Source organism: Streptomyces sp. NPDC048297 (assembly GCF_043201585.1).
Classification (GTDB): Bacteria; Actinomycetota; Actinomycetes; order Streptomycetales; family Streptomycetaceae; genus Streptomyces.
Genome location: NZ_JBICZA010000013.1, coordinates 1 through 57,001, shown reverse-complemented (window position 1 = coordinate 57,001; position 57,001 = coordinate 1). Strand labels below are relative to the sequence as shown.

The following is a 57,001-nucleotide window of genomic DNA, read 5'->3' as shown; positions in this document are numbered from 1 at the left end:
CCGGTGACAGTGAAGGACCTGCTGCTGCTGCGCGGCCACCCGACCCTGCGCGGCTCCAGAACTTTGTCCGAACAAGGGAGTTGGGACGAGGACGCGCCCTCCGTCGCCCGGCTGCGTGAGCACGGCGCGGTCTTCGTCGCCAAGACCACGACACCGGAGTTCGGCTGGAAGGGCGTCACGGACTCCCCGCTGTGGGGGGTGACCCGCAACCCGCACGACCCGTCCCGCACCGCCGGGGGTTCCAGCGGCGGCAGCGCGGTGGCGGTGGCCGTCGGCGCGGGTCCGCTGTCGCTGGGCACGGACGGCGGGGGCAGTGTCCGGATCCCGGCCGCGTTCTGCGGGATCTTCGGGCTGAAGCCGACGTACGGCAGGGTGCCCGTGTATCCGGCGAGCCCGTTCGGCACGCTGTCGCACGTCGGGCCGATGACCCGGGACGCGGCGGACGCGGCGCTGATGCTGGACGTCATCGGCGGGCCCGACACCCGTGACTGGTCGGCGCTGCCGCCGGCGCCGGGGTCGTTCACGGCGGCGCTCGGGGTCGGGGTGCGCGGGGGTGGGGTGCACAGGGGTGGGGTGCACGGGGACGGGGTCCATGGGGGTGGGGTCCACGGGGGTGGGGTGCGTGGGCTGCGGGTGGCGTACTCGCCGTCGTTCGGGGGGCAGGTCGCGGTCCGGCCGGCGGTCGCGGCGGCCGTGCGGCGGGCGGTGGCGGGGCTCGCGGACCTCGGCGCGTACGTCGAGGAGACCGACCCGGATTTCAGCGATCCGCTGGAGGCGTTCCACACCCTGTGGTTCAGCGGTGCGGCCCGGCTGACCCAGCGCCTGTCCCCGCAGTTGCGAGGGCTGCTGGACCCCGGCCTGCAAGAGGTCCGCGCGCAGGGCGCCCGCATGAGCGCGCTGGAGTATCTGGCCGCGGTGGACGTCCGCATGGACCTCGGCCGGCGGATGGGCCGTTTCCACGAGCGGTACGACCTTCTGGTGACCCCGACCCTGCCGCTGACCGCGTTCGAGGCGGGCGAGGAGGTGCCGAAGGGGTCGGGGCAGCGGCGCTGGACGGGCTGGACGCCGTTCACGTACCCGTTCAACCTGACGCAGCAGCCCGCGGCGACCGTCCCGGTGGGTGCCGACGGTGAAGGGCTGCCGGTCGGGATGCAGATCGTCGCGGCCCGGCACCGCGACGATCTGGTGCTGCGGGCCGCGCACGCGCTGTACGGGGCGGACCTCACCCTCCCGCTCGCCGGAAGCGGAAGCTGAGCGTCTCTTTCGCGCGTTGGGTTACGTCGGTTGACTCAGGTGCGGGGGCGGGGTGTTGGTGGAGTCTGTAGGGTGCGGCCGCCTCCGTGTCGGGTGGTCGCGCCGGGGTGCCGCCGCTGTTGCCCCTTGCACCGGTGGTCGTGCCGGGTGGGTAGGGGATCGTGGGGGTACCGGTGGCTGATCTGGATCTGGGGAGTCTGCCCAAGTGGGCTTTGTATCTGGTCCAGTTGCTGACGGGCGATCGGCCCGCGACCGCGAACGCACGCAAGGCCCTCGCGGCGAGTGACGTGTTCGGGCGGCTCGGTGACGATCTCCAGTCGATGATGGAGCTGGCGCGCCGGCTGGTGTCACGGGTCGGGGAGGGGATGCCGGCCGCGGCGCGTGCCAGGTTCGAGGAGACGGTGGCGAGTTTCACCTCGGGCCGGGGGCGGTCGTATCTGGAGGGGTATCTGACGCAGCTGCGGGGGGTGCGCGCCGATCTTGAGGGTAAGGCGCGGGGTATTTATGAGATGAACTGGCAGATCCTGGCGGCGTTGTTGCAGATGCTGGCGTTGCTGGCGTGGATCGCTGCTCTGGCGGTGTTCGGGTTCGGGGGTCTGGGGGGTCTGCAGTCGGCGGTGTTCGCCCGTGCGCGGGTGGCGGTGCTGGCGGCGATGGTGCAGTTGATGCAGCGGGTGCGGGTGCTTCCGGGGGTGGTGGAGGCGTTCGAGGAGGCGTTGGTGTCGTTCGCCGCGCAGCTGACGAACAAGCTGTGGGGGGATGCGCGGTTGCGGCGCAGGTCGCTGGACTGGTCGCAGATCGGCAAGGACGGTCTGTTCGGTCTGTTCGCGGGTGGGTTCGCCGAGGGCTTGGGCGGGGTGTTCGACAAGGTCCGGGACATCACGACGAAGTTCTCCCGGCCGCCTGGGGTTGGCGGGCTCGCGGGGGTGGGGGTCAACGACCTTGCCGGCTGGCAGCGCCGTCTGAGCGGTGAGGCGTTCGAGAACACCGCCACCTTCGTGTCGGAGGGCGGGGGTGAGCTGCTGGGGGCCGGGGCGATGGCGGCGATCTTCGGGGGGCCCTGGTTCAACTGGTCCACGCTCGTGAACGGCGGCCTCAGCGGTGTCGTGCAACGGAACCTGGAGATGTCGGCGCACGGGGCGGGACACTGGCTGAACAGCAAGTTCACCAGCCTGCCCGAGGTGACGGGAGCCGGGGCGGCGGGTGGCGGGGTGAACACCTGGGGCACCGAAACCGCGAACGACGCGAACAGCATGAACGGCACGAACGGCATCGCGGTCATGGGCTTTCGGCCCGGTACAGCGGTCACCACGCCCGCACCGAAGCAGGGTGCGGCAGTACGCGGAGGGACCAACAGGTCCACGGGCGTGGACGGGGCCGGCATCGGGACTCACCGGGCCGGTGACCCGGCGGGCGGGACCGGAGGCCCGGCGGGCGAGTCCGCTTCCGGGGTGAGCAGGTCCGGATCCGGGAAGGGCGACTCCGGTTCCGGAACCCGACGCCCGGCGAGCGGGATCGGTTCCGGGACCCGGCGAGCAGTCGGCAACCGGACGATCGGCAACCCGGCAGTCGGCAACCCGGCAGCCGTTAGCCCGGCGGTCGGGACCGGCTCCGGGCGGCCGGAGGGACCCGGCTCCGGGACCCCCGGGATCCGGCGCCCGGCCGGTGGTGCCGTATCCCGGGCAGGTGAGATCGCAGGTGAGGTCGGTGAGGTTCGGCCTGCTTCGGGGGCTGGGGACGTCGCCTCGGCTGTGCGGCCGGCTGCGGGGGCGTTCACCTCCTCGTCCGGCGGTCATCTCGTGGAGCCGCGCCCGGCGGGCGGGGAGCCCGGCGCGGGCGACCCGGGGCCCGGCGCGAGGAGCACCAGCACCGGCACAGAGGCCTGGCAGGATGCGGGGGCGGCCGGGAGGACGGGCGTACCGGATACGAATCCGCTGACCGGAGATGGTGTACCGCGGGCCGCTGCCGCCGACGGTGTCGCCGTTCCGCGTGGCGGGCACGAGGCCGTCCCCACGACCCGGTGGGAGGTGCGGCAAGCCGACGGGCTCGGTCCCGCGACGGTCCACGAGGGACCGGACCCGCTGGTACGCGCACTCCAGGCCGCCGCCCCGGACCTGGTCTCCGGGACACCCGGCGAGATCCGCGCGCAGATCGCCGACGCCCTGGTCACCGAGCTCCACTCCGACCCGGCCGGACCACGCCCCCTGTGGGACTCCCTCGACACACAGGTCGGCGGGACCCGTCACACAGGAAGTGACGAGGCACGGCACGCGCTCACGGAAGCGATCCGCACCGGTGACGCGGCGGACACTCTCCTGCCGCCGCTGGCAGGGAAGTTGTTCGGCATGGAGGTGACCGTCGTACAGCAGGACGGCACCACCACGGTCGTGGGATCACCCGACGGACGACCCGTCACGATGGTCGCCGTTCCGACGGAGTCCACGGACATGCGGCAGGAAACCACCGGGCTGCTCGCGCGGGCCCGTACCGACGCGGAGGCGTTCGGCCGGGTGTGGGACAAACTCGGTGACAGCAGCGCCCTGCGGGAGGCCGTCGTCCGGGCACGTGAGGTGGTCCGCGGGGACCAGCTGCTGCGGATCAGCCTGGAACCGTCGGCAGGGGTGCCGTTCACCGAACTTCCGCCCGCGGAACAAGCGGTCCGCCGGGTGGCATACCTGCGCTACACGTGGCTGCGGTCGTTCCCGCAGGACACGGCCGGCGCGGCCACCGCGGCCGGACGGCTCTCCCGCGAACTCGCCCAGGGCCGGCCCGCACCCCGGCCCGGCCTTCCCGGCGGAAGCCCCACCATGCAACCGGACGACGACGGGGACGACTACGACGGCCTCTTCGGAGACGAGGGCGAGGACGAGGACGAGGACTACGCGAGCCTGTTCGGAGACGGACCGGACGACGACGGGAGCGCGGTCACGGCCCCGCCGCCCACCCTGACCTCACTCGCGCCACCGTCCCTCACCCTGCCCGCCCCCGCCCCTCCGGCCCTCACCCTGCCTTCCCTCGCCCCTCCGGCCCTCACCCTGCCTTCCCTCGCCCCACCGGCCCTCACCCTGCCTTCCCTCGCCCCACCGGCCCTCACCCTGCCTTCCCTCGCCCCACCGGCCTCCTCCGCGACCGCGGGGCCCGTGACCGGACCGGCGGGATCCCACACCGGCGCTGCCCCTGGCGCGACGCCGCACACAACGCCCGGCGCGACACCTGGCGCAGCGCCCCACGCGACAGCAGACGCGGCGGCCGGGCCGGCGCCCGGACACACGGCAACCGTCCCAGCAGCATTGCGGCTCACGGATGACAGGGCCGAGCAACGCGCGATCGCACAGGGCCTCCTGGCACACCCCATCACGCCACACACCTACGAGGCGGCGCGGGCTGCCGCACCGGATCAGAGCGGGTTGTGGCTGGTGCCGCCGCCGGATGACGCGAGAGGGTCGTTCTGGCTGTCCGAGGGCCCCAGGCTGACGGATGAGCAGCGTCACGCGCTGTACCGGGACACGGTGTTCGCGACGGCGATCCCGTGGACCTTCGACACCGTGCGCGACTACGTCGAGGTGCACCTCGGTGTCCGGCTCTCCGACGAGACGCTGCGCCACATGCATGCCGAGTTCCATCACAACGGGCCGATCGTCCACTGGGCGGACAGTGAGGTCCTGCTCGCGGACAGCCGAGGCTTCCCGGAGCATGAACAGGTCGCGCGGATCAGGCAGTTCGTCGAGGCGATGGGGCAACTCCCGGTGCACAGGGAGCACAAGCCGGCGGGGGAACGCGAACTCGGCCTGTGGATCATACGGGTGGCGGGCAAGGGCTGGGGGTTTTCCACCCTTCCGTCGACGAGGGAACTGCTGACGCGTCTCGGTGTCGAGTTCCAGGGCCCCGCACAGCCCTGGGATCCTCAGGAGCGCGGCCAGGAGGCCCATCGTCTGCGGCTCGCAAGGTTGCGCCCGTCGGTCGCGGCGGCTGCCCGGCAGCCGGAGTTGCCCGAGGACGAACGACAGGCGCCCTGGGGGCTGGTCGACCTGGCGGGCACGGACCGGGTACCGGCCACCGCCCCTCAGGACGGCGAGGGGGAACTGTCCCCCGACCAGGTGAGCGACCTGTTCGCCTGGATCCAGGACCAGGACCAGGCCCACGGCCGGGTGACTCTGGGCCATGTATGGGACGAAGCGAACCGGCGGTGGCCCGGGAGCATGAACCAGGCCCTGCTGCACCGCCTGAACCGCCGCTACACCGCCACCCACACCCACGCCGAACGCCTCAGCCGGTTCCTGAACCCGAAGCGCCGCAACAAGCTGAGCGACGCCGTGCGGTTCTACCGGAACCACGGCTACCTCCCCTACGCGCACGACTCGACCAGGGCATCGAAGGAGGTGACCCTTCTTCACGATTTCATGCGGAGGATCGTGAACGGCTACAAGCCGGTGCCGCCGCTGGTGCTGGAGACGCTCGACCTGCTCGGGTGCCCCCGCTCCGGCAGGGAGAAGGTCCTCCGGGCCGAGGCCGGGGCGTCCCGGGAGGGCCCGACCGAAGCCGGCGCGGACGGCCAGGCACCCGGGCACGACGCCGGCGCGGACGGCCCGGCACCCGGGCGCGATGCCGATGCGGACGCCCCGGGGCCGGGGCCGGTTGCGGCACCCGAGGTCCCCGCGGCGTTGCGGTTGACCCCGGGGCACACGCTGCGCATCCCGCCGAACGGTCCCGACGCAGGCTTCGGAAAGAGCGTCAAGCGCCGCGGTGAAGAGTTGCGCGCGTTGGCCGCGACGGCTACCGCGACGGAGAGGCTGACGGAGGAAGAGCGGCAGGCGCCCTGGGGAATGGTCGACCTGTCAGGCACCGACGCGGTGCCGGCCATGGCCCCCCACCCGGATGAGGGGAGCCTGTCCCAGCAGCAGGTGAGCGACCTGTTCGCGTGGATCCGGAGCCAGGACCGGCTGCCGCCCCTGGGCCAGGTGTGGGCCGAGGCGGGCAGGCTCCGGCCGGGGCAGCAGATGAACCGGGCCCTGCTGCACCGCCTGCTGCGCCGCTACACCGCCACCCACACCCAGGCCGAACGCCTCGACCAACTCATCCCCAGCACCGGCAAGTTGAAGAATCTCTTGCAGTTCTACCGGGACAACGGCTACCTCCCCTTCGTGCACGACCCGCAGAAGGGAAAAGGGGCGATCCGCACTGTCTGGAACAGGATGAATCAGCTGTCGTCGGGCGGTAGCGCGGTCGTACTGCGGGAGGTGGAGGGGCTTGAGCTGCTGGGGTACGTGCGCTCAGGCAAGGAGGACGTCCTGAGAGGCGAGGCCTGGGCGCCCCCGAAACGCCCGGGCCCGGCAGCAGGTCGGCGGCAAGGGCCAGGTCCGTCGACAGGTCCGTCGGCAGTGCCGCAGACGGGCAGAGCGGGCCGGGCAGGTCCGTCGGCAGTGCCGCAGACGGGCGCGGATGGCGAGGCGTCCCAGGAAGCGGCTCTGGGGCCGGTCGTGGCCCCCGCCGAGATTCCCGCGGCGTTGCGGTTGGCCCCTGGGCACACGCTGCGCACCCAGGAGGACGGTCCCGACGGAGAGCTCGGGCCGAACGCGATGCAGCGTGGCACGGCGTTGCGTGGGCTGGCCGAGGACGCCGCCCGGCAGCGGGTGCTACCGGAGGGCGAACGGCAGGCCGAATGGGGGCTGGTGGACCTGTCAGGCACGGACTCGGTGCCGGCCACGGCCCCGCAGCACTCCGAGGGGAATCTGTCCGCGGATCAGGTGGATGACCTGTTCCTGTGGATCCGGCGCGAGGGCCGACTGATGACCCTGGGCCAGGTGTGGGACGAGGCGAACAGGCGGTGGCCCGGGAGCATGGACCGGGCCCTGCTGCACCGCCTGAACCGCCGCTACACCGCCACCCACACCCACGCCGAACGCTTCGGCCGGCTCGTCACCGGCACCCGGTACAAGACGCTCGTACGCTTCTACCAGAGCCACGGCTACCTCCCCGTCGCGCACGACTCCGTACGCACACCGGGATCCGGGGGTGTCATCGACACGCTGGTGGGGCTGCGGAAGGGCCGGTTCACGATCGGTTCAGGGGATCTGGAGGGGCTCAGGCTGCTTGGGTACCTCCCCTCGGGCACGGAGACGGTGCTTCAGGCACCGGCGGCACCGGCGGCAGCGGCGGCACCCGCGGCAGCGGAGACCGGGGCGTCCGGGTACACGGATCCGGGGCCGGTTGTGGATCCCTCGCAGGTTCCTGTGGCGTTGCGGTTGACCTGGGGGAACACATTTCGCGTCCCGCCGGGCGTTCCCGTCGGAGACCTCGGGCCGCAGATCCTGACCCGTGGCACCAAGTTGCGCAAGTTGGCCTTGAGGGCTGCCAGGAAGGAGGATCTGCCCGAGGACGAGCGGGAGGCGGCGTGGGGCCTGATCGACCCGTCGGGCACGGACCGGGTGCCGGCCACGCCCCCTCAGTACGGTGAGGGGGAACTGTCCCCCGGCCAGGTGAGCGATCTGTTCGCCTGGATCCAGGAGCAGGAGCAGAACCGGCAGCAAGACCAGGACCGGGAGCAGGACCAGGAACAGGACCAGGACCAGGGCCGGATGACCTTGGGCCAGGTGTGGGACGAAGCGGACAGGCGGTGGCCCGGGAGCATGGACCAGGCCCTGCTGCACCGCCTGCACCGCCGCTACACCGTCACCCACGGCGAACGCCTCGGCCGACTCGTCGCGGAAGCCGACGCCGGCGGCAAGCGCGGCTGGCTGTACGACATCGTGAAGTTCTACCGGGACCACGGCTACCTCCCCTTCGTTCACGACGGCTCAAAGAATCCCAAGGACAAGGCGGTTGAGAGCACACTGCGGAGTACGTCGAGGGGCAATGTCAATGTCCGGCAGGGTGACCTGGAGGGGCTGAGGCTCCTCGGCTACATCCCCACGGGCAGGGAGAAGCTCCTGACGGCTGGAGCGGAACCAGTGGCTCTCGCGGGACCGGCGGCTCTCGCAGGACCGGCGGCTCTCGCAGGACCGGCGGCTGCCGCGGAACCCGGTGGGCCGACCCCGGCGGACGACGAGGGCCCCGCACTGCCGCAGCGGGACCACGACGAGCCGCAGCGGGACCACGACCAGCCACAGCGGGACCATGACGACCTGTGGGCGGCGGCCTACGCCTCCCCGTCGCACTCCGCCCACCTGCGCCTGGCGGTCCGCTACTTCATCAACCACGGGGATCTCAACAACACGGAATGGCAGCGCCCGCACGAGGCCGACACACAGAACATGCTGAACTGGGTCGAGGCCGCCCGGACCGGACAGCTGCCCACTCCCCTGGACCAGGCCGCCGCCGCCCTCCTGCGCCGCCTCGGAGTCACCCTGCCCGACCCACCCCGTCCCCCCGAACCCACAACCCAGCCCCGGACCCGAACTCGCCCCCGCCCCGAAACCCCCGAATCCCACACCCCGCCGAACCCAAACCGCAGCAAACGCCCCCGACACCACTCCCCCCAACCAGCCACCCCCGAGCCCGACCCGCAACCACAGCCACACACCCCGGGCCCGGACCCGGACCCGGACCTGGCACTCATGTCCTCCGGGCTCGACCCGGATCTCCTCGGCCCTGCCCCGAACCCGTGGGACGATCCGGCCGACCCCATGGACCAGGACCAGGACCCGGACCCGGACCAGGCCCAACTGGCCGCGGCCATGGCGGACTGGCTGGCCGACCCCATGGACGCAGGCCAACCCAACATCTGGGACCAGCTCACCGCACGCGGACTCAACGCCCTCAACACCCCACAGGGCACCGACAACTTCCTGCACGCGCTCCTGGACAGCGCACCACACCTCCAGCTCCCGCCCGCACCCGGCACCGCACCCGTCGAACAACTACGCCACCAACTCGCCGACGCCGCCCACCAGGACTTCGTCCGGCCACCCCGCACCCTGGACTGGAGACTGATCGACAACCTCGCACACACAGCCCTCCTGGAAGAAGCGGCCCTGTCCGAGTACCGGGCGACCTACGGTGAAGACGCACCCCTGGACGAGGAAGCCCTGGATGCCTGCCGCGTCCGCGCCTACACCGTCCTGTCCCTCAACTGGGGCGAGACACAACGCCTGCAACTGATCGAGAACCTGCGCAACGGAACACCCGACCCGGCCCTCGACGCCGCCCTCCCAGTCCTGGCCTCACACTTCCTCGGGATCTCCATCCAAGTCCTCTCCTCCACCGAACCCGCCCAGACCTACCCCGACACCGCCGACCCCGGACAGCACATCACCCTCGCCAGGATCGGACCCGCCGACGGCTTCCCCGACTCATGGATCGGAACACAACCGGCCGCGGACGGACCGCCATGACCGCGCCGGTGAGCAAGCGGCTCACGCCCTGCGGAAGCTGAGCGTCTCCCCCGCGGCCCCGCCGCGCCACAGGTCGGTGCAAGCCTCGGCCATACGGTCGAGGCCGTCGACCACTTCGCCCCAGACGATCCCGGGCACCCAGCCCACGTCGCCGTTGAGGAGGAGGTTGTTGCGCTCGTAGAAGAGGGCGAGGTCGACGACGGTGGCGCCGGGGCGGACCTCGCGGTCGTAGCCGTAGGCCTTCGTGCCCAGTTCGGAGCCGGCGAAGGAGAAGTAGCAGAGGTCGCCGGGGATCGGGGTGACCGTCGGGTTCTCCAGCGGGGGTTCGGCGGGAGCGAACGGCGGGAACAGGGCGTAGATCTCGTTGCGCGCGTACTTCGCGTGGTAGACGTCGCCGCTCAGGGGCAGCGCGTCCCACACCGCGGCGCACTTCGGACAGGACACCATCCCACCGGCGGCCCTGAAGACCGCCGACCTGTGCAAGGCCTGACGGGACCCCGTACATGAGCGGTTTCTTCTCCTATTTCTTCGGCCACATCTCCCAGGTGTGGTCCGGTCTCGCCGTCACGGTCGAGGCCACGGTCCTCGGTTCGGTCCTCGCCCTGGCCCTGTCCTTCGTGTTCGGCTTCATGGCGAACAGCGGGCCCGTGCTCGTACGGGGCACGTCCCGGGTCGTCGTGGAGTTCTTCCGCGGCACCTCGCTGTACGTCCAACTCTTCTGGCTGTACTACGCGTTCCCGCTGCTCGCCGGGTACCAGCTCACCCCGCTGCTGTGCGGCGTGGTGGCGTTCGGCATGAACTACGGTGCCTACGGCTCCGAAGTGGTGCGCGGCGCGCTGAACGCCGTTCCGAGGGCGCAGTGGTAGGCGGCGGTCGCGCTGAACATGACGCCGGCGCAGCGTATGCGCCGGGTGATCCTGCCCCAGGCGTGGGCGCAGATGATCCCGCCGTTCACCAACCTGCTGATCCAGCTGCTGAAGTGCACCCCGCTGCTGTGGCTGATCTCCGCGGCGGACCTGACGACGGTGGTCCAGCAGATGCGTGACCGTACCGGCGCGACCACCTGGGCCTATCTGACCCTGCTGGTGATGTACTTCGTGCTCGCCTACGCGCTGACGCTGGCGATGAACGCGCTGGAGCGGCACGCGAGGAGCAGGCTCGGACAGCACACCGGCGCCCGCGGCCTGCTGCGCGGTCGCAGCGCGCGGTCGGCGGAGCGGCCCCGGGCGACGGCGGGAGGTGCCCTGTGAACTACGACTGGGACTGGGGTGCCGTCCGGGACTCGCTGCCCCTGCTGTGGGACGGGTTTCTCACCACCTTGCTGGCCACCGTGCTCGGCACGCTGGTGGCCGCCGTCCTCGGGCTGGTCGTCGCCGTCGCGGGCCGGGCGCCGACCCGGCTGGTGACCGTTCCGGTCCGGGCGGTCACCGAGTTCGTCCGGTCGACGCCGCTGCTGGTTCAACTGGTCGGCGCCTACGCCGTGTTCAGCACGGTGCAGCCGCTGACCCTCGGGATCGCGGTGCTCGGCGTCCACTACGCCGCCTACCTCTCGGAGGTGTACCGGGCGGGGATCGACGGGGTGCCGAGGGGCCAGTGGGAGGCCTGCCGGGCGCTGTCGCTGTCACCGCGCCGCACCTGGCAGGCGGTGATCCTGCCGCAGGCGGTGCGCAGCGTGCTGCCGGCGCTGGGCAACTACGCCGTCTCCATGTTCAAGGAGACCCCGTTCCTGGCCGTCATCACGGTCACGGAGATGGTCGCGCGGGCCCGGGAGTACGGCGCGGACCACTTCACGTACGCCGAGACGTTCACGCTCGCGGGCCTGATCTTCCTGGCGGCCAGTTACCCGACCTCGCTTGTGATGAGAAAGCTGGAGCAGCGCCTTGGCCATTGACCCCCTGCGGAAGCCGACCCCCCAGGACGGGACCTCGGGCCCGCCCGCCGACCTGGTGCGCTTCGACCACGTGGTCAAGCGCTTCGGCGACCATGTCGTCCTGGACCGGCTGGACTTCGGCGTACAGCGCGGCAGGCACGTGACCCTGATCGGGCCGAGCGGCTCCGGCAAGACGACCATCCTGCGGCTGCTGATGACCTTGGAGCGGGTCAGCGACGGCGTGATCTGGGTGGACGGCGAGCCGCTGTCCCACATGCGCGGCGCGGACGGCGAGCTGAGGCCGGCGAGCGAGAAGTACCTGCGCGGCGCCCGCCGGAAGATCGGGATGGTCTTCCAGCAGTTCAACCTGTTCCCGAACATGAAGGTGCTGCAGAACATCACGGAGGTGCCGGTCGGCGTCCTCGGGCTGGAGAAGGAGGAGGCCGAGCAGCGGGCGCGCGAGCTCCTCGACCTGGTCGGGCTCTCCGACAAGGTCGACGCGCACCCCTCGCAGCTCTCGGGCGGCCAGCAGCAGCGGGTGGCGATCGCGCGGGCGCTCGCCATGCGCCCGGAGATCCTGCTGCTGGACGAGGTGACCTCCGCGCTCGACCCGGAGCTGGTCGCGGGCGTCCTCGATCTGCTCAGGGACATCGCCCGCTCCACGGACATCATCCTGCTGTGCGTGACCCACGAGATGGGTTTCGCCCGGGACGTCTCCGACACGGTGATGATGTTCGACTCGGGCCGGGTCGTCGAGGCGGGCCCACCGGAGAAGATCTTCAGCGATCCGGAACAGTCCCGTACCCGGGAATTCCTGAGCGCGGTGCTGTGACTACGGGGCGTGAGGGCCGAATGGGTCGAGGTCCGGACGTTGGGCGATGACTCTGACATACGCCAGAGGATCTGCACCCCAGTTGGGAGGGGGCGGCGGGCGGCACAATCTCGCCAACCCCCTCTCCCCGGCGGGCCTTTGCCCGTTATCGTGGTACCGATCCGCCGACCGGATCTCGCGGCCACAGACAGGCGAGCGCAGGGGGAAACCGTGGCGCTGATGAACGAGCCGACCGCCCCGTACCACTCGGCCCAGGACGCCCTGCGCATCCTGGAGACCGTGGCCCGTCACTCCGCCGGCATCACCGACACCGAGCTGGCCCGTGACACGGGCCTGGGCGCCGAGCGGCTGACCGCGCTGCTGCGCATGCTGCGCCGCGAGGGCTACGTCGAGCAGATATCCGACGGGGCGTACGTCAACGGTGACACCCTGCGCCGGCTCACCTCGGCGCACGACCGCGAGCAGGCCCTGCGCGAGAAGCTCCAGCACACCCTGGACCGGCTGCGGGACTCCGTCGGCGCGGCCGTCTACATGAGCCGGTACGTGGACGGCGAGGTCCGGGTCACCCAGTACGCCGCCGGTCCGGCCACCCCCGCGGTCAACGAGTGGGTCGACTTCCGCTGCTCCGCCCACGCCACCGCCGTCGGCAAGAGCCTGCTGACCCAGCTGGACCACAACGGCCGCCGCGACCACCTCTCCCGGCACAGGATGCCCCGCCTCACCTCGCGCACCATCACCAGCGACAAGCTGCTGCTGTCCCGCCTGGAGTCCCAGCCGCCGACGGTGCCCGTCCTCGACCTGCAGGAGTACGCGGTCGGCACGGTCTGCGCGGCCGTCCCGATCACGGCGGGCTCCTCGGTCGGCTGCCTGGCGCTGTCCCTGCCGGTGGAGCACGCGCACCGGCTGAAGCAGGCCGCGGACACCCTCAACCGCGGCGCGGCGCCGCTGCTGCTCTCCCTGACCCTCTGACCGGCCAGGCCGGTGGTCACGAGCACCCTCCCGGACCGGGTAGTATTTTTCTCGTCGTCGGCCGCGGAACGAGAAAACCGCGGAAGGCGTGAGTCATGCGCCGCTAGCTCAGTTGGTTAGAGCAGCTGACTCTTAATCAGCGGGTCCGGGGTTCGAGTCCCTGGCGGCGCACAGAAGAAGGGCCTCTCGCGCGAGCGAGGGGCCCTTCGGCGTTCCCCTCACGCGTCCGCGCTCACTCCGGGCGAGACCCCTCAGAAGCGCGGCAGCGTCGTCCACAGGTAGATCAGGATGACGGCCGCGACCGCGAGGCCGACCAGCCAGACGGCCGTGCTCGCCGCGTCCTTGCCGACCTGGGGCTCGCCGGCGGTGGCCCGGTCCGGCTCGTGCGCGGCGTAGTGGACGAGGACCAGCTCGCCCTCGGCGCGGTCGACGGGACCGCCGGCCTCCTTGAAGCGGACGGCCCGGCCGTCCTGGGTGGTGTAGTCGTACTCGTGCCACTGCACCCGGCGGGCCACGTTGTCGACGAACTGGGTGGTGACCCACGCCCGCACCACGCGGGCCTGCGCGGTCAGACCGCTCTCCCAGGCGGCCCGTCTCTGCCGCGTGCGGCGGACCAGCCCCACGGCGCTCGCGACGAGGAAGCCGAGCAGGACGAGCATGCATATGTCGAAGAAGGCGCCCATGGCGCACGTACCCCCGTACGTCGGTTGTCAGGTCTCGCGTGCGCCGGTACAGGACCGGACCAGACCGGACCGGAGCCGGCCGTACCGGCGCACGCGGACCCTACCCGAGGGGGGATCAGAAGGTGACGTCGGAGCAGGCGTAGAACGCGTTGCCCGTGTCCGCGATCGTCCACACCGCGAGGATGACGTGGTGGCCGCTCAGCCCGGACGGCAGGGTGCCACTGTGGCTGAGGGTGGCCGGCGGGCGCTGGCCGTTGTACGGCACCGTCAGGAACGGGGTGAGGTCGAGGTCCGAGCGGGACAGGTTGTGGTTCTGGTTCCAGCCCGGCTTGGTGACGTAGTACCTGAAGTCCGTCGTGGCGTGCATGGCCGTGAACTGCCAGCGGAAGGTGTACGACTGGCCGCCGGTCACCTTCGTCGTGGGCCAGGCCGCGCCGGACGGCGTGGTGGGCGAGCTGAGCTGGGCGAAGCGGCTCAGGCCGCCGTTGCAGATCTGGCCGTCGGCGGGTCCGGCGGCCGGGAAGCCCTTGGGGCCCTCGACGCTCTGCGGCTCCCACTGGATGTCGCCGCAGTTCGTCACGGTGCCGTTCTGGCAGAGCTTCTGCCTGCTGATGGGGAGGTCCGTGTAGCCGTGCCCGCTGGCGCCGCCGGTGGAGAGCGCGAACGCTCCGGCGGTCACCACGCCCAGCACGGCCGCGGACACCTTGGTCTTGGTGCGCATGCTGTCGCTCCTGGAGAACGTGGGGGAAGTTCCTGAGCTGAGCCGAGCTGTGCAGTAGGTCTAGACCAAGTGCCAGATTATTGCCATCAGTTGAACATGTCCATACCGGTCGCGGTACGGGGCGCCCGGCCTGTTCCGGGTCCGCTCACGCCGGTTCCCCGCGCCCCGAGCAGAACGCCACCGTCAGATCCCGGACCAGGAGCCCGCGTTCGTGGTCGTCGAGTTCGACGAGCCCGCGCACGGTCAGCCGGGTCACCGTGTCCTCCACCGAGTCCACGACCGAGCTGAGCATCACGGACCGCTGCTGCGCGTCCAGGGCGGCGATCCGGCGCCGGTGCATCGCGGCGGCGACCTCCGGGTCGTACTCCACCCGCACCGGCTGCACCGAGAACACCTCCAGGCCCACCGGCGCCGTGTCCGCCGCCACCATCCGGGTCAGCGCCTCCCCCGCCGCGTCCGTCGCGCCCCGCGTCCCGCCCGGCGGCTCCACCGGCACCCGGGCCAGGGCCGCCTCCACGCACTCGCGCAGGTACCGCTCGTGCTCCTCGACCCCGAGCAGCGCCCGCGCGGTGTCCCGCACCCGCCACACCACCAGGACGGCCACCCGCAGCGCGACCCCGTTCGCGTCCGCCGCGGGGATCGCCTCGCTGCGCCAGTGCCGCAGCCGTACGTCCGCCCGGCGCCGCCGCAGCATCGGGTTCACCCAGAGCAGCCCGGTACGGCGGACCGTGCCCTGGTAGCGGCCGAACAGACCGAGCACGAAGGCCCGTCCGGTCCTGCCCCGGGCCAGCCCGCCGAAGCCGGCGAGGCCGAGCGCGCCGGCCCCGGCGTACGCCGCCCACTGCTCCGGGCCGAGCCCCGCGCCCGTGGCGGCCGGCAGGCGCAGCGCCTCCACCGCGAGCGGCGGCAGCACCCCCGCCCACCAGGAGGTGGCCAGGCAGCCGGCGATGCCGCCCACCCCGGCGAACACCCCGGCCGCGCCGGGCAGCACCCGGGCCGGCCGCTCCACCAGTTCCGGGTCGATCCGTGGCACCGGGCGACCGCGGAACGGGCCCGCCCGGTGCCCGAGGCGCGGCTGCTCGCCGGTGCCCTGCCTGCGGCCCACCACGGCGGGCTTCAACGGCGCGTCGGGCTTCAACGGCACGGACACGGGGCCGGGTTCGTCGCGGAAGAGCAGGTGGACGGGGATCTCGGTGGTGACCTCGTTCTGGATGAGCCGGGGCGGACGGGTGGTCGTGCCCGTGGCGAGGGGCGTGCCCTCGGGAAGTTCCTCGGGCTCGGGCGTGTGTGACGTGGTCGTACTCGTACTCATGCGTGCCTCCAGCCTCCGCGCCAGATGCTTCATGACAAGGGATCGAGAAATCGAGAGATCGAGGGATCGGGGGATCGAGGGATCGGGGGATCGAGGGACGGGGAACGGGGGCGGCCCGCCCGGAACGGCATGCGCGAGACCGCCCGACCGAGGCCGGCATGCGCGAGACCGCTCGACCCGGACGGCGTACGCGCGAGACCGCCCGCCGGGGCGGCCCTACGCGAACAGCCGGCGCCAGGTCTCCGGTCCCGGATAGCCGTCCGCCGCACCGCCGCGCCAGCCCTGGTCGCGCTGGAAGGCCTCCACCGCCCGCCGGTCCGCCTCGCCCCAGACCGGTCCGGGACCGGTGTCGTAGAACCTGCCGAATCCTTCCTTCACCAACTGCCGCCCCAACTGCGTGACGTACTCGTTCTCCGCGCCCGGCCGGAAGTGGTTCCGGCCGGGGTAGCCGGGCACACCGTGCGAGGCGGGCCGCCCGGGACCGCCCGCGCGGACTCCGATGTCCTTGCCCTCGCCCGACACCAGGAGTTCCCAGGTCCGGGGCCCCGGCAGCCCGTCGGCTGCCGTACCGGTCCAGCCCTGGGCCTGCTGGAACGCCTGGGTCGCCCGCTTGTCGGCCTCGCCCCAGACCGGTCCCGGACCCTTGGTGTAGGAGGAGGCGGCGCCGCGGGCCACGAGCATCTCGCCGAGCATGGTCACGTACTTGTTGTCGGCACCGGGTCCGAAGGACGACGCACCCGGATAGGGGACCACCTTGGCCGCGGCGCCCGACTCCGCGCCCGCCGTGCCGCTCGTGAGGGCCTTGTAGCGGTAGGGGAGGTACTTGTTGGCGTTGCTCCAGTACTGGTAGGGCGTGGGCTGGGTGCGAGTGCGCGGCGGCGTCTGCTCGTACACCGTGTAGTAGGTGTGCGTGTAGTCCGTCCAGCCGTCGAAGATCACGACGTGGGATCCCTTCTCGGGGTTGTCCTTGTTGTGGAAGAGCAGCATGTCGCCGGGTTGCAGCTCGTCCTTGGTGATCTTCACGCCGAACTGGTCCAGGCTGCCCGTCCATTCGTTCGCCGCCAGCCCCCAGGCCATGGAGACATAGCCCGAGCAGTCCTGCCGGTACCCGTCGGTCCAGTAGGAGGTCATGCTGTAGGGCACCTTGGCGGCGATCCAGATCTTGGCCCGGTTGATGATCGCGGTGCGGGTGGTGGCGGGGGCCTTGGTGGTCGAGGGCTTGGTCCCGCCGCCCGCCGGACCGTGCAGCGGGGCCCGGGGGCCCTGCGGGGTGTCGGACGCGCCGTCCGCCCTGGTGGCGCCGGGCCGGGGCGGGGAGTCGGGAACGGAGTGGGCGGCGGCCGGGGTGACCGCGCCGAGGACGGCGGACGCGGCGGCGGCCATGACCATGGCGCCCCGGACCGCCGGGTGACCGCCACAGCGGCCGGACAGCGGGCGGGGGGACACCCGCCGCACCTGGACGCAGCCGGGGCAGACACAGTCGCTCGCCGGGTCGAATTCCTCGAACACCGGAGCTCCCATGCGATCTGCCTCACATTCGGGGTGGATTTGTCCGCGAGTGTGCACGTTGATCAGTTTCACAACTGTCCACGGGACGCGCATGTTGACGGTCCGAATGATGTACGGCCACCGGGGGGCGCACAGCGCGGGAACAGCGGGGGCCACCGGCCGGTCGGAGCACCCCTCCAGGTCATGTAGAGTTTTCTTCGTCAGCAGGCGCCGCTAGCTCAGTTGGTTAGAGCAGCTGACTCTTAATCAGCGGGTCCGGGGTTCGAGTCCCTGGCGGCGCACAGACAGGAAAGGGTCCCTCGTACACGCGAGGGGCCCTTTTACTTTTGGCCGGATACCCTCTGGCCATGGCAGCCCGGGATCTTCAGGAACGGATCAAGAAGCTCATCGTCGACCGCCGGCTGCCCTCGGGCGCCCCGCTGCCGACCGAGCCGGAGCTGATGGAGTTCCTGGGGGCGAGCCGGAACTCGGTGCGGGAGGCGCTGAAGGCGCTGCAGGCGATGGGGATCGTCGAGATCAGGCACGGGTTCGGGACGTACGTCGGCCCGATGTCCCTCGCGCCGATGATCGAGGGACTCGCCTTCCGCACGGTCGCCGGGCACTACCGGGGCGAGGACTCACTGCTCCAGCTGCTGGAGTTGCGGGAGGCCGTCGAGACCGGGCTCGTCTCACGGCTGGCCGGGCGGCTGCCGGAGGCGGATCTCGCCGAACTCGACCGGCTCGCGGACCGGATGGAGGAGCAGGCGGCCCGGGAAACCACCCTCGCCGAGACCGACCGCGCGTTTCACGCCACGCTCTACCGGGGCCTGGACAACGTCCTGCTGAGCGAGGTGCTGGAGGCGTTCTGGGACGCGTTCCACCGGGTCCGGCGGGACCTGCTGGACCTGCCGCACGACCCCCGCGTCACCTGCCGGCAGCACCGGGAGATCCTCGACGCGGTCCGCTCCGGCGACTCCGTACGGGCCGAGCGGGCCATAAGGGACCACTTCGGCGACATCCGCGCACGCTTGTCCCCCGTGGCCACGCTCGATCACTGACCACCGCGTTCCGCGCCGCGCGATCACGCCCCGGACCCGCGGGTGCTCAGGGGGTGGTGCCGGTGAGGTAGGCCGAGACGATCACGTTGGCCGTGTAGGTGTGGCTGGTGCGGTCGAAGGTGCCGCCGCAGGTGATCAGCCGCAGCTCGGCGCGGCCGGGCACGCGGGGGCCGTAGGCGAGCTGGGCGTCGAAGTGGTCGACGGGCAGGACCCGTACGTCGTCGATGGTGAACTCGGCGACCTTGCCGTCGGAGCGGACCACGCGGACCGTCTCTCCGGGCTTGAGGGTGCTGAGCTGGTAGAAGACGGCGCGCCCGGTCTCGGTGTCGACGTGCCCGACCAGCAGCGCGGGCCCTGTCGCGCCCGGTGTCACCCCGCCGCGGTACCAGCCGACGACGCCGGGCTGGTCGAAGGGCGGCGGGTCGATGGCGCCCCGGGAGTCGAGGCCGCGGGCCACCACCGGGGCCTGGATGCCCAGTTCGGGGATGTCGACGCGCCGCGGGAGCGCGGTGTCCAGCGGTTTCGCCGGGTCGGGCAGCTGGAACGTGCCGAGGCCGGCCACGTCGCCGCGGGTGGGCCCGTCGGGAAGGCCGGTCAGGTCACGGCCCCACAGCCACAGCCCGAGCAGCAGGACGGCCCAGGCGAGGACCCTGGTCAGACGCCCGGTGCCGGTGAGGGAACCCTGGTCGTCGGACATGACGGCGCGGCCCTCACTCCGTGCCGCGGCTCCGGCGGGCCCTGAGCACCCCGACGGCGGCCGCGGCACATCCGGCGAGCGCCAGGCCCGTCACGGCCTGGGCGGTGTCGGGCCCGGATCCGGTGGTGGCCACCGTGGCGAAGTGGGCGGCGCCGCGCTCGGCGGCCTCGTCCTGGGCCGCGGGGCCGCCCGGGGCGGTGCCGCCGCCGCCCGCGTGGACGGGGGCGTCGGGTGAGGCGAGCGCGTCGGGTTCGTCGGACGACGACTGGTCCGGGGTCCGCCCGGACTGGCCGTCGGCCCGGTTCACGACCGTGATCCGCTCGGTGAAGGACGAGCCGCCGCAGCTGACCCTGACGTCGTAGGCGCCGGGCTCCAGCGAGGAGCGCACCCGGGTGTCGCCGCCCAGGGCGCCCTGGGAGCCGGTCAGCCGGGCGTCGGAGACGAACGCGTCCGAGACGGCGGTGCCCTGCGAGCCGGAGCAGCCGCGCACCCGGAGCGACACGTCGGTGCCCGGGGCCGGGGAGGCCGGGGTCATGGTGACTCCGCCTTCGTTGGTGCCGCCGTCCGCCGCATGGGCGGCGTGGGCCGCGGGGGTGAGCGCGACGACGGCGAGGATTCCGGTACAGAGAGTGAGGCGAAGTGAGCCCATCGTGAAAACCTCCAGATACTGGGAGGCTCCCCCGTACCGTGCGCCTCCGCATCCTCGGGAGGCGCACGCTTGCTCCATACGGGTGGCTCAGACCATGTCGACCAGGTCCGCGATGGAGTCGGCGATCCGGGAGGGGCGGAAGGGGTAGCGGTCGATGTCCTCGGGCTGGGTGACACCGGTCAGCACCAGGAAGGTGCGCATGCCGGCCTCCAGGCCCGCGAGGACGTCGGTGTCCATGCGGTCGCCGATCATCGCGGAGGTCTCGGAGTGGCCGCCGATCACATTGAGCCCGGCCCGCATCATCAGCGGGTTGGGCTTGCCGACGAAGTACGGCTTCTTGCCGGTCGCGGCGGTGATCAGGGCGGCGACCGAGCCGGTGGCGGGCAGGTCGCCCTCGGTGGAGGGGCCGACGTTGTCCGGGTTGGTGGCGATGAACCGGGCGCCGCCGTTGATGAGGCGTACGGCCTTGGTGAGGGCCTCGAAGGAGTAGGTGCGGGTCTCGCCGAGGATCACGAAGTCGGGTTCGTGGTCGGTGAGGATGTAGCCGACGTCGTGCAGGGCGGTGGTCAGGCCCGCCTCGCCGATGACGTAGGCGGTGCCGCCGGGCCGCTGGTCGTCCACGAACTGGGCGGTGGCGAGGGCCGAGGTCCAGATGTTCTCGACCGGCACCTCAAGGCCCATCCGCTGCAGCCGGGCGTGCAGATCGCGGGCCGTGTAGATGGAGTTGTTGGTGAGCACCAGGAAGGGCCGTCCGGACTCGCGCAGCTTCTTCACGAAGGCGTCGGCGCCGGGGATCGGAACGCCCTCGTGGATCAGGACACCGTCCATGTCGGTGAGCCACGACTCGATGGGCTTGCGGTCTGCCATGTGTGCGTCTCCTGGCGTGCGTACGGTCGAGAAGGGGCGCCGGAACCACGGCGTACCGACGCCCCCAGCCTAGTCAGGAGGTCCGGGTCCTGACCCGGGTGCGGACATGGCGACGCCCCCGGTGGTCCCGGGGGCGTCGCACGCCGGACGCGTTGCCGGCGCGGATCAGTTGCCGGTGCGGATCAGCCGCTGTCAGTTGCCGGTGCGGATCGACTGCTGTCAGCAGTCGGCGTGGATCAGCTGCCGGTGGCGGACTTCCAGTCCTCGACGTAGGTGGCGAGGTTGTCGGAGATGTCGGTCCAGTCAGGGTTGAAGATGTCGACGCCGTCCATCACCTTGGTGAGCGCGATGGCGTTGGCGTCGGTGGCCTTGACGTCCTGGCGGGCGCTGAAGCCGCCGCCGATCTCGCTGACCTCCTGCTGCTGCTTCTGGTCGAGCATGAAGTCGAGCAGCTTCTTGCCGTTCTCGCTGTGCGGGGCCTTGGTGACCAGGCCGGCCGCGTACGGCAGGGCGAACGTGGTGGGCTTGCCGCCCTTCGCGGCGGGGAACCAGATACCAAGGTTGGGCATGTCCTTGGACTGCGCGTAGTTCATCTGCACATCGCCGTTGGCGACGAGCAGTTCACCCTTGTCCACCTTGGGGGCGAGCTTGCCGGTGGAGGCGGACGGGCCGACGTTGTTGGCCTGGAGCTTCTTCAGGTAGGCGAGAGCCGGCTCCTTGCCGCCGAAGTCGTGCATCGCCTTGATCAGGACGGCCGTGCCGTCACCGGCGACGCCCGGGGTGGAGTACTGGAGCTTGTTCTTGAACGAGCCGTCGAGGAGCTGCTCCCAGGTGGTGGGGGCCTGCTTCAGCTCCTTCTTGTTGTAGATGAAGCCGAAGTAGTTGTTGACGACCGCGGTCCAGGTGCCGTCGGGCGCCTTGTCGGCGCCGCTGACCTGCACGGAGCCCTTCGGCTCGTACTTCTCCAGCAGGCCCTTGCCGTCGGCCTGCTGGATGAACGGCGGCAGGGTGACCAGCACGTCGGCCTGCGGGTTGTTCTTCTCGCGGACGGCGCGCTGCACCATCTCGCCGGAGCCGCCCTCGACGTACTTGACCTTGATGCCGGTCTGCTTGGTGAAGTCCGCGAAGACCTTGTCGTACCAGCCGTCGCCGTTCTCGCCCTTGAGGCCGTCGGCGCTGTAGACGGTGACGACCTTCTCGTCGGAGGCGGAGGAGGAGCCGCCGCAGGCGGACAGCAGCGGGGTGGCGACGAGGCAGACGGCGATGGCGAGCTTGAGGGTGTTTCTGGGCATGACGGGGTGAACTCCTTGCGGCGAAAGGGGTGGTGAGGAGCGGAGCGTCAGGGTCAGCGGTAGGAGGCGCGGGTGCGGATCCGGGAGACGGCGAACAGGACGAGGAGGGTCGCCGCCATGAGGACCACGGCGACGGCGGAGCCCGCGAACAGGGCGCCGCGGTCGGTGGCCGCGTAGATGAGGACGGGCAGGGGGGTCCAGTCGGGCGGGTAGAGCATCATCGTGGCGCTCAGCTCGCCCATGGACAGGGCGAAGCAGAGGCCGGCCGCGGCGGTGAGCGACGGCAGCAGGAGCGGCAGCCGCACCCGCCACAGGACGTAGGCGGGCCGGGCGCCGAGGGAGGCGGCGGCCTGTTCGTACGCCGGGTCGAGGCGGGTGATGGCCGCCGACACGGACTGGTAGGCGAAGGCGGTGACCAGCACGGTGTGGGCGATGATCACGATCCACCGGGTGCCGTTGAGCAGGATCGGCGGCTTGGAGAAGGCCACCAGCACCGACAGTCCGACGACGACCGACGGCACGGCCACCGGCAGGACGAACAGCGCGTCCAGCACCCGGCGGTAGCGCTTCTTCAGCGCCGCCCCGGCCAGCGCGGCCCAGGTGCCGGCGGCCAGCGCGAGCAGGCTCGCGGTGACGGCGGTGACCAGGCTGGTGGTCAGGGCCTGGAGGGACTCGCCGCGGGTGGCGGTGCGGTAGTGGTCGAAGGTCAGGCCCGAGGGCAGGACGCTGGACCAGTGGGTGGCGAAGGAGGCACCCAGGACGACCAGGAGGGGCAGGGCGAACAGGGGCAGGAAGAGGACCAGGAACACGGCCCACACGACCCACTTGGCCTTGCGGCTATGCACCAGCACGACGGCTCACCACCCGGTAGAGGCCGTACAGCCCCACGGAGATCAGGACGTTGACGACGGCGACCACGCACGCGCCCGGATAGTCGGACTCGAGGATCGCCTTGCTGTAGACGAGCATCGGCAGGGTCGTGACGCCCTTGGCGCCGGTGAACAGCACGATGCCGAACTCGTTGAGGCACAGCACCAGGACGAGGCTGCCGCCTGCCGCGAGCGCGGGCAGCGCCTCCGGCAGGATCACCTGCCGCACGATGCGCGGGGCGCGGGCGCCGAGCGAACTGGCCGCCTCCAGCTGGGCGGTGTCCAGCTGGGAGAAGGCGGCGAGCAGCGGCCGCATCACGAACGGCGTGAAGTAGGTGACCTCCGCCAGGAGCACGCCCCAGGGCGTGGTCAGGAACTGGAAGGGTCCGTTCGCCGCGCCCGTGACGTCCGTCCACAGCCCGTTGGCCATGCCGACGGTGCCGTAGATGAACAGCAGCGCCAGGGTGATCAGAAAGGACGGGAAGGACAGGAACACGTCGATGAACCGCGCCACCGCCTTCGCCCCGGGGAACGGCACGAACGCGATGACCAGCGCCAGCAGGAACCCGAGGACCACGCACCCCACGGTGGAGGCCAGCGCCAGCCACACGGTGGTCCACAGCGCGTGCCGGAACGCCTCCGAGGCGAAGACGTCGGTGTACGGCTGCAGGGAGGTGCCGCCGCTGTCCGGCTGGAAGGACTGCTGGACGACGAGGGCGAGGGGGTAGAGGAAGAAGAGGGCGAGGAGGGCTATGGGAGGAAGGGTCCACATGAGCGCCCCGAAGGAGCGCGGGGCCCTGTTCGCGTCGCGGCTGCCGCCGCGCGGGCGCGACCCGCCCCGGACGGCCCGCGCGCCCTGTACGGCCTCAGCCACGGCCCACCCCCGCGGGCAGCAGCACCGCGTCCTCGGGGGCGAAGTGCAGGGCCACCTCGTCGCCGAGCCACGGCGGGTTCTTCAGCTCCAGCAGGTCCGCCATGACCCGGTGCCCGTCGACGTCGACGTACAGCCGGTGCGTGGCGCCGCGCCACTGGATCTCGGTGACGGTGCCGACGATCCGGTTGGGGCCCTCGCCGAGCCCGACCAGGTGCGGCCGTACGCACAGCGTGGCCTGCGCCCCGGCGAGCACCCCGTCGGTGTCGACCTTCAGCTCGGTGCCCTCGAAGGAGACGCAGCCCTCGCCGACGGTCACCGGGACGAGGTTCGCGCCGCCCACGAAGGACGCGGTGAACTCGTTGGCCGGGGAGCGGTACAGCTCCCGCGGTGTCCCGCAGGCCTGCAGCCGCGCCTTGTCCATCACCGCGATCCGGTCGGCGAGCGTGAGGGCCTCGACCTGGTCGTGGGTGACGTACAGCATCGAGACGTCCGGCAACTCGCGGTGCAGCCGGGCCAGTTCGGCCAGCATCCCGGAGCGCAGCTGGGCGTCCAGGGCGGACAGCGGCTCGTCCAGGAGCAGCACGTCCGGCCGGATGGCGAGCGCGCGGGCGATGGCGATGCGCTGCTGCTGGCCGCCGGACAGCTCCCGGGGGTGGCGGCGGGCGTAGGCGGCCATGCCGGTCATCTCCAGCGCCTCGGCGACCCGCTGCCGTATCTCGCCCTTGGGGGTCTTGCGGGCCTTCAGTCCGAAGGCCACGTTCTCGTCCACCCGCAGGTGCGGGAAGAGGGCGTACTGCTGGACGACCATGCCGATGCCGCGCTGGTGCGGCGGCAGGTCCGTCACGTCCCGGTCGCCGAGGAACACGCGCCCGGAGGCGGGCCGTACGAACCCGGCGACCGCCCGCAGCGCGGTGGTCTTGCCGGATCCGGACGGCCCGAGGAGCGCCATGACCTCGCCGGGCTCGACGGTCAGGTCGAGCGAGTCGAGGACGACGTTGCCGTCGTAGGCGACCGTGACGGAGTCGAAGCGGATGCCCATCTCACCGGGCTCCCGTGAGCAGGGCGGGCAGGGCGGCGACGGAGTCCAGGACGTGGGTGGCGCCCGCCTTCTCGAAGGCGGCGTCGTCGTGGGCGCCGGTGCGGACACCGATGACGACGCCCGCTCCGGCGCGTACGCCGCTGAGCACGTCGTAGGAGGTGTCGCCGACGACGGCGACCTGCCGGACGTCCTCGGCGGCCTTGGTCCGCACGAAGGCCTCCAGGACCATGTCCGGGTACGGCCGCCCGCGCCCGCCGGCGTCGGCCGGGCACAGGGTGAGCGGGACGAGGTCCTGCCAGCCGAGCGCGGCCAGGATGGCGTCCTGGGTGACCCGGGCGAAGCCGGTGGTCAGGACGACGGTACGGCCGTCGGCGATCAGTTCCTCGATGGCCTCGCGGGCACCGGGGACCGGGGCGATGAGCCCGGCGTCGACGAGGTCGCCGTACGCCTTCTCGAACGCGGTGTTGGCGCGCTGGGCGAGGTCCTCGTCGCCGAACAGGTGCCGGAAGACGGAGATCTTGGACTCGCCCATGGTGGCGCGGACGTAGTCCAGCTTCTCGGTGTGGTCGGCGGAGCCGGGCTCGACGCCCAGCTCGGTGGCGGCCGCCTCGAAGGCGCGCTCGACGAGGCCGCCGTCGGCGACGGTGGTGCCCGCCATGTCGAGGACGACGAGACGGATGTCGCGGGTGTCGCCGGTGTCTCGGGGGTCGCGGGTGTCGCGGATGTCGCGGATGTCGGTGGTCAACTCTCTCACCAGCCCAGTTCGTTCGCGGTGGTTTCGGCTATCGCGGGCGAGCAGGTCATGCCGCGCCCGCCGGGCCCGGTGACCAGCCATACGCCGTCGCCGACCTGCTGGCGGTGCACGACCCGGCTCTTGTCGGAGCACTGCGCGTACACACCGGCCCAGCGGCGGCGGATCTTCGGCAGCGGGCGGCCCAGGAGGGACTCGACGACCTCGGTGAGGTGCTCGTAGGGGTCCTCAAGGGTGTCGAAGGCGAAGGGGTGCTCGTACTCGTGGGTGTCGCCGATGGTCAGTCCGCCGTCGGCGCGCTGCACCATGAGCAGCTGCATCTTGTGGTCGGCGGCGGTCTGCGCCTGCGGCTGGCCGGCGTTGAGCGCGTCCAGCTCGGCGGAGGCGTAGGCCGGGTAGTACCGGAAGCTGTCGGCGTCCGCGACCGAGGTGGTGAGCGGCTCGCCCAACGGGTCGGTCTGCATCATCTGCAGGCGGACGCGGCGCACGGGCAGGTCGGGCCCGGCCAGCTCGCGGACGAGTCCGCCGAGCCAGGCGCCGGTGCACAGCACGACGGCGTCGGCGTGGTGCACGTCGCCGTGGTCGTCGCGCACGCTCGCGGTACCGACCACCTCGCGCACCTCACGGCCCGGCAGGAAGGTGTAGTTCGGGGACTTCAGCAGCTCGGCGCGCAGGGCGCGCTGGGCGGTGCGCGGCTCCACGGCGGCGTCGCGCTCGCAGTAGAGGGCGGCGGTGAACTCGCCGCGCAGGGCGGGGTTGATCGCCCGCGCCTCGCTGGGGGTCAGCAGCTTGTAGCCGCGGGAGGCGGCGTCGGGGCGGGCCACGGCGGCCTCGGCGACGGCCAGCTCCAGGTCACCGCGGACCGGGGTCAGGGAGCCGTTGGCCCGGAACCCGAGCGCGGGCACCCGCGCGCCGATCCCCTCCCACAGCTCCCGCGCTCGCAGCGCGGTGTCCAGCTCTTCCCCGCCCGCACGTCCGCTGACCCAGATCTGGCCGAAGTTGCGCAGCGATGCGCCACGAGCCTCCGCCTCGCGCTCGATCTGTACGACCTGGTGGCCACGTTCCACTGCATGCCAGGCGTGCATCGTGCCGACGACGCCTGCTCCAACGATTGTCACTCTCACGGCTCAAACACTCCTCGGGGCCGGGTAACCGGAAGGGTCCGGATAGCAACGAGAGGGTGAACGACCCGTCACGTTTGGGCTAGACCCGTTATCTTTTCGTGACACTCCGGAGGGGGTTAATGGGTCGATAAAGACCGTTATGAACCCCGGGTGTGCCGTCTGAGCTGGGCGTTGTGTCCCCCGGCCCTCAGCCTCCGGCCCTCAGCCCGCGACCCTCGGCCCTCAGCCCTGGAGGTGCGTGGTGAACGAGAACCGGTCACCCCGGTACAGGGAGCGCACCCGCTCCAGCGGCCGGCCCTCCGTGTCCCGGGAGATGCGGTGGATCAGCAGCATCGGCAGGGCGGGCGGGGTGCCGATGAGCAGGGCCTCGCGCGGGGTGGCCAGCACGGTCTCGATGCGCTCGTCGGCGTCACCGAAGGCGATGCCCTGGGCCTGCAGATAGGCGTAGAAGGAGGAGTCGGGGTCGAAGTCCCGCTCCAGGCCCGGCACCCGCTCGACGGCGACGTACGTGGTCTCCAGGCCGACCCGCTCGTCGTCGGCGAGCAGCACGCGCTCCAGGTGCCAGACGGGTTCGCCCCGGGTGAGGCCGGTCTCGGCGGCGAGGGGCGCGGGGCACGGGAAGCTGTCGAGGGTGACGAGGTTACGACCGGGCGTACGGCCCTGCCTGCGCACCCCCTCTGTGTAGCTCGCGAGCGACAGCGGCTGGGCCAGCTTGGGCCCGGCGACGACGGTGCCCCGGCCCTTCCGCTGCAGGCGCCCCTCCAGCACCAGTTCCCGCACGGCCTGCCGCACGGTCTCACGGGCCACGTCGTACCGCTCGGCGAGGTCCCGCTCGGTCGGGATGAGGCCGCCCTCCCCCAACTCCTCCAGCTGCGCGGCGAGTCGCGCCTTCACCGCGTAGTACTTCGGGATGCGCCCGTGCTCGGGAATGCCGGAGCGGATGGGGGCGCCGGGGGCCTGGTCGTTCGGGTAGTCCACGCAAGTGATCGTCGCAGATGAGGGGAGGCTGGGGCGGAGTTGGGACGGACGGGGTGCGGAGCGGGCGGCGTGGGTGGGGGGCGCGGTGGGGGGCGTGGTGGGGGCGGAGTGCGGGTCAATGGGCTGGTCAGAGCGCTGGACAGTGATGCCTGCGGGCCAGCGATGTTTGCAGGTCAACGATGTCTGCGGTCAGCGATGTTTGCAGGTCAGCGATATCTGCGGTCAGCGATATCTGCGGGTCAGGAGGAGGGCGGTGCCGCCGACGGCGAGGAGGACGGCGGCGGTCATGAGGAGACCGCGTGCGAGTTCGGCTCCGGTACGGGCGAGTTCGCGGGCGCGCTCGCCGGCTTCCTGGGCGTCGCCGGCGAGAGGGAGGGTGGAGGTGGGGTTCGAGGGGGAGTCGGGGGCGGGGGCGGAGCTGGTCCTGCCGGACGGGTCACTGGAGGAGGTGCCGGAGGGGGTGTCAGAGGGGGTGCCGGAGGGGGTGTGGGTCGAACCGGTCGCCGTACCGTCCGCCTTCCGCGTGCCGTCCGAGGCCTGTGCGCCGCCGGCGATCTGCGTGCCGTCCGAGGCCTGTGCGCTGTCCGAGGTCTCGGACCCGTTCGGTTCCTCCGTCGTCCCGGTGTCCCCGCTCCCCTGTACGTCCTGGTCGTCGCCGACGCCGAACCGGTAGTCGTTGGACTCGCCGATCCAGTCGCCGTCCTGGCCGCGGCGCTGGATGACGGCGGCGTTGGCGGTGATGCGGTCGGAGGCGGTGTCGGAGGTGAGGGAGAACCTCACCTTGACGGTGACGGTCTTGCCGGGCGCCACGGTGAACCCCGCGAACCCGGCCGCGTCCAGCACGCCGACCAGCTCCTGCTCGTCGGTGCTCTCGAAGTGGACGGGCTTGGCGTGCGAGCCGTCGTAGAAGTCCAGCCTGGGCTGCGAGGGTTTCAGGGTGCGTTTGTCGTCGACGAGGACGACGACCGGGTGGACGTCGGTGCAGGTCTGCCGGGTGGTGTTCGTGAGGTCGATGTACCAGGTGCCGCGGTCCTCGCCGGGCTCGTAGGAGGCGAGGCCGCCGCGGATGGTGGTGGTCAGGGGGAAGGCGCGGTCGCCGGATGCGGCGCAGGAGGAGGTGGCCGCGTGGGCGAGGGCCGGGGAGAGGGGGGTGAGGGCGGCGGCTGCGGCGAGGCAGAGGGTGAGGGGGAACAGGGGCGGGGGCGGGGGTGGAGGTGGGGGTGGGGGCGAAGGTGAGGGCGGGGGCAATCGCATAAACACATAACCCTGGCGGGTGGGGTGGTTGGCGGCGGGTGCCACTCCGTAGGCGGGTCCAAGTCCGCTCGATCAGCGGAAAATCTTCTCGGGGGGTGCAGGGGGTTGTGGGGGGTGCAGGGGGTTGTGGGGGGCGCGGGGGGTACGGGAGGGGTTGCGGGGGCTTGGCGGTTCTGACGGTCGACGGGGGGTCAGTCGGTCGAGTGGCCGAACAGGGGGGCCAGGAGGAGTTGGGCGGCGCCCTCGGCGACTCCCCGGTCGCCGCCCGGTGCCAGGCGTACGGGGACCGCCGCGCCGAGTGTCCCCTCCCGGTGGGCCCGGGACGCGAGGATCTCGGAGACTCCGTGGACGTAGGTGTCCGGAGCCGAGGCGATCGTACGGCCGCCGAGCAGGACGAGGTCGATGTCCAGCAGGCCCACCAGGTTCCCGGCGCCTTCGCCCAGCACCCGCGCCGCCTCCTCGGCCCGCCCCCGCGCGACGGCGGCGAGGCACAGCACCTCCATGCACCCCCGGTTCCCGCACCCGCACAGCGGCCCGTCCAGCTGGATCACCTGGTGGCCGAACTCCCCGGCCCGGGTCCGCGCTCCCCTGTGCACGCGGCCGTCGATCACCAGGCCCGCCCCCAGCCCCGTACCGAGGTGGAGGTAGGCGAAGGACCCGCCCTCGCCGCGTACCGACAGCCCGAGCGCCGCCGCGTTCGTGTCCTTGTCCACCACGACCGGCACCCCGAGCCGCCCGGCGAGCGCGTCCCGCAGCCCGAACCCCTCCCACTCCGGGAACCCGGTGACCCGGTGCAGCACCCCTCGGGTGTGATCGAGCGGGCCGGGCAACGCCACGCCCACCCCGAGCAGGGACCCCACACCGGCGAGCCCCCGCTCGCCCCCGCCCCCCAGGACCTCCCCGACCAGCCCGCTCACCTCCCCGGCGACGGAGCGCAGCACGGCCTGTGCGCCACCCCGCAGGCCGACCGCCCCGCGCCGCTCCCCCACCACCGTGCCGTCGAGATCGGCCAGGACCACCCTCAACTCGTCCCGGTCCAGGTGCACCCCCACCGCGTGCCCGGCCTCCGGCACCAGGCGCAGCACGGTGCGCGGCTTGCCTCCGGTGGAGGCTCGGCGGCCGGCCTGTGCCGCGAAACCCTCCTCCCGCAGCCGCGCGGTGATCTTGCTGACGGCCTGCGGGGTCAGCCCCGTCCGTTCGGCCAGTTCCAGCCGGCTGATCCCCTCCGCGCCGGCGCCGCGCAGCAGATCGAGCACGAGCGCGGTGTTGTGCGACCGCACCGCGAGCAGGTTCGCCCCCACCGGGCCGCTCCGCCCCGCCTGCGCTCCCACCCGCTTCCCCACCTGTCCGCTCCCGCTCGTCGTCGTCCCGCTCACACTCCCATTCTCCCCGCTGCTTGCACTTTGGCAACAGCGTTGCGAAAGTAGGACGCATGACTGGTACCCCCCTCCGCGTCGGCCTGATCGGCTACGGCCTCGCAGGCTCCGTCTTCCACGCCCCGCTGATCGCCGCCACCGAGGGCCTCACCCTGGACACGGTCGTCACCTCGTATCCCGCGCGGCAGGCGCAGGCCCACGACGAGTTCCCGGACGTCCGCCTCACGGGCACCCCCGACGAGCTGTTCGACCGCGCCGACGAGCTGGACCTGATCGTCATCGCGTCCCCGAACAAGACACACGTGCCGCTCGCCACCGCCGCGCTCGACGCGGGTCTGCCGGTCGTGGTCGACAAGCCGGTCGCCGGCACCGCCGCCGAGGCACGCGAGCTGGCCGCCCTCGCCGAGGAGCGGGGCCTGCTGCTGTCGGTCTTCCAGAACCGCCGCTGGGACAACGACTTCCTGACTCTGCGCAGCCTGCTGGAGAAGGGCGAACTGGGCGACGTACGGCGCTTCGAGTCCCGCTTCGAGCGCTGGCGCCCCCAGCCGAAGGGCGGCTGGCGCGAGTCCGGGGACCCGGCAGAGATCGGAGGTCTGCTGTACGACCTCGGCAGCCATGTCGTCGACCAGACCCTGGTCCTGTTCGGCCCGGTCACCGAGGTGTACGCCGAGACGGACATCCGCCGCCCCGGCGCGCAGACGGACGACGACACCTTCCTCGCCCTCACCCACGCCGGCGGCGTCCGCTCCCACCTCTACGTCTCCGCCACGACCGCCCAGCTCGGCCCGCGCTTCCGGGTGCTCGGCTCGCAGGCGGGCTATGTGAAGTACGGCCTCGACCCGCAGGAGGCGGCCCTGCGGGAAGGCCTGCGGCCCGGCCCCAAGTGGGGCGCCGAACCCGAGGCCCTCTGGGGTCGTATCGGATCCGGGGAGTCCCCGCTGACCGGCGGCGGCCGTCCCGTGCCGACCCTCCCCGGCGACTACCCCGCCTACTACGCGGCCGTGGCCGCGGCCCTGACCGGCGACGGCCCCAACCCGGTGACCGCCCTGGAGGCGGCCGCCGCACTCGACGTACTGGAAGCGGCCCGGCGTTCCGCACGCGACAAGGTGACGGTGACCCTCTGATGCGCGAGCCCCGGATCACCCCGAAGTCCGCCCCCGAGATCACCCCGAGCGTGGAGGAACTGGAGGAGCAGGAACGCCGTCTGGTCTTCCAGCGGTTCACGTACGACGACGCCTGGGCGCTCGGCTCCCTGCTGGTCGAGATGGCCCGGAAGCGCCAGGCCCCGGTCGCCATCGACATCCACCGCGCCGGCCAGCAGCTCTTCCACGCGGCCCTGCCCGGCTCCACCCCGGACAACGACGCCTGGATCGCCCGCAAACGCCGGGTGGTGGAGCGCTACGGCGCCGCCTCCTACCTGGTCGGCACCCGCTTCCGCGCCAAGGGCACCACGTTCGAGGAGTCCTCGCGCCTGGACCCGGCCGTGTACGCGGCACACGGCGGTTCGTTCCCGGTCCACGTCGAGAACGTGGGCATCATCGGCAGCGTGACCGTCTCCGGCCTGCCCCAGCTGCAGGACCACCGCTTGGTGGTGGAGGCGCTGGAACGGTTCCTGGCGAGCTGACCAGGCACGGGACCTGACCGGGCACGGGACCTGACCGGGCACGGGAGCCGACCGGGGACGGGGGCGGCCAAAGACGGAAGCCGACCGGGGACGGGAGCCGACCGGGAATCAACCCGGGGCACCCTCCGGTTGGCACCGGTGTCACGTCCGTCACATCCGCCGCATCTATCTCATCTGTCTCATCTGTCACGGCATCGCACCCGCCGACCCGAGGAGGCCCAGCCCATGAGCGACACCCCGAACCCTCTCAAGGAGTCCGTCGGGCGGTACGGCATCTGGAGCCACGGTCTGCGCGCCGAGGACCCGTCCCTGCGCGGCGAGATCGGCGAGGCCGCGGCCGAGCTGGAGGAGCTCGGCTACGGCGCCGCCTGGCTGGGCGGCAGCAGCGCCGCACGACACGCCGTCCCGCTGCTGGAGACGACGTCGGCGCTCACCGTCGGCACCAGCATCCAGAGCATCTGGCAGTACGGCGCCGCCGAGAGTGCCGCCGCCTTCGCCGAGGTCGACACGGCCCACCCCGGCCGCTTCGTGCTGGGTCTCGGCATCAGCCACGCCAAGCTCGCCGACCAGTACCGCCGCCCGTACTCGGCCCTCGTCGCCTACCTCGACGCCCTGGACGAGGCGGGGGTGCCCGCGCACCGCCGTGTGCTGGCCGCGCTCGGCCCGAAGACCCTGGACCTCGCCGGCACCCGCGCGGCCGGCGCCATCCCGTACCTGGTCACCCCCGAGCACACGGCCCAGGCCCGCGAGATCCTCGGCGCCGGCGCGCTGCTGGCCCCGGAGTTCAAGGTCGTCCTGGAGACCGACCCGAACCGCGCCCGCACCGCCGCCCGCGACACCCTCGCCATGTACCTCGCCCTCCCCAACTACACCAACACCTGGCTCCGTCTGGGCTTCACCGAGGACGACTTCAAGGACGGCGGCAGCGACCGCCTGATCGACACCTTCTTCGCCTGGGGTGACGACTCCACCATCCGCGCCCGCGTCGACGCCTTCCACGCCGCGGGCGCCGACCACGTGGCCCTCCAGCTCATCACCCCCGGCTCCCGCGAGGGCCTGCCACGCGAGGGCTGGCGCAGGCTGGCCTCCCTCCTGGCGGCGTAACCGCCCCTGAGGGGCGCGGGGAACCGCGCGGCGGACCCGCGCGATCAACCACACCGAACCCGCAGCCGCAGCCGAGGCCGAGGCCGAGGCCGCAGCGTAAACCCGCAGCCCCCCACCCCTCAGGCGGACTTGAACTCCTGCCTCTGCCGACCCAGCCCCTCGACCTCCAGCTCGACCACATCCCCGGCCCGCAGATACGGCTTCGGCTCCGCCTGCCCCATCGCCACCCCCGCGGGCGTCCCCGTGTTGATGACGTCCCCGGGGTACAGCGTCATGAACTGACTGACGTACCGCACGACTTCCGCCACGGGAAAGATCTGCTCGGCCGTGCTCCCGTCCTGCTTCAGCTCACCGTTGACCCACAGCTTCAGCGACAGGTTCTGCGGGTCGGCCACCTCGTCGGCCGTCACGAGCCAGGGCCCCAGCGGGTTGAACGTCTCGCAGTTCTTCCCCTTGTCCCACGTCCCGCTCCGCTCGATCTGGAACTCCCGCTCGGACACGTCGTGCGCGACGGCGTACCCGGCGACGTGCGCGAGCGCCTCCTCCCGGGATTCCAGGTAGCGGGCCGTGCACCCGATGACGACGGCCAGCTCCACCTCCCAGTCGGTCTTGACGGACGCGCGCGGCACGAGCACGGTGTCGTGCGGCCCGACGACCGTGTCCGGGGCCTTGAGGAAGACGACCGGCTCGGCGGGCGGCTCGGCCCCGGTCTCGCGAGCGTGGTCGTGGTAGTTGAGCCCGATGCACACGATCTTGCCGATCCGGCCGAGCGGTGGTCCGATCCTGAGCCCGTCCGCGTCCAGCGCGGGCAGCTCGCCGGACTCGGCCGCCGCCCGTACCCGGCCGAGCGCGGCGGCGTCGGCGAGCAGCGCCCCGTCGATGTCATCCACGACGCCCGACAGGTCGCGCAGGGTCCCCTCGGCGTCGAGCAGCGCGGGGCGCTCCGCTCCGGCCGTACCGACTCGCAGCAGCTTCATGGTCACCATCTCCCTCGATCGCGGGGCGCCCGGCCGATGGGTGCAGCCATCAGAGGACTGGTCGATCCTCCAAGTCCGCCTTCCACTCCGCAAGACCCTGTTCACGTACTGGACCGTAGCGGGCCGTAGCTCCGTGCCGCGGCGGACCTTCGGTCAGCGGTAGAGCACGGCCCGTTCCACCGCGCTCCACGCCGTGCTGGTGACGACGTACAGGGCCGCCGCGAGCGGCACCACCGCGACGGTGACGAGCGTGAAGAAGGACATGAACGGCATGACCTTGTTGACCGCGCCGAGCCCCGGCACCCGCTCCCCGTCCCGCGTGCCGACTCCCGTGCCGACTCCCGCGCCGGCTCCCGTGCCGGAGACGGCGCCGAGGGCGGCCGGATTCGCCGCCATCAGCCGCTTGGTGCGCCGGAAGTTGAAGGTGGCGACCGCCGCGACGAGGGCGAAGAGCGCGACGTAGACGAGCCCGGCGGCGCCGAAGACGCCGTCGCCGGCGAGGGCGTCGCTCCAGCGGCCACCGAGAGGTGCCGCGAACAGCGAGTGTGTGAGCAGTTCGTTGGCCTCACCGCCGATCGAGGTGTTGGAGAAGAGGTGGTAGAGGAGGAAGAAGGCGGGCATCTGGAGCAGGCTGGGCAGGCAGCCGGAGAGGGGCGAGACCTTCTCCTCGGCGTGCAGTTCCATCACCGCCTTCTGCAGCCGCTCGGGATTCTTGGCGTGCTTCTTGCGCAGTTCGGCGATCTTCGGCTGGAGCTGGGTCCGGGCGCGCTGGCCGCGGGCGGCGGCCCGGGACAGGGGATGCACGAGCAGTCGTACGAGCGCGGTGAACAGGATGATCGCGGCAGCCGCCGCTGACGCGTGGAAGAGCGGAGTGAGCAGGTCGGCGAGCTGCTCGACGAGGTGGGCGAAGACGGACAAGGGTGGACCCTCCGTGGCGGGGTGTGTGTCGTCGTACGTGCCGGACCGGAAACGGCGTGGCGGCATGGCGGCACGACGACCCGCGCGGGGGTCAGGTCAAGGGTGAAGCGTGAAGGGTGAGCGTGAAGAAGGCCGGTGGCCGTCGCCCTACGCGCGGGTCGTCGCGAGGGCGTGTCCGGGTGCCCGGGGTCTGCGGCGTCCCGGGGCGTCGGGGTCACGCTGGGGTAGGAAGGCCGTACGACGGGCCCGGTCGCGTATCGCCGTACGGACGCGGGTGGGCGGGACGGCGGGGGCGCTGCGGGCGGCGAGGAGGGAGCAGGCGGTGAGCGCGGATCCGGCGGCGGCGGTCGCGGCGAGCGCGACGGTGGTGGAGAGGCTGCCGGTGTCGAGGAGCGCGGCCTGGAGCAGCAGCAGGTTCACCAGGACGAGCAGCAGGGCGATGGGACGCACCGCGCCGGCACGACTGCGCATGCCCACCATGGCTCCCCCTCTCCCCGCTGACCTGCGTTTCCGCTCTCTACTCTCTACCTCTGGACGGCCCGGATCGGGATCGAGTCCCGTGCCCGGCACCATGACAACGACCACGACAGGCACGAAGGTTCCCCACGCGGAGGATTCGTCAGGAAGGTGTTCAGGAGGGTGTGCGGACCGGCCCTACCCTCACCCCCGGGGCCGCATCGACACGAGCTTCCCCCACACCACCATCCGGTACCGCGAGGTGAACTCCGGCGTGCAGGTGGTCAGGGTGATGTAGTAGCCCGGCTCGTCGTACCCGTACCCGGCCTGACGATCGAGTGCGGCACGGGCCGTACGACCCCGGAGTCCCGGGCGGAGGTCTGCGGCAGGATCCGGTCCACCGCGTACACGTACACCGCCCCCTGCGTCTCGACCTGGATGACGTCCTTGAGGCGGAGTCTGGGCAGGTACCGGAAGGGCTCGCCGCGGGTGTTCCGGTGCCCGGCGAGCGCGAAGTTCCCGGCCTGGCCGGGCTGTTGGGTGCCGGGATAGTGCCCGACGTACCCCTTGTCGAGCACGTTCGCCTTGCTCACGCCCTCGGCGACGGGGACGCGCAGGTTCAGCCGGGGGACGGTGAGGACGGCGTACGCCTGGGAGTCACGGGGCCGGTCGGAGACGAGGGTGGCGGAGCCGTACGACGACCGCTGCCGCCGCACCGCCCGCTCGTGACCACCGGACCCGCCGGACCCGTCGGACCCATCGGACCCGTCGGACCCTCCGGACGCGGACGGAGCGGAATCGGCTGACGCACCCCCGGGCGTGGCCGCGGGGGCCGCCCCGAATCCGCCGCCCCACTCCCTCTCCATGGCCTCCACCTTCCGCGCGGCCCCCTGCCGCGCCTCCCGGTTCGTCCACCACACCTGATGCACGACGAGCAGCATGACCACCACCCCGAGGGTGACCAGCGCCTCACCCGCGCCCCACAGGCCCCGCCGCCACCTCGCCCGCCTGCGCCGATCACGGTGCCGCACGACCCGCATCCGTACACCCGCCTCTCCGGAAGCCGCCCGCACGATAAGCGCGCGGGCCTCAACTGGCCATACACAGAGGGCTTGTCACCGCTGTCCGCCGCGAACCTCGCGCGGCTCCGACACTCCACCCACGCGGCGCCGACACCCCACCCGCACGGTGACCGACCCCACGGTCACCGATGACCTGCACGTACTCCTCCTCCGTCACCCGTCGGCAGTACCGTGTCCCCCATGCGCCCCGACACTCCTGCCGAGAACGTCGACCACACCGCCGAAGCAGCACGCCTGGAGCGGACCGCCGGCCTGTACCCCGAGGACGCCGAGGCCCTCCTCCTGCGCGCCGCGGCCCACCTGGAACTCTCCGGCGACCGCCCCGCCGCGACCTCCCTCTACGACCGCCTGCTGTCCGACGCCGCCTCGCTGGACGCCCCCCACCTCGTCCGCGCCCTGAAGGCCTCGAACCTGTGGGAGTACGACCACGAGGCGGAGGCCAGGGCGATCATCGACGGCATCCGCACCTCGGCCCCGCGCGACCCGGCCCCCTGGGTGATCGTCGCGGAGTCCCTGGAGGCCCACGACGAGCTGGAGGCGGCGGCGGAGACCTTCACCGAGGCCGCGGCCCTGCTGCTCACCGACGCCGGCGACCCCCCGCACGCCACCCACCCCGTCCTCTTCGGCCGCCACCGGGTCCGCCGCATGCTGGGCCTCGCCCACGACGACTGGGACACTCTGGCCGACTCCCTGCACACGTCCCCGGTCACGCTGGACGAACTCCACGACCCCAAACGCGTGTGGTCCCTGGGCTCGGACAACCCCGCCGAACTCCAGGCGGAGATCTCCCGCCTCCGCGCCGAACTGGGCGCCTACCGCGAGGCCCTCTCCCGCCCCTTCCCGGTCGCCGTCCTCCACTGGCCGGCCCCCGAACTGGCCGAACTCCTCACGGCGCACCCGGACCTGGCCACGGAGTACCCCTCCCACGAGGACCATCTCTCGACCATAGAGTCCTCCCTCCGCGAACTCTCCACCTCCGGCACCCCGAACCTCGGCATCGTCACAGCCACAGTCCCCTCCTACGAGGCCTTCGCGGCGTCGGAGGGTTCGTCGCCGGGCGACCTCACCCTGCTCCCCCAGTACGCGACGACCCTGGCGGCCCGGGGACGGGCGGTGGCTTGGCCACCGCAGAGGGGGGCGGGGTGCTGGTGCGGGTCGGGGAACTCGTATGCCGGCTGCCACGGCGCCACTCACATCCCCACACAGGTCATCGAGACCGACCCACGAGCGTGAGGCGCGCAGCGGGACTGCGCTACCGCGTTGAGTAGGCGTGGCTTGCGCATCACTGCGGCGATCAAGCAGTCGAAGGCCGGACGGGAATGGGGAGCGGGTAGATCCACTCTGGGGCTGGAGCGGGTCCCGCACCCCAAGGGGCGACGCACGAGCTAGTTCGGTCCGGCATCGTGGATGAGATTCCAGGCGGCAGCCATGGGTGAGCCGGCCCAGGTTCCCTCCGGAGTGCGCCAGATCGAGGCAATACCCTGGTCCTCAAGATATTCGGCGTACTGCCCAACGCCTTCGGTGAACAGCGCAATGAGATGGGGCTTCGGTTCACCGCGTTTCTCGTGCCAGTAGTAGCTGTACTCCAGCAACTGGGCCACTGCTTCGCGGACGGCCTTGGTGGCGTTCCCCTTCATCACTGCCTTGCCTTCGACCAGCCAGGTGCGCGGTTCGTCGGCTATGCGTCGGCGCAACACGAGGTCTCTGGGATACATGCCTTGCGTGATCGGCGTGTATCCACGAGTGACGGCGTGGTGTCCGAAGTCACCGATGAGTTCCTCGTGCGGACGCTCCCTGCGGCGCCAACCACCCTTGATGTGGACGTAATAGTCGCTGCTGTCGTTCGGGTGGAAGCCGTCCAGGGGGTCATCAGCCGGCGCATGTCCCTCGTTCACGTACACGAAGGGCTCATCGGGCGACGGCGTCTGCAGCCAGATGCGCTGGCTGGCGGCGGCATCGCGCAGAAGCAGAGATGCGGTACGAAGGTCCTTGGCCAGGGTCTCCTCCGGGGGCAGGACGGCAATGTCGTAGCGTCGAGCAGCCACGCTCCCTGCCTCGTATGAGCGAGGCCGTTCCTGCCGCGCCCCGAAAATGGGGGAGTACGCCCACTGCACGGCCAACTCCGGCTGAATTCCGGCTCGGAGACGCAGCGCTCGACGCTTCAGCTCACGCCGCAACTCGGCCTGCGTGAGCTTCTCGGACAGCTTTGTCACGCCCTGCTGCACGGTGAGTGTCACGGCAGTGAGATCCGCGTCAAAGATGTAGGCGAGATACAGCCCTTCCTGGGGCTCCTTGTTGATCTCCGGGTCGAACACTCCGATCCACGGAGTGCTGGCTGCAGTGGTTTGTCCGCCGTGCCCTGAGGCGACGAAGCCGTCCGGCAGCGGAAGGTCGGTCATGCCCTTCACCTCCCTGAGGAGGTCCTGAGCCGGAACACCCTTGGACGTACCGCCTTTGGCGCTGTAGGTCTTCGCTATGCGTATGAGCAGGTCGCGTAGAGGCACACCCAAAACTAACCGACATCGGTCAATTAATCTTCTCAATAGATCACCAACCGATGAGGCCGTGACCGTATCTGACCGACCTCAGGCGCTGTCAGTACCCCCTGATAGAACATCTACATCGTCCATCGACACGTTCAACGGGGGTACAAGCCGATGTCTCAGCGCCGCTACGACGCGCCCACCCCCTCCGACGGACTGTACGAACAGCTCATCACGTTGCGTTTCGAGCAACAGCTGAGGGAACTCGCCAACCTGGGCTGGCACCCCGTGAGCGACGCCGTCGGACCGGAGTCGGTGCCGCACGTTCTGGCTCGGCATGTTGCGGGCACCGTTCGGCGCGTCCTGCACAATCTCCCCGTCGAGGAGCAGGTCTACGCCGCTAACCACATCCTCGAATCCATCAGCACCCTTGACGGCGCACAGGAGTGGGTAGATCTCGTCGCTCCAGGCCCCCGACAACTGCTCGCGCTCACGCGGCAAGAGGCCCCCGGCGTCTTTGCCATACGGCCCGGCATCCCACTCTCCGACGCAGCGCTCATCACCAATGCGCCCGAAGACCCAAGCCTCGGCTTCGAACTGCGCGCCGAACTCGCCACAGCCGACCGTGTCGACCTGCTCTGTGCCTTCGTGAAGTGGCACGGGCTGCGCATCATCGAGCAGTCCATGAAGGCAGCCCATGAGCGAGGCGTGCCGATACGAGTCATTACGACGACCTACATCGGAGCAACCGAACGGCGCGCGCTGGACCAGCTAGTGCAAGAGTTCAACGCCCAAGTCAAGGTCAACTACGAAACCCGGTCGACGCGACTACACGCCAAGGCTTGGCTGTTTCGCCGCATGAGCGGATACGACACCGCCTACGTCGGCAGCTCCAACCTGTCCAAGGCCGCGCTTCTCGACGGCTTGGAGTGGAACGTACGACTGTCCTCCATCGCCACACCGGACGTGCTGCGCAAGTTCGAGGCAACCTTCGAGGCCTACTGGAGTGATCCAGCCTTCGAGACGTACGACCCGGACACCGACGGTAACCGCCTCCACGAGGCGCTAGCGATCGCCGGCGGTACGTCGTCGACTACCGCCGCTGAACGCGCGATCACACTCTCCGGGCTGGAAGTACGGCCATATCCGCACCAGCGCGACATGTTGGAGCGGCTGGAGGTCGAGCGAGAGGTGCACGACAGACACCAGAACCTCCTCGTCGCCGCTACTGGCACCGGCAAGACGGTCATGGCTGCACTCGACTACAAGCAGCTACGCAAGAAGCACGGCCGCGACCTGCGCCTGCTGTTCGTCGCCCACCGCAAAGAGATCCTGCAGCAGTCCCTGCGGACCTACCAAGACGTCTTGGTGGACGCGAACTTCGGCGAGTCCCTCCACAGTGGTGAGATCCCGAACCGCTGGACGCATGTATTCGCCAGCGTGCAGTCGTTGAGTGCGCGCGCCCTCGACCAGCTCGCCCCTGATCACTTCGATGTGATCGTGATCGACGAGTTCCACCACGGCACGTCACTGACATACCGGAAGATCCTCGATCACTTCAAGCCGATGGAGCTTCTAGGACTCACTGCGACACCTGAGCGCATGGACGGAAAGAACATCCAAGACGAGTTCTTCCATGGCCGGATCGCCGCTGAGATGCGGCTATGGGAGGCCTTGGAGAATGACCTCCTCAGCCCCTTCCACTACTTCGGCATCAGTGACAACACCGATCTCATCACGGTGGAATGGAAGCGCGGCGCCTATGACCCCACCGCCTTGAGCAACAAGCTGTCGAGTGACACAAGGCGTGCAGCACTGGTCGTGAAGGCTGTCCGGGAGAAGATCGCCGACCCGGCTGCTATGCGAGCGCTGGGATTCTGCGTTTCGGTAGCGCACGCTCACTTCATGGCGGAGTCCTTCCGCCTGGCCGGCCTCGATGCCATCGCCCTGTCCGGCGAGACCCCCGCAGAGCAACGCCAGCAGGCACTGGACGACCTCAAACACGGAATCCTGCAAGTGATCTTCTCGGTCGACCTCTTCAATGAGGGGCTAGACATCCCCGACGTAGACACGCTGCTCCTGCTCCGCCCGACCTCCAGCGCCACCGTGTTCCTACAACAACTCGGCCGAGGGCTCCGCCGCTCGGAGGACAAGGCCGTACTCACCGTGCTCGATTTCATCGGACAGCACCGCAAGGAATTCCGCTTCGAGAACCAGTTCCGCGCGCTCACCAACCTGACCCGAAAACGCCTAGTGGACAACATCGAGCGCGACTTCCCTCAACTGCCATCCGGCTGCCAGATCCTCCTTGAGGAGAAGGCGAAGAGAACCATCATCGCCAACATCAAGGAGCAGATCGGCGTCAACGTCACAGCTCTAGCCCGCGAGGTCGCCGACTACGCCGAACCAACGCTCAGAGGCTACCTGCATGAAAGCAGCCGCGAACTCAAAGAGCTCTACCGCGGCAACGGCAACTCATGGACCGGTCTCCTCCGCCGCTCTGGACTCCTGAAAGGCGACGCACCCGACGGTGAAGCCGCACTCCTCAAGCGCATCTCATCCTTCCTCCACGTAGACGACCCTTTGCGCGTCGCCGCCTACACCCAGATGCTGGAAGATGACGCTCCCACCTACAGCGAGCTCGACGAGCAGCAGCAGGCGTACGCCCGGATGCTCTTCTTCCAACTCTGGCCGCTCGGCGGCGTCACGCGAAAAGGCTTCGCACACTACGACGCCGGGTTCGATCTGCTACGCGAACAACAAGCAGTACGGAGCGAGCTGCGCCAAGTACTCGAGTACAACCTCGCCCACACCGAACACGTACCGATCCCGCTCCTAGGACTCGGCAACCACGCCGGCATCCCCCTGACAGTGCACGCCTCCTACACCCGCGAGGAAATCCTGCCCGCGCTCGACCAAGCCACCGTCGGCGGCTTCGTGCCAGCGGACTTCCGCGAGGGAGTGAAGTGGTGCGAATCAATCAAGACCGATGCCCTGCTGATCACCCTGGACAAAGACGAGAAGGACTTCTCCCCTCAGACCCGCTACCACGACTACGCACTGAACGAGACCCTCTTCCACTGGGAGTCCCAGAACCAAACATCAGAGACATCCCCCACCGGGCTGCGCTATCAACACCACGCCTCGGAAGGTAGCCATGTACTCCTCTTCGTCCGCCGCTACAAGAGCACAGACATCGGCGGCGCACAGCCGTGGATACTCCTGGGCCCGGCGGAGTACGTAGAACACACCGGGAGCAAGCCGATGGCCATCACCTGGAAGCTGAAGCACGAGATTCCGGCGGACGTCTGGACATACTCCGCCGTCGCAGCTGGATAACGGGCCACTGCGATTCACCGCGGCAGCACAGGATGGCAAAGCGGTCCTGAACGGGTTCCCCTTCTACACCTCCCGTTCCCAGACCGCGCCCCGCACCTCCCCCAACTCCCCCGCCACCCCCGGCGCCGCCAGCATCAGCGAGGAGGGGGACGAGAACAGGGACAGAACTTGACAAGCCTCGGCTCACGTACGAGAGCGCCGTCGAGCCACCCGTTAGCCTCGGCACGGACAGAAGGACAGACAAGGGCAGACACAAACAAGACGTCAGCAAGACACCCGCAAGACACAGGCATACGAGGAGACACTCATGGCCAGGATTCCCAGCGCGGTCGTCGCCGCCACCGGGCTCGTCGGCGGGTACGGCGTCGCCCGCTGGACCAAGAAGCGGCAGCTCGGCGGGGTCGTCCTGGCCGTCGCCGGTGCCGCCGCCGCACAGCAGTGGCACAAGAAGGCGGGCGCGAAAGCCGCCGGCGCGCTGAGCGCCACCTACATCGCCGCGTTCGCCGGGTCCCACCCGCTCGCCAAGAAGGTCGGCGCCTGGCCGTCCGTGCTCGGCGTCGCCGGCGCCGTCGCCCTCGCCTCCTGGGCCGTCGCCGACCGCCAGGGCTGAGCACCCCCGCCGCGCCCCTCAGCAAGCAGGGCCGGGATCACCCACAGCAGCCCCGGCCCGCTCGCACCGGCACCCACCGCACGCCGCACACGCCGCCAGAGTCCGCGACAGCACACTCACGCCCCACAGCCCGCGACACCCCTGCCTCACGCCCCCACCGCCCGCGACACCGTAAAAATCAGCAACCCCACCAGCGACCCCACCACCGTGCCGTTGATCCGGATGAACTGCAGGTCACGGCCGACGTGAGCCTCGATCTTGCGGGTGGTGTGCTCGGCGTCCCAGCTCGCCACCGTGTCAGTGATCAACGAAGTGATCTCCTTGCGGTAAGTGGTCACGACGTGCACCGCCGCACCCTCGACCCAGCTGTCCACCTTCTCCTGCACCTTCGGCTCCGTCGCCATCCGCGCGCCCAGCGAGAGAAGAGCCGCGCGCAGACGCAACCGCAGCGCGCTCTGCTCGTCCTGCGCCGCCGCCAGCACCATGGACCGCACGGCACTCCACGCCGACGCGATCAGATCCTGCACCTCACCACGCCCCAGCACCTCACGCTTGAGACGCTCCACACGCGCACGCGTATCCGTATCGGACTGCAGATCGGACGCGAAATCGGTGAGAAAGCGGTCAAGGGCGCCACGGGCCGGATGGGACGGCATGTCCTGCATCTCCGTGACGAAGCGGAGCAGCTCCTTGTAGACACGCTCACCGACCTTGCGATCCACAAAACGCGGGGTCCAACCCGGCGCGCCACCCTCCACCGCGCTCATGACCTCACCCTGATGCAACACCAACCAGTCATGCGCACGAGCCACCACCAGATCGACAGCCCGCCGATGACCCCCGTCCGCGACAATCTTCTCCAGCATCTTGCCGATACCCGGCGCGATCTCCTGCACATCAGCCCGCCGAGTGATCGCCTCACCCACCACCGCCTGCACATCGGAGTCACGCAGAACCGTCAGCGCGCCCCTGAGCGCCGTGGCCAGCTCGGCCGTCACCCGGTCAGCATGCTCAGGCTCCGCCAGCCACGCACCCAACCGACTACCGATACCCACCGCACGCAACCGCTGCCGCACGACATCCTGCGAAAGAAAATTCTCACCGACGAACTCACCGAGCGAGACACCCAGTTGATCCTTCTTCGTAGGAATGATCGCCGTGTGCGGGATCGGCAGACCCAGCGGATGCCGGAAGAGCGCGGTCACCGCGAACCAGTCCGCCATCGCACCCACCATGCCGGCCTCCGCAGCCGCCGCCACATAGCTCGCCCAGTCACCCGCCCCCTCGTTCGCGGCCCACTTCGCCAGGACATACACGACCGCCACGAACAGCAGCAGCCCCGTCGCCGTCAGCTTCATACGCCGCACCCCCCGCCTGCGCTCCTCATCGGCAGGAGTGAACGCGGTCATGGTCCGGTACGTCGCCGCCGCCGGGGAGCCGGCTGGATTCCCCGATGCTCGCGCCTCACCCTCCGCGCGCTCCATCTCGCTTCCCGTGCGTTTCATCTCGCTCCGCCCGATCGGTGATCCCGCACAGACATTGTCCCTTCCTGCATGACTCCCGGAACGGAACCGAAGTTCCCCACGTCTGTCCGGAGGGGAGTGAGCAGGCCTCTGACCGGCAGGTTTCGGCTGGGACGCCGGTCAGACCCCCCGAGCACATGACACGACGCACTCACCCGCACCAACGTCAAAGTCATCGACCTCGGCATCAACGACATCCTCTACGCCCCCGCACACCCCGACCCCGACCGCACCACCGAAGGCCTGCGCACCCTCGTCCGCCAAGCCCACGCACACGGCTTCCGTGAAATGGGCGAATTCCTCGACCTCAGCGCACCGAAAGGCGCCGGACAGGCGGAACTGTAGAGACGGCGCCAGCACCGGAAAGCGCCCCCGGCACAGGGGGCGCGCGGGACGCACCCCACCACCCCGGGATACTGGCCCCATGACCCGCCTGATCCTCGCCACCCGCAACACCGGAAAGATCACCGAACTGAGGGCCATCCTCGCCGAAGCAGGACTCCCCCACGAACTGATCGGCGCCGACGCCTACCCCGACATCCCCGACGTCAAGGAAACCGGCGTCACCTTCGCCGAGAACGCCCTCCTCAAGGCCCACGCCCTCGCCCAGGCCACCGGCCTCCCCGCCGTCGCCGACGACTCCGGCCTCTGCATCGACGTCCTCGGCGGCGCACCCGGCATCTTCTCCGCCCGCTGGGCCGGCCGCCACGGCGACGACAAGGCCAACCTCGACCTGCTGCTCGCCCAGCTCTCCGACATCGACGAAACCCACCGAGCGGCCCACTTCGCCTGCGCCGCCGCCCTCGCCCTCCCGGACGGGCGCGAGCGAGTGGTCGAGGGACAGCTGCGCGGCACCCTGCGGCACGCCCCCTCCGGCACGAACGGCTTCGGCTACGACCCGATCCTCCAGCCCGACGGCGAGACGCGCACCTGCGCGGAGCTGGCCCCGGCCGAGAAGAACGCGATCAGCCACCGGGGCAAGGCGTTCCGGGCGCTGGTGCCGGTGGTTCGGGAGCTGCTGGGCTGAGCACAGGAGAGGGGTCGTCCGCAGGACGACCCCTCAACGTGTGCGGCCGATGGGAGTCGAACCCACATGGGCAAATGCCCCGAGGCATCTAAAACCTCTGCTTATACCGTTCAGCAACGGCCGCGCGCTCGCCCATGCTACCGGGATTACTCCCGTCGTCGGCCTCCACCACGGCACCACGTACTGGTGATCGCATGGCAGTTCGGGCACAGCAACCGCAGGTTCTCGCGACGGTCGTCGCGCCAGTCCCCGTTGATGTGATCGACCTCAAGAGTCATGGGCTTGCCGAGCCACTCCGGGCCGACACCACACCGTGCGCACTCCTCAGGAACGCCGACTTCGCGCAGCGCTCGGCGAAGCAACACAGTCCGTGTCCGGTTCTGTCCGTCGCGCCGAACCAGGATCTCCTCGGGTTTCTTGCGCAGCGCAGGGCGAGACTTTCCTCGCTGATGAGCCTCCCCCAGGAAATGCTCGGTAGTGAGGCGCTCTTCGGCGACCCATTGGCGCAGCAGCGCGCGCTGCCTGCCGTTGTCCGGACGTTCCAAGCGGCGTAGTACCTCTGCGATAGAGGTCGACTCGGCTACCGCCGCACGTAGTACGGCGGATGCAGGTCGGGCTCGCCTGCCCCAAGGGCTGAAATGGGAGATGTCGATGCCGAAGTGCGCGAAGCGTCTGGTGAGGTAGCCACGGAGTGTGGCGTACGGACGAGTGCCGAACAGTGCGATGACCTCGTCGATATCGGAACACTGGGCGGCGGCTTCGATCAGTCGCTCGCGCGTGTACTGGACGCCGCTGCTCATGACGTCTCCCCCTTGGGGCGCCTATTGGCGCGTCCCCGGTAACTGTCTGTCGTCGAGTGGCAGTTGGGGCACAGGAACCGGAGGTTCTCGATGCGATTGTCCCTCCAGTCGCCGCTGATGTGGTCGACCTCCAGCGGCAGCGGACAGCCTTGCCAAACCGCCTCGATTCCACAGAGGGCGCACCTCTCCTGTACGCCCAGGGCCGTCATCGCCCACTTGAGACGGTCGCTGTGGATGCGCCGGGCATGCGCGGACGACTGCTCGATGAGCAAGCTCTCGGGCCTGCGGGGGTGCTGCACCCCACCGCGCCGGGGCTGCACCTGGAAGTGGGACGTATCAATGCCGTACGCCTTGATCCGCCGGCTGATGTGCGTGTGATGCCCGCCGACGACCTCCAGCCCGAGAAAGCGCAGCACCTCGCACATGTTCGTCGACGCGGAGACCGCCTTCTGGAGGACGTCCCGGGTCCACTTGACCTCGCGCTCGAAGTGCGACGTGTCCACCCCCAGTCTCCGCATCCGCTCCGCCACATACCGCCGCGTCGCACTCCCCGGATCCACCCCCAGCCTCTCCAGCGCCTCCGACAACGTCCGTGCTCCCCGAGCCGCCTCTTCCAGCCGTTCCTTGGTGTACGCGCTGGCTCCCATCGAGCCCCCTCCGTTTCCGGCAGCGTGTTCGCCGCCTCGTACGAAGTAACGAACCGGTTATCGGACAGTCACGCCTGATATACGGAACGGCCCGTACCGGGGTGATTCGGTACGGGCCGTTCCGGTGGTGGAGGGGTGGGGGGTCAGATGCCCAGGTCCTTGATGATCTTGGCTACGTGACCGGTGGCGCGGACGTTGTAGAGGGCGTGTTCGACCTTGCCCTGTTCGTCGACGACGATCGTGGAGCGGATGACGCCCATGTAGGTCTTGCCGTAGTTCTTCTTCTCGCCGAAGGCGCCGTACGCGTCGAGGACCTTCTTGTCGGGGTCGGCGAGGAGGGTGACCTTGAGGGACTCCTTCTCGCGGAACTTGGCCAGCTTCTCCGGCTGGTCGGGGGAGATGCCGATGACGTCGTAGCCGGCGCCGGCCAGGAGTTCCAGGTTGTCGGTGAAGTCGCAGGCCTGCTTGGTGCAGCCGGGGGTCAGGGCGGCCGGGTAGAAGTAGACGATGACCTTGCGGCCCTTGTGGTCCGCCAGGGACACCTCGTTGCCGTCGGCGTCGGGGAGGGTGAAGGTGGGGGCCACGTCCCCCGGCTGGAGTCGCTCGCTCATCGGGCCAGCGTAACCGGGGGGCCTTGCGGTGCGGGGCGAGGAGAAGCTGACAGACTGTCCAGAACAGCATCAGGAGACTTCGGAGGCCGTACGGTGGCGGACACGTCGGACACCAGAACCCCGGCGCAGATCGAGGCGGACATCAAGCGCCGCCGTGACGTGCTGGCCGAGACGCTCGACGAGATCGGGGTGCGGGTGCATCCGCGGACGATCGCCGGGGACGTCAAGGCGAAGGTCGTCGCCAACGTCGACCACACGGTCGGCCGGGCGTATGTGCAGGTCAACCGGATGGTGAGCGAGGTCCGGGCGCAGTTCGTGGATGACGAGGGCGAGCTGCGGGCGGAGCGGGTCGTGCCGGTGGCGCTGCTTGCCGTGGGTGTGGTGGGGCTGCTCACCGTGCGTTCGCGGCGGCGCAAGGGCTGACCCGGGCGGACATGGGCGTGGCGAGGACAGGTAGGTTCGAGGCGTGAGCGCCAGGAGAGACGTGCGGAACAGCACCCATCACGACAAGCTGCCGATCCGGATGTTGCACGACCGGGTTCTGGTGCGGCAGGAGGCCGGTGAGGGTGAGCGTCGGTCGGGGGGCGGCATCCTGATTCCCGCGACCGCCGCGGTGGGGCGGCGGCTGGCCTGGGCCGAGGTGGTCGCGGTCGGGCAGAACGTGCGGACCGTGGAGCCCGGTGACCGGGTGCTGTTCGATCCGGAGGACCGGGCGGAGGTCGAGGTGCGGGGCGTGGCGTATGTGCTGATGCGTGAGCGTGATCTGCATGCGGTGGCCGCGGACCGGTTCGAGGGGTCGGAGGATTCCACGGGGTTGTATCTCTGAGGGCTGGGCCGTCTCTGAGAGTCTGAGGGCTGGGCCGCAGACGGCTTGGCTTGGGATCGATGCTGTGGAGGGGCTGGTGACTGTTGTCACCAGCCCCTTTGTCGTTTCTTTGCTATGTTCGAAGGAGCCCGACGAGACGCGCCGTACCGGGACGCAGGCAAAGACGACGCACCCGATGGAAGTGGTCGTTCGTCTCGGAGGTGCCTGTCATGGCCTGGGTTCTGCTTGTCGTCGCCGGTCTGCTTGAGGTGGGCTGGTCGATCGGGATGAAGTACACCGACGGGTTCACCCGGCTCGTGCCCAGTGTGCTGACGGGTGCCGGGATCGTCGCGAGCATGGTGCTGCTGTCGTACGCCGCCAGGTCGCTCCCCATCGGTACGGCCTATGGCGTGTGGGTGGGGATCGGTGCGGCGGGGGCGGCGGTGCTCGGCATGGTGGTGCTGGGTGAGCCGGTCACCGCCGCCCGGGTGTTCTTCGTGTGTCTGCTGCTGGTCGCCGTGGTGGGGCTGAAGGCGACCGGTGGTCACTGACGTCGGGGGCTGAGCTGCTGGCCTCCTGTGGTGGTGCCGGTGGTGCCGCCGGTGTCGGTGGTTCCGCCCGCGGGAGTGCCGCCGTCGGCGGCGCCGCCCGGGGTGCCGCCGTCGGTCGTGCCGCCGGTGGTGGTGCCGCCGGCGGGGTCGCCTCCGGTGACGGCTCCGCCGTCGGTGGTGGTGGCGCCGGTGGTGCCGCCGTCGGTCGTGCCGCCCTGGGTGGCGCCGTTGTCCTGGCCGCCGTCGGTGGGCGTGGAGCCGCCGGTGGTGGTGCCGGTGGTGGTGCCGCCGTTGTCCTGGCCGCCGTCGGTGGCGGGTGTGCTCGGGGCGAGGGTGCCCGGTGCCTGGGTCTCGGCGCCTTGCTGGAGTTCGAGGTCGAAGGCGGTGACCGGCTTGCCGCGCAGCGCGTCCTGTGTGTACTGCGCCCAGATCTGGGTGGGTGCGCCGCCGCCGTTGATGCGGGCCAGGCCGGTCACGCCGTACAGCGACTTGTGGCCGGCGGTCACCGGGTCCTGGCCCATCACGGAGACGACGGTGGCGAGTTCGGGGGTGTAGCCCGCGAACCAGGCGGCGGTGTCCTCCTCGGCGGTGCCGGTCTTGCCGGCGGCGGGGCGGCCTGCGGCCTGTGCGGCGGTCGCGGTGCCGTTGTCGACGACGCTGCGCAGGATGGAGGTCGTGGTGTCGGCGGCCTCGCGGCTGACGGCCTGTTCGGTCTGCCGTTCGGGCAGCTGTACTTCCTCGGTGCCTTCCTTGCTGATCTTCTCGATCATGGTGTACGTGCCGTGCCTGCCGTGGTTGGCGAGGGTGGCGTACGCCTCGGCCATGTCGAGGACGCTGGCGGTGGCGGTGCCGAGGGCGATGGACGGGTAGGGCTGGAGGTCCTTGGTGTCCTTGGGGATGCCGAGGTCGACGGCGGTCTGCTTGACCTTGTCGGGGCCGACATCGACGGCCATCTGCGCGTACACCGCGTTGACGGACAGGTCGGTGGCCTTGCGGACGGTGATGTCGCCGTAGGACTTGGAGTCCTCGTTCTCGGGGGCGTACGGGCCGCCGCTCCAGCCTTGTACGGGGCGCTTGTTGGTGCCGTCGTAGTAGGTGTTGGGCGAGATGGCCTGGCCGTCCTGCGTGGTGGAGCTGTTCTCGACCGCGGAGGTGAACACGAAGGGCTTGAAGGTGGAGCCGACCTGGAAGTCACCGCGGGTGGCGCCGTTGGTGTACTGCTTCACGTAGTCGATGCCGCCGTACATGGCGACGATCTTGCCGGTCCTGGGGTCGACGGAGGCGCCGCCGGCGCGGACGTAGCTGTCGACCTTGCGGGTCTTCGGGTCCAGCTTGGACATGAGCTGGTCGTCGACGGCCTTGACGAAGGCGTCCTGGCGGCTCTTCTGGATGGTGGTGGTGATGCGGTAACCGCCGCCCTCCAGTTCCTCCTTGGTGAGGATGTCGTTCTCGGTGAGGTAGTCCTTGACGGCCTCGACCAGGTAGCCGCGCTGGCCGGACAGGCCGGTGGAGAGGGTCTGCTGCTTGGGCATCGGGAACGTCATGCCGGCGCGCTCGGACGGGCTGAGCCAGCCCTTCTTGATCATGCCGTCCAGGACGTAGTTCCAGCGGGCGACGGCGGCGGGCTTGTTCTCGGGGTGGGCGACGACGTCGTACTCGCTGGGCGCGTTGACGAGCGCGGCGAGGTAGGCGGCGCGGGCCGGGTCGAGGTCGACGGCGTCCTTGCCGTAGTAGGCCTGGGCGGCGGCCTGGATGCCGTAGGCGTTGCGGCCGAAGTAGCTGGTGTTGAGGTAGCCCTCGAGGATCTCGTCCTTGGACTTGTTGCGGTCCAGCTTGATCGAGATGAAGAATTCCTTGGCCTTGCGGGTGACGGTCTGCTCCTGGCCCAGGTAGTAGTTCTTCACGTACTGCTGGGTGATGGTGGAGCCGGACTGTGTGCCCTTGCCGGTGGCCGTGTTCCAGGCGGCGCGGAGCATCGCCTGGGGGTCGATGGCGGGCTCGGTGTAGAAGTCGCGGTCCTCGGCGGCCAGTACGGCGTGCTGGGCGTCCTCGGAGACCTGGGCGAGGGGGACGCTCTCGCGGTTGATCTTTCCGTCGCGGGCGAGCTGGGAGCCGTCGGCGTAGAGGTAGACGTTGCCCTGCTTGGTGGCCATGGCGTTGGCGGCCGGGATCTTCACGAGGGAGTACCCGAGGAAGAAGAGGCCGATGAGGAGCAGGAGGCCGAGGGTGAAGGTGGCGAGCACCATGCGCCAGGTGGGGATGATCCGCCGCCAGCCGGTGCGCTTGGGACGCTTGGGGCGCTTGGGCTGGTTGCCGTTGCCCCCGCTTCCGCCGCCGTCTCCGCCGCCGTTGCCGTTGCTGTTGCCGCCGCCGCTGCCGCTGCCCGTGGGGGTGGCGGTGGGGCCTGTGGGGGCGCCGGTGGCGTGGGACGAGAAGGCGTTGGGGGGTGTGGGCGTGTTGGGCGTGCCCGAGGTGTTGCGGGTGCCGGGTGCGTGGGGCGAGGGGATCTTGGGGGCGGCCGGGGCTGCGGGACCGGCGGGGGCCGCCGAGGCGGCGCCGGCGACTCCGGCGACCCCGGCGACACCGGCAGCCGCCGATTCCTTGGACGCCTGGGCCGCACCGCCTGCCAGACCGGCGCGGGCAGCCTTGGCCGCGGCACCGGCGGAGGCACCGGCGCTGGCACCGGCATCAGCACCGGTCGCCTGAGTCGGCTCTCCCTTGCGAGGGGCGCTCACCCGGCGGAGGACCTGGGTGCTCTCCGAGGACGGGGACGCACCGGAGGGCTGCTGCTTCTCCGTGCCGGCGGTTCCCGTACCAGTGCTTTCCGTACCAGTGCTCTCCGTACCGGCGCTTGCCGTGTCGGAGCGCCCGGCGCGGGCGGCCTGCGCGGCGCGGCGGGCCTGGTCGAGGCGGCCGGTGCGGTCCGGTGCCGGGACGGAGGGGCTCTGGCCGGTGCGGGACGCCCGCTCGGCCGAGGATGCCTCCGCCGGCTCCTTCGCCTGCGCGGACTCCCTCGGCTTCGCCGATTCCCTCGGCCGCTCGGACTCCCTCGGCTTCGCCGATTCCCTCGGCTGCTCAGATTCCTTCGGCTCCTCAGACCCCTTCGGCCCCTCGGATTCCTTCGACTGCTCGGACTCCCTCGGCTTCGTCGGCTCCCCGGCCTCGCGTTCCTTGCCGGACTCGTTCACTGCGACCGCGCGCTCGGCCGGCTCGGCCTTCTCCGGGGTCTGCTCGGTGACCGGCGTGTCGCGGGGGCTCGGCTCTGCGGGTCCCTCAGCCGGCAGCGGTCGTCTCGGCGCCCCGCCCTCGTTCGGCTGCTGCGGCTGCGGCTCGTCGCTCATGTCGTGCACGGACTCCTGTTTTCGCGTCGTACATTCCCGTACGCCTCGTACGCGTTCTGCGCCCCCGGTTTGAAGACTCTCGCACCTCGCGATCCGTTCCCGGATTCCGGCACGCGTCCGGCGCGGATAATGCGTGGCCGGGCGCCGGTCCTCCGGACTAAGCTCCTGCGCTTCGGTGTCGAGTGGTCCTGGGAGGTGGACTGACGTGGGCGCTGGACGGTTGTACGTGGCCGTCGCGGCGGGGGGATTCAGACGGTACGCGACGTATCGGGCCGCCACTGCGGCAGGGGTGTTCACCAACACGGTCTTCGGGCTGATTCTCGTCTTCACCTACCGCGCGTTGTGGGACGAGCGGCCTCACCTGGGCGGGTACGACGAGGCCCAGGCCGTCACCTATGTGTGGCTGGGGCAGGCGTTCTTGTCGACGCTCGCGCTCGGTGGCGGGGGTGTCGAGGACGAGTTGATGGAACGCATCCGTACGGGGGACGTGGCGATCGATCTGTACCGGCCCGCCGATCTGCAGTTGTGGTGGCTGGCGGCGGATCTGGGCCGGGCGTTCTTCCAGTTGCTGGGGCGGGGTGTGATCCCGTTCGTGTTCGGGGCGTTGTTCTTCCCGGCGTATCTGCCGGCGGACGTGGGCACCTGGGTGGCGTTCGCGGTGGCCGTGCTGCTGGCGATGCTGGTGGGGTTCGGGATCCGGTACCTGGTGGCGCTGAGCGCGTTCTGGCTGCTGGACGGCACGGGGATGGCGCAGATGGTGTGGCTGGCCGGGTACTTCTGCTCGGGGATGCTGCTGCCGCTGAACGTGTTCCCGGGTTCGCTCGGCGAGGTCGTACGGGCGCTGCCGTGGTCGTCTCTGCTCCAGGCGCCGGCGGATGTGCTGCTGGGGCACGCGGATCCGCTGGGGACGTATCTGTTCCAGGGGGCGTGGGCGGTGGCGCTGCTGGGGCTGGGGCGGCTGGTGCAGTCGTCGGCGACGCGGCGGGTGGTGGTCCAGGGTGGCTGACACTGGCGGTTCCGGCGGCGGGTTCGGCGGTTCCGGCGGCGGCTTCGGCGGTTCCCGCAGCGGCTTCGGCGGTTCCGGCGGCGCGGGGGCGCGGATCCTGGAGGGGGCGCGGGCGTACCTGCTGATCGCCGGGATGTGGACGCGGTCGACGATGGCCTATCGCGCGTCCTTCGTGATGACCACGCTCGGGAACTTCACGGCGACCTTCCTGGACTTCGTCACGATCATGCTGATGTTCTCCCGGGTGGACGCCCTGGGCGGCTACTCGCTGCCGGAGGTGGCGTTCCTGTACGGGCTGTCCGCGTCCTCGTTCGGGCTGGCCGATCTGGTGATCGGGTCGATGGACCGGCTGGGGCGGCGGGTGCGGGACGGCACGCTGGACACGCTGCTGGTGCGGCCGGCGCCGGTGCTGGCGCAGGTGGCGGCGGACCGGTTCGCGCTGCGGCGGCTGGGGCGGGTGACGCAGGGGGCGCTGGTGCTGGGCTGGTCGCTGACCCGGGTGGACATCGACTGGACGGCGGCGAAGGTGCTGCTGATGCCGGTGATGGTGCTGAGCGGGTTCGGGATCTTCTGCGCGGTGTTCGTGGCGGGGGCGGCGTTCCAGTTCGTGGCGCAGGACGCCTCGGAGGTGCAGAACGCGTTCACGTACGGCGGGACGACGCTGTTGCAGTATCCGCCGACGATCTTCGCGAAGGAGCTGGTGCGCGGGGTGACGTTCGTCCTGCCGCTGGCCTTCGTCAACTGGCTGCCCGCCACGTATGTGCTGGGGCGGCCGTATCCGCTGGGGCTGCCCGGGTGGGTGGCGTTCACGTCTCCGCTGGTGGCGGTGGCGTGCTGCGCGCTGGCGGGGCTGGCCTGGCGGGTGGGCCTTCGTTCGTATCGGAGCACAGGGAGTTAGCGCGGTGCCGGACAGCGACTTCAACGGCGGTGACGTCGATGGCAGTGACTTCAATGGCGGCGACTTCAGTGGTGGTGACTTCAACGGCAGTGACTTCATTCGTCTCGACGGGGTCGAGAAGGTCTTCGAGGTGCGCAGGAAGACCGGGTTCATGAAGCGGGAGCGGCGTGAGGTGCGGGCGGTGGACTCGCTCTCGTTCTCCGTGGCGCGTGGGGAGATGGTGGGCTACATCGGTCCGAACGGGGCCGGGAAGTCGACGACGATCAAGATGCTGACCGGCATTCTGACGCCGAGCGCGGGGCGGCTGCGGGTGGCGGGGATCGACCCGTCGCGGGAGCGGACGCGGCTGGCGCAGCGGATCGGCGTGGTGTTCGGTCAGCGTACGACGCTGTGGTGGGACCTGCCGCTGATCGACTCGTACCGGCTGGCGCACCGCATGTACCGGATCCCGCAGGCGCGTTACCGGGAGAACCTCGACCGTTGTGTCGAACTGCTGGAGCTGGGCGACCTGTTGGACGTGCCGGTGCGGCAGCTGTCGCTGGGGCAGCGGATGCGCGGGGACATCGCGGCGGCGCTGCTGCACGATCCTGAGGTGCTGTACCTGGATGAGCCGACGATCGGTCTGGACGTGGTGTCGAAGGCCAAGGTGCGGGGGTTTCTGAAGGAGTTGAACGCCGAGCGCGGGACGACGGTGCTGCTGACCACGCACGACCTCCAGGACATCGAGCAGTTGTGCTCGCGGGTGATGGTGATCGACCACGGGCGGCTGGTGTACGACGGCCCGCTGGCCGGGCTGCACGAGGCCGGCGAGGGCGAGCGGACGCTGGTGGTGGACCTGGAGCGGGAACTGCCGCCGATCGAGGTGGAGTTCGCGCGGGTGGTACGGGTGGAGGGGCCCCGGCAGTGGCTGGCGTTCCCGGCGGGGCAGTCGGCGGCGCCGCTCGTGGCTCGGATCGCGGCGGGGTATCCGCTGGTGGACCTGTCGGTGCGGGAGCCGGACATCGAGGCCGTCATCGCGAAGATGTACGCGGAGAAGGCGGTCTCGTAGGCTGCTGCCATGACCGACGACGCAGTCCCGGACGTTCCGGACGTCCCGGCCTCGGCCTCCGCCCCCGTCTCTGCCACCTCTCCCGCCTCTCCCACCTCTCCCTCAACTCCCCCCGTTCCCCTCCCTGATCTGCGCGCCTCCGACGCCGACCGTGAGCGGGTCACCGAGGTGCTGCGGGACGCCCTCGCCGAGGGGCGGCTGGACATGGAGGAGTTCGAGGAGCGGCTGGGGGCGGCGTACAAGGCGCGTACATACGCGGAGTTGGCGCCGCTCACGCGTGATCTGCCGGTGGCGGGGGTGGTGGCGCCGAGTCCGGTGTCGTTCGCCAAGGAGCCGTCGGAGAGCGGGAGTTGGGCGGGCCGGGTCGTGGGCGGGCAGGGTACGTCCACGAGTGCGTTCGCGGTGCTGTCGGGGTTCGAGCGCAAGGGGCGCTGGACGGTGCCGAAGCGGTTCAACTGCTTCGTGTTCTGCGGGGGCGGTGAGATCGATCTGCGGGAGGCGAACTTCGCGGACGGCGAGGTCGAGATCAACTGCGTGGCGGTCATGGGCGGGGTGCAGGTGATTGTGCCGCCGGGCGTCGAGGTCGTCGTGCGGGGCATCGGCATCATGGGCGGCTTCGAGCATCCCGACGAGTCCGGCGAGCCGGGCGCGCCGCGCGTGATCATCGGTGGTTTCGCCTTCTGGGGCGGCGTCGGCGTGGAGCGCAAGCTCACGCGTGAGGCGCGACGGCGGCTGAAGGAGCAGCGCAGGCAGGAGCAGTTGGAGCAGCGGGAGCAGCGACGGGATCAGCGGGAGCGGCGCGGGCTCGGCGGGAGCTGAGCCCGGTGCGGTTGCTGTGGACACTGCCTCACTTGGCGCTGCCGGGCCCCGGGACACCCTGCTCCGTCCCGTCCCGACCGGAGGCCGTCTCAGTGTTCTCTGCACGGGCACTTGCCGGTGCCTCGCACGCCGTGGTGGTTCTCGCCCTGTCCGGCTGTTCCTCCCTCTCGGGGTGCACCGACACGACGGCGGAGCGCGATGAGGCCGGGGTGAGGGTGCAGGTCGAGGACGCGTATGGGCAGCGTCACGGCGTCACCGCCGAGGTCGTCGACTGGAGCCTTGAACCCCATCCGCAGGAGCGTTCCAAAGGTGACCGGGTCCACTTCACCTACCGCTTCGACGGCGCCGGCGAGTATTCCGGACCTGCGATCAGGACATCAAGGACGGTGGCGGAATGCATCCTCCGAAGCCGGCCGGCATGGGGGACCGGCTGTAGGAAGGGGCGCACGACCACTCGGGGCCGCGACCACTCGGGGCCGCGACCACTCGGGGCCGCGACCACTCGGTCGTCCTACGGTGTGCACACCTTCGTCAGTTCGCCCGCCGCGTCGGTGACGGGGCTGACGTCGGGGGTGTTGTCGCCGTTCCTGATGGAGGTGCGGACGTTTTCCACGGCCTTGCTGAGGTCGTCGACGGCCTTGTTGACGTCGGCGTTGTCGGTCCTGTCGCCGATCTTCTTGAGGTCCCGCTGGATGGAGTCGAGGGAGTCGTCGGCCTGCCCGGGGTCGCTCGCGGCGTTCTCCACGGCTTGCTGGAGGTCGGTGACGCTGTCCGCTATCGAGTCGGCGGTCTGTACGCAGTCCAGGGCCTTGTTCACGGCGTCGCAGCCGGTGGTGAGGCCTGCGGTGAGCGCGACGGCGGCAACGGCGGCGGCGATGGCGGTGGTGCGACCTCGGCGTCGGCGTCCACTGGCGGCCATGGGTGGTCCCTAAGAATGTGAGGCGGTCCGGGAGGACCGGGTGTGGCTGATGGGTGGTTGCCCTAGATGGCTCGGAAGGAATGGCCGCCCGGTCCTCCGGGACGCTCCGACCACTGATTGAGAACT

Annotated in this window: 46 protein-coding genes, 3 tRNA genes, 3 pseudogenes and 1 riboswitch (1 of these 53 cut by a window edge); of the genes and pseudogenes, 23 read left to right on the top strand and 29 right to left on the bottom strand. The window is 70.6% G+C overall.

Annotation, left to right across the window (positions count from 1 at the left end; all coding sequences use genetic code 11):
• Both ACGFYV_RS16585 and ACGFYV_RS16580 read left to right on the top strand, forming a co-directional pair.
• Positions 1-1,254, top strand: partial view of an amidase gene (locus tag ACGFYV_RS16585; RefSeq protein ID WP_393879081.1) — the 3' portion only. Its footprint begins 222 nt before the window's first position; the window shows 1,254 of its 1,476 coding nt (coding positions 223-1,476); its start codon lies off the left edge, out of view; it ends in the stop codon at positions 1,252-1,254.
• 173 nt (positions 1,255-1,427) lie between these two features.
• The gene (locus tag ACGFYV_RS16580; RefSeq protein ID WP_393879080.1) at positions 1,428-9,584 is read left to right on the top strand and encodes a hypothetical protein; all 8,157 of its coding nucleotides are present in this window, start codon (positions 1,428-1,430) and stop codon (positions 9,582-9,584) included.
• A gap of 21 nt (positions 9,585-9,605) precedes the next feature.
• Here the strand turns inward: ACGFYV_RS16580 and ACGFYV_RS16575 are convergent.
• Positions 9,606-10,013 (bottom strand): annotated as a pseudogene (locus ACGFYV_RS16575) (DUF3830 family protein); the annotation flags it as partial.
• Positions 10,014-10,087: 74 nt separating this feature from the next.
• Here ACGFYV_RS16575 and ehuC point away from each other — a divergent pair.
• From ehuC to ACGFYV_RS16550, 5 genes and pseudogenes are all read left to right on the top strand, one after another.
• Positions 10,088-10,834, top strand: a pseudogene (ehuC, locus tag ACGFYV_RS16570) (ectoine/hydroxyectoine ABC transporter permease subunit EhuC).
• Positions 10,831-11,475, top strand: a complete 645-nt coding sequence (gene ehuD / locus ACGFYV_RS16565) for an ectoine/hydroxyectoine ABC transporter permease subunit EhuD (protein ID WP_393879079.1) — start codon at positions 10,831-10,833, stop codon at positions 11,473-11,475. The pseudogene ehuC and the gene ehuD overlap by 4 nt, the downstream one beginning before the upstream one ends.
• Positions 11,465-12,286: an ectoine/hydroxyectoine ABC transporter ATP-binding protein EhuA gene (gene ehuA / locus ACGFYV_RS16560; protein WP_393879078.1), complete on the top strand. Its 822-nt coding sequence runs from the start codon at positions 11,465-11,467 to the stop codon at positions 12,284-12,286. The genes ehuD and ehuA overlap by 11 nt, the downstream gene beginning before the upstream one ends.
• A 210-nt stretch (positions 12,287-12,496) precedes the next feature.
• Positions 12,497-13,255, top strand: a complete 759-nt coding sequence (locus ACGFYV_RS16555) for an IclR family transcriptional regulator (protein WP_393879077.1) — start codon at positions 12,497-12,499, stop codon at positions 13,253-13,255.
• Between the two features lie 97 nt (positions 13,256-13,352).
• Positions 13,353-13,426: transfer RNA gene (locus tag ACGFYV_RS16550), tRNA-Lys, on the top strand.
• A gap of 80 nt (positions 13,427-13,506) precedes the next feature.
• On the opposite strand, the gene ACGFYV_RS16545 is transcribed toward ACGFYV_RS16550, so the two are convergent.
• From ACGFYV_RS16545 to ACGFYV_RS16530, 4 genes are all read right to left on the bottom strand, one after another.
• Complete coding sequence (locus ACGFYV_RS16545; protein ID WP_393879076.1) at positions 13,507-13,938, bottom strand: hypothetical protein; 432 nt, start codon at positions 13,936-13,938, stop codon at positions 13,507-13,509.
• A gap of 115 nt (positions 13,939-14,053) precedes the next feature.
• Complete coding sequence (locus ACGFYV_RS16540) at positions 14,054-14,659, bottom strand: lytic polysaccharide monooxygenase (protein ID WP_393879075.1); 606 nt, start codon at positions 14,657-14,659, stop codon at positions 14,054-14,056.
• Positions 14,660-14,804: 145 nt separating this feature from the next.
• Positions 14,805-15,971, bottom strand: a complete 1,167-nt coding sequence (locus ACGFYV_RS16535; RefSeq protein WP_393879074.1) for an SPFH domain-containing protein — start codon at positions 15,969-15,971, stop codon at positions 14,805-14,807.
• Between the two features lie 216 nt (positions 15,972-16,187).
• Entirely contained in the window at positions 16,188-17,492 is a 1,305-nt protein-coding gene (locus ACGFYV_RS16530; protein ID WP_393879073.1) for a peptidoglycan-binding protein, read from the bottom strand.
• 195 nt (positions 17,493-17,687) lie between these two features.
• On the opposite strand from ACGFYV_RS16530, the gene ACGFYV_RS16525 reads away from it, so the two are divergent.
• Both ACGFYV_RS16525 and ACGFYV_RS16520 read left to right on the top strand, forming a co-directional pair.
• Positions 17,688-17,761, top strand: a tRNA-Lys gene (locus tag ACGFYV_RS16525).
• Positions 17,762-17,827: 66 nt separating this feature from the next.
• A complete protein-coding gene (locus tag ACGFYV_RS16520) occupies positions 17,828-18,517 on the top strand; it encodes a FadR/GntR family transcriptional regulator (RefSeq protein ID WP_393879072.1) in 690 nt (229 codons plus the stop codon).
• A gap of 46 nt (positions 18,518-18,563) precedes the next feature.
• On the opposite strand, the gene ACGFYV_RS16515 is transcribed toward ACGFYV_RS16520, so the two are convergent.
• From ACGFYV_RS16515 to ACGFYV_RS16460, 12 genes are all read right to left on the bottom strand, one after another.
• Positions 18,564-19,214 carry a class F sortase gene (locus ACGFYV_RS16515; RefSeq protein ID WP_393879071.1) on the bottom strand — a complete coding sequence of 217 codons (651 nt, stop codon included), beginning with the start codon at positions 19,212-19,214 and terminating at the stop codon, positions 18,564-18,566.
• Positions 19,215-19,227: 13 nt separating this feature from the next.
• Positions 19,228-19,863: a hypothetical protein gene (locus ACGFYV_RS16510; RefSeq protein ID WP_393879070.1), complete on the bottom strand. Its 636-nt coding sequence runs from the start codon at positions 19,861-19,863 to the stop codon at positions 19,228-19,230.
• Between the two features lie 87 nt (positions 19,864-19,950).
• Positions 19,951-20,730 (bottom strand): HAD-IIA family hydrolase, encoded by a 780-nt coding sequence (locus tag ACGFYV_RS16505; RefSeq protein ID WP_393879069.1) that lies wholly within the window; start codon positions 20,728-20,730, stop codon positions 19,951-19,953.
• A 236-nt stretch (positions 20,731-20,966) separates the two neighbouring features.
• On the bottom strand, positions 20,967-22,022 hold the full coding sequence (locus tag ACGFYV_RS16500) for a 2-aminoethylphosphonate ABC transporter substrate-binding protein (protein WP_393879068.1): 1,056 nt from the start codon (positions 22,020-22,022) through the stop codon (positions 20,967-20,969).
• Positions 22,023-22,075: 53 nt separating this feature from the next.
• Positions 22,076-22,873: an ABC transporter permease gene (locus ACGFYV_RS16495; RefSeq protein ID WP_393879067.1), complete on the bottom strand. Its 798-nt coding sequence runs from the start codon at positions 22,871-22,873 to the stop codon at positions 22,076-22,078.
• On the bottom strand, positions 22,860-23,663 hold the full coding sequence (locus ACGFYV_RS16490) for a 2-aminoethylphosphonate ABC transporter permease subunit (RefSeq protein WP_393879224.1): 804 nt from the start codon (positions 23,661-23,663) through the stop codon (positions 22,860-22,862). Before ACGFYV_RS16490 ends, ACGFYV_RS16495 begins: the two co-directional genes overlap by 14 nt.
• A gap of 94 nt (positions 23,664-23,757) precedes the next feature.
• Positions 23,758-24,804, bottom strand: coding sequence for an ABC transporter ATP-binding protein (locus ACGFYV_RS16485; RefSeq protein ID WP_393879066.1), 1,047 nt, complete (start codon positions 24,802-24,804; stop codon positions 23,758-23,760).
• A 1-nt stretch (position 24,805) separates the two neighbouring features.
• Positions 24,806-25,462 carry an HAD family hydrolase gene (locus ACGFYV_RS16480; protein ID WP_393879223.1) on the bottom strand — a complete coding sequence of 219 codons (657 nt, stop codon included), beginning with the start codon at positions 25,460-25,462 and terminating at the stop codon, positions 24,806-24,808.
• 92 nt (positions 25,463-25,554) lie between these two features.
• Complete coding sequence (locus ACGFYV_RS16475; protein WP_393879065.1) at positions 25,555-26,679, bottom strand: TIGR03364 family FAD-dependent oxidoreductase; 1,125 nt, start codon at positions 26,677-26,679, stop codon at positions 25,555-25,557.
• A gap of 222 nt (positions 26,680-26,901) precedes the next feature.
• The gene (locus ACGFYV_RS16470; protein WP_393879064.1) at positions 26,902-27,657 is read right to left on the bottom strand and encodes a GntR family transcriptional regulator; all 756 of its coding nucleotides are present in this window, start codon (positions 27,655-27,657) and stop codon (positions 26,902-26,904) included.
• A 222-nt stretch (positions 27,658-27,879) separates the two neighbouring features.
• The gene (locus tag ACGFYV_RS16465; RefSeq protein ID WP_393879063.1) at positions 27,880-28,911 is read right to left on the bottom strand and encodes a hypothetical protein; all 1,032 of its coding nucleotides are present in this window, start codon (positions 28,909-28,911) and stop codon (positions 27,880-27,882) included.
• Positions 28,912-29,102: 191 nt separating this feature from the next.
• Complete coding sequence (locus ACGFYV_RS16460; protein WP_393879222.1) at positions 29,103-30,254, bottom strand: ROK family protein; 1,152 nt, start codon at positions 30,252-30,254, stop codon at positions 29,103-29,105.
• An 89-nt stretch (positions 30,255-30,343) separates the two neighbouring features.
• Here ACGFYV_RS16460 and ACGFYV_RS16455 point away from each other — a divergent pair, with 89 nt between their 5' ends.
• The 3 genes from ACGFYV_RS16455 to ACGFYV_RS16445 all read left to right on the top strand — a co-directional run bounded on the left by ACGFYV_RS16455 (position 30,344) and on the right by ACGFYV_RS16445 (position 33,015).
• On the top strand, positions 30,344-31,411 hold the full coding sequence (locus tag ACGFYV_RS16455; RefSeq protein WP_393879062.1) for a Gfo/Idh/MocA family oxidoreductase: 1,068 nt from the start codon (positions 30,344-30,346) through the stop codon (positions 31,409-31,411).
• Complete coding sequence (locus tag ACGFYV_RS16450; RefSeq protein ID WP_393879061.1) at positions 31,411-31,911, top strand: heme-degrading domain-containing protein; 501 nt, start codon at positions 31,411-31,413, stop codon at positions 31,909-31,911. The genes ACGFYV_RS16455 and ACGFYV_RS16450 overlap by 1 nt, the downstream gene beginning before the upstream one ends.
• Positions 31,912-32,136: 225 nt before the next feature.
• Positions 32,137-33,015, top strand: coding sequence for an LLM class F420-dependent oxidoreductase (locus ACGFYV_RS16445; protein WP_393879060.1), 879 nt, complete (start codon positions 32,137-32,139; stop codon positions 33,013-33,015).
• Between the two features lie 119 nt (positions 33,016-33,134).
• Here the strand turns inward: ACGFYV_RS16445 and ACGFYV_RS16440 are convergent, their stop codons facing one another.
• The 4 genes and pseudogenes from ACGFYV_RS16440 to ACGFYV_RS16425 form a co-directional block, all read right to left on the bottom strand.
• Entirely contained in the window at positions 33,135-33,992 is an 858-nt protein-coding gene (locus tag ACGFYV_RS16440) for a fumarylacetoacetate hydrolase family protein (RefSeq protein ID WP_393879059.1), read from the bottom strand.
• Positions 33,993-34,145: 153 nt separating this feature from the next.
• The gene (locus tag ACGFYV_RS16435; protein WP_393879058.1) at positions 34,146-34,910 is read right to left on the bottom strand and encodes a YidC/Oxa1 family membrane protein insertase; all 765 of its coding nucleotides are present in this window, start codon (positions 34,908-34,910) and stop codon (positions 34,146-34,148) included.
• A 147-nt stretch (positions 34,911-35,057) separates the two neighbouring features.
• Complete coding sequence (locus ACGFYV_RS16430; protein ID WP_393879057.1) at positions 35,058-35,381, bottom strand: DUF6412 domain-containing protein; 324 nt, start codon at positions 35,379-35,381, stop codon at positions 35,058-35,060.
• A 189-nt stretch (positions 35,382-35,570) separates the two neighbouring features.
• A pseudogene (locus tag ACGFYV_RS16425) lies at positions 35,571-36,406 on the bottom strand (class E sortase).
• Between the two features lie 222 nt (positions 36,407-36,628).
• On the opposite strand from ACGFYV_RS16425, the gene ACGFYV_RS16420 reads away from it, so the two are divergent.
• Positions 36,629-37,681, top strand: a complete 1,053-nt coding sequence (locus tag ACGFYV_RS16420; protein ID WP_393879056.1) for a hypothetical protein — start codon at positions 36,629-36,631, stop codon at positions 37,679-37,681.
• Between the two features lie 152 nt (positions 37,682-37,833).
• On the opposite strand, the gene ACGFYV_RS16415 is transcribed toward ACGFYV_RS16420, so the two are convergent.
• Positions 37,834-38,847, bottom strand: a complete 1,014-nt coding sequence (locus ACGFYV_RS16415) for an MrcB family domain-containing protein (protein WP_393879055.1) — start codon at positions 38,845-38,847, stop codon at positions 37,834-37,836.
• A gap of 258 nt (positions 38,848-39,105) precedes the next feature.
• Between ACGFYV_RS16415 and ACGFYV_RS16410 the strand changes: the two genes are divergently transcribed.
• A complete protein-coding gene (locus ACGFYV_RS16410; RefSeq protein ID WP_393879054.1) occupies positions 39,106-42,270 on the top strand; it encodes a DUF3427 domain-containing protein in 3,165 nt (1,054 codons plus the stop codon).
• Between the two features lie 307 nt (positions 42,271-42,577).
• Positions 42,578-42,880, top strand: a complete 303-nt coding sequence (locus ACGFYV_RS16405; protein WP_393879053.1) for a hypothetical protein — start codon at positions 42,578-42,580, stop codon at positions 42,878-42,880.
• A 146-nt stretch (positions 42,881-43,026) separates the two neighbouring features.
• Here the strand turns inward: ACGFYV_RS16405 and ACGFYV_RS16400 are convergent, their stop codons facing one another.
• Positions 43,027-44,289: a DUF445 domain-containing protein gene (locus tag ACGFYV_RS16400; protein WP_393879052.1), complete on the bottom strand. Its 1,263-nt coding sequence runs from the start codon at positions 44,287-44,289 to the stop codon at positions 43,027-43,029.
• 538 nt (positions 44,290-44,827) lie between these two features.
• On the opposite strand from ACGFYV_RS16400, the gene rdgB reads away from it, so the two are divergent.
• Positions 44,828-45,430 carry an RdgB/HAM1 family non-canonical purine NTP pyrophosphatase gene (rdgB, locus tag ACGFYV_RS16395; RefSeq protein WP_393879051.1) on the top strand — a complete coding sequence of 201 codons (603 nt, stop codon included), beginning with the start codon at positions 44,828-44,830 and terminating at the stop codon, positions 45,428-45,430.
• A gap of 41 nt (positions 45,431-45,471) precedes the next feature.
• On the opposite strand, the gene ACGFYV_RS16390 is transcribed toward rdgB, so the two are convergent.
• The 4 genes from ACGFYV_RS16390 to bcp all read right to left on the bottom strand — a co-directional run bounded on the left by ACGFYV_RS16390 (position 45,472) and on the right by bcp (position 47,488).
• A tRNA-Leu gene (locus ACGFYV_RS16390) sits at positions 45,472-45,554 on the bottom strand.
• A gap of 22 nt (positions 45,555-45,576) precedes the next feature.
• A complete protein-coding gene (locus tag ACGFYV_RS16385) occupies positions 45,577-46,230 on the bottom strand; it encodes an HNH endonuclease (protein WP_393879050.1) in 654 nt (217 codons plus the stop codon).
• Positions 46,227-46,877, bottom strand: a complete 651-nt coding sequence (locus tag ACGFYV_RS16380) for an HNH endonuclease (protein ID WP_393879049.1) — start codon at positions 46,875-46,877, stop codon at positions 46,227-46,229. The genes ACGFYV_RS16385 and ACGFYV_RS16380 overlap by 4 nt, the downstream gene beginning before the upstream one ends.
• Positions 46,878-47,020: 143 nt before the next feature.
• The gene (bcp, locus tag ACGFYV_RS16375) at positions 47,021-47,488 is read right to left on the bottom strand and encodes a thioredoxin-dependent thiol peroxidase (RefSeq protein WP_393879048.1); all 468 of its coding nucleotides are present in this window, start codon (positions 47,486-47,488) and stop codon (positions 47,021-47,023) included.
• A gap of 93 nt (positions 47,489-47,581) precedes the next feature.
• Here bcp and ACGFYV_RS16370 point away from each other — a divergent pair, with 93 nt between their 5' ends.
• The 3 genes from ACGFYV_RS16370 to ACGFYV_RS16360 all read left to right on the top strand — a co-directional run bounded on the left by ACGFYV_RS16370 (position 47,582) and on the right by ACGFYV_RS16360 (position 48,844).
• The gene (locus tag ACGFYV_RS16370; RefSeq protein ID WP_393879047.1) at positions 47,582-47,911 is read left to right on the top strand and encodes a DUF3618 domain-containing protein; all 330 of its coding nucleotides are present in this window, start codon (positions 47,582-47,584) and stop codon (positions 47,909-47,911) included.
• Positions 47,912-48,011: 100 nt separating this feature from the next.
• Positions 48,012-48,314: a GroES family chaperonin gene (locus tag ACGFYV_RS16365; RefSeq protein WP_393879221.1), complete on the top strand. Its 303-nt coding sequence runs from the start codon at positions 48,012-48,014 to the stop codon at positions 48,312-48,314.
• Positions 48,315-48,416: 102 nt separating this feature from the next.
• A riboswitch (guanidine-III (ykkC-III) riboswitch) is annotated at positions 48,417-48,487 on the top strand.
• A 36-nt stretch (positions 48,488-48,523) separates the two neighbouring features.
• Positions 48,524-48,844: a DMT family transporter gene (locus ACGFYV_RS16360; RefSeq protein ID WP_393879046.1), complete on the top strand. Its 321-nt coding sequence runs from the start codon at positions 48,524-48,526 to the stop codon at positions 48,842-48,844.
• Here the strand turns inward: ACGFYV_RS16360 and ACGFYV_RS16355 are convergent.
• Positions 48,838-51,579, bottom strand: coding sequence for a transglycosylase domain-containing protein (locus ACGFYV_RS16355; protein WP_393879220.1), 2,742 nt, complete (start codon positions 51,577-51,579; stop codon positions 48,838-48,840). The two genes, ACGFYV_RS16360 and ACGFYV_RS16355, sit on opposite strands and share 7 nt — an antisense overlap.
• Before the next feature lie 811 nt (positions 51,580-52,390).
• On the opposite strand from ACGFYV_RS16355, the gene ACGFYV_RS16350 reads away from it, so the two are divergent.
• The 4 genes from ACGFYV_RS16350 to ACGFYV_RS16335 all read left to right on the top strand — a co-directional run bounded on the left by ACGFYV_RS16350 (position 52,391) and on the right by ACGFYV_RS16335 (position 55,956).
• The gene (locus tag ACGFYV_RS16350) at positions 52,391-53,191 is read left to right on the top strand and encodes an ABC transporter permease (protein ID WP_393879045.1); all 801 of its coding nucleotides are present in this window, start codon (positions 52,391-52,393) and stop codon (positions 53,189-53,191) included.
• Positions 53,184-54,089 (top strand): ABC transporter permease, encoded by a 906-nt coding sequence (locus tag ACGFYV_RS16345; protein ID WP_393879044.1) that lies wholly within the window; start codon positions 53,184-53,186, stop codon positions 54,087-54,089. Before ACGFYV_RS16350 ends, ACGFYV_RS16345 begins: the two co-directional genes overlap by 8 nt.
• 97 nt (positions 54,090-54,186) lie before the next feature.
• Entirely contained in the window at positions 54,187-55,137 is a 951-nt protein-coding gene (locus ACGFYV_RS16340; RefSeq protein ID WP_393879219.1) for an ATP-binding cassette domain-containing protein, read from the top strand.
• A gap of 9 nt (positions 55,138-55,146) precedes the next feature.
• Positions 55,147-55,956: a DUF1707 domain-containing protein gene (locus ACGFYV_RS16335; RefSeq protein WP_393879043.1), complete on the top strand. Its 810-nt coding sequence runs from the start codon at positions 55,147-55,149 to the stop codon at positions 55,954-55,956.
• Between the two features lie 511 nt (positions 55,957-56,467).
• Here ACGFYV_RS16335 and ACGFYV_RS16330 read toward each other — a convergent pair.
• Positions 56,468-56,875 (bottom strand): hypothetical protein, encoded by a 408-nt coding sequence (locus ACGFYV_RS16330; RefSeq protein ID WP_393879042.1) that lies wholly within the window; start codon positions 56,873-56,875, stop codon positions 56,468-56,470.
• Between the last annotated feature and the right edge of the window lie 126 nt (positions 56,876-57,001).

Excerpts from the sequence above, each read along its gene's own strand:
- ACGFYV_RS16545 (WP_393879076.1), bottom strand. The coding sequence starts at position 13,938 with ATGGGCGCCTTCTTCGACATATGCATGCTCGTCCTGCTCGGCTTCCTC.
- ACGFYV_RS16540 (WP_393879075.1), bottom strand. The coding sequence starts at position 14,659 with ATGCGCACCAAGACCAAGGTGTCCGCGGCCGTGCTGGGCGTGGTGACC.
- ACGFYV_RS16535 (WP_393879074.1), bottom strand. The coding sequence starts at position 15,971 with ATGAGTACGAGTACGACCACGTCACACACGCCCGAGCCCGAGGAACTT.
- ACGFYV_RS16530 (WP_393879073.1), bottom strand. The coding sequence starts at position 17,492 with ATGGGAGCTCCGGTGTTCGAGGAATTCGACCCGGCGAGCGACTGTGTC.
- ACGFYV_RS16520 (WP_393879072.1), top strand. The coding sequence starts at position 17,828 with ATGGCAGCCCGGGATCTTCAGGAACGGATCAAGAAGCTCATCGTCGAC.
- ACGFYV_RS16515 (WP_393879071.1), bottom strand. The coding sequence starts at position 19,214 with ATGTCCGACGACCAGGGTTCCCTCACCGGCACCGGGCGTCTGACCAGG.
- ACGFYV_RS16510 (WP_393879070.1), bottom strand. The coding sequence starts at position 19,863 with ATGGGCTCACTTCGCCTCACTCTCTGTACCGGAATCCTCGCCGTCGTC.
- ACGFYV_RS16505 (WP_393879069.1), bottom strand. The coding sequence starts at position 20,730 with ATGGCAGACCGCAAGCCCATCGAGTCGTGGCTCACCGACATGGACGGT.
- ACGFYV_RS16500 (WP_393879068.1), bottom strand. The coding sequence starts at position 22,022 with ATGCCCAGAAACACCCTCAAGCTCGCCATCGCCGTCTGCCTCGTCGCC.
- ACGFYV_RS16490 (WP_393879224.1), bottom strand. The coding sequence starts at position 23,663 with ATGTGGACCCTTCCTCCCATAGCCCTCCTCGCCCTCTTCTTCCTCTAC.
- ACGFYV_RS16485 (WP_393879066.1), bottom strand. The coding sequence starts at position 24,804 with ATGGGCATCCGCTTCGACTCCGTCACGGTCGCCTACGACGGCAACGTC.
- ACGFYV_RS16480 (WP_393879223.1), bottom strand. The coding sequence starts at position 25,462 with ATGGCGGGCACCACCGTCGCCGACGGCGGCCTCGTCGAGCGCGCCTTC.
- ACGFYV_RS16465 (WP_393879063.1), bottom strand. The coding sequence starts at position 28,911 with ATGCGATTGCCCCCGCCCTCACCTTCGCCCCCACCCCCACCTCCACCC.
- ACGFYV_RS16455 (WP_393879062.1), top strand. The coding sequence starts at position 30,344 with ATGACTGGTACCCCCCTCCGCGTCGGCCTGATCGGCTACGGCCTCGCA.
- ACGFYV_RS16450 (WP_393879061.1), top strand. The coding sequence starts at position 31,411 with ATGCGCGAGCCCCGGATCACCCCGAAGTCCGCCCCCGAGATCACCCCG.
- ACGFYV_RS16445 (WP_393879060.1), top strand. The coding sequence starts at position 32,137 with ATGAGCGACACCCCGAACCCTCTCAAGGAGTCCGTCGGGCGGTACGGC.
- ACGFYV_RS16440 (WP_393879059.1), bottom strand. The coding sequence starts at position 33,992 with ATGAAGCTGCTGCGAGTCGGTACGGCCGGAGCGGAGCGCCCCGCGCTG.
- ACGFYV_RS16430 (WP_393879057.1), bottom strand. The coding sequence starts at position 35,381 with ATGCGCAGTCGTGCCGGCGCGGTGCGTCCCATCGCCCTGCTGCTCGTC.
- ACGFYV_RS16420 (WP_393879056.1), top strand. The coding sequence starts at position 36,629 with ATGCGCCCCGACACTCCTGCCGAGAACGTCGACCACACCGCCGAAGCA.
- ACGFYV_RS16415 (WP_393879055.1), bottom strand. The coding sequence starts at position 38,847 with ATGACCGACCTTCCGCTGCCGGACGGCTTCGTCGCCTCAGGGCACGGC.
- ACGFYV_RS16410 (WP_393879054.1), top strand. The coding sequence starts at position 39,106 with ATGTCTCAGCGCCGCTACGACGCGCCCACCCCCTCCGACGGACTGTAC.
- ACGFYV_RS16405 (WP_393879053.1), top strand. The coding sequence starts at position 42,578 with ATGGCCAGGATTCCCAGCGCGGTCGTCGCCGCCACCGGGCTCGTCGGC.
- ACGFYV_RS16400 (WP_393879052.1), bottom strand. The coding sequence starts at position 44,289 with ATGACCGCGTTCACTCCTGCCGATGAGGAGCGCAGGCGGGGGGTGCGG.
- rdgB (WP_393879051.1), top strand. The coding sequence starts at position 44,828 with ATGACCCGCCTGATCCTCGCCACCCGCAACACCGGAAAGATCACCGAA.
- ACGFYV_RS16385 (WP_393879050.1), bottom strand. The coding sequence starts at position 46,230 with ATGAGCAGCGGCGTCCAGTACACGCGCGAGCGACTGATCGAAGCCGCC.
- ACGFYV_RS16380 (WP_393879049.1), bottom strand. The coding sequence starts at position 46,877 with ATGGGAGCCAGCGCGTACACCAAGGAACGGCTGGAAGAGGCGGCTCGG.
- bcp (WP_393879048.1), bottom strand. The coding sequence starts at position 47,488 with ATGAGCGAGCGACTCCAGCCGGGGGACGTGGCCCCCACCTTCACCCTC.
- ACGFYV_RS16365 (WP_393879221.1), top strand. The coding sequence starts at position 48,012 with ATGTTGCACGACCGGGTTCTGGTGCGGCAGGAGGCCGGTGAGGGTGAG.
- ACGFYV_RS16360 (WP_393879046.1), top strand. The coding sequence starts at position 48,524 with ATGGCCTGGGTTCTGCTTGTCGTCGCCGGTCTGCTTGAGGTGGGCTGG.
- ACGFYV_RS16335 (WP_393879043.1), top strand. The coding sequence starts at position 55,147 with ATGACCGACGACGCAGTCCCGGACGTTCCGGACGTCCCGGCCTCGGCC.
- ACGFYV_RS16330 (WP_393879042.1), bottom strand. The coding sequence starts at position 56,875 with ATGGCCGCCAGTGGACGCCGACGCCGAGGTCGCACCACCGCCATCGCC.